A 48,495-nucleotide genomic window follows, 5' to 3' on the forward strand; every position below is an offset into this window, starting at 1 on the left:
TGCTCACCCAGCAGCAGCCACCAACACCAAGTCTGACCCAAACTCACGACCAGACCCAGTAGCTCCCATTAGTAGCCCGCGAGCCGCCAGGCGAGCGTGCGTATCGAGATCCTCGGATCGAGTAGCGGCGAACGCAGTGAGTCGCGTATCGAGATCCTCGGATCGAGTAGCCCGCGAGCCGCCAGGCGAGCGTGCGTATCGAGATCCTCGGATCGAGTAGCGGCGAACGCAGTGAGTCGCGTATCGAGATCCTCGGATCGAGTAGCGGCGAACGCAGTGAGTCGCGTATCGAGATCACGCCCGAGGCGCAGCCGTCGTGCCGCGCACCCGCAACGACGGCTCGAGCACCACGTCATTTTTTGCCAGCTCCGCGCCGGTGAGCAGGTCGACGGCGAGTTCCACCGACTGCTCGGCAAGGCCCTGCGCGTCCTGATGGATCGTGGTGAGGTCAATACGGGGGTTGTCTGACAGTCGGCTGTCGTCGTAACCCATCAACGAGACCTCTCCGGGGATGTCGACACCGGCGCGGGTGAAGACATCGAGCAGACCCAAGGCACATCGGTCGTTGCCGGCCAGAATCGCGGTGGGCAGGTGATCGCTGTCCAGGATCACTTGCGCTGCAACGGCCCCGGCCGCTTCGTTGTGCGCTCCCGACACGATGCGGATCTGGCCCTTGAGCCCACGGCGCCGCATCGATGATCGATACGCGGCCCGCCGGTCGTCGGACGCCGGGTCATTGCCGCCGTCGACATGCAGGATGTCGCGATGCCCGAGGTCAACCAGATAGTCGACGGCCAGCGCCACCCCCTCGGCGTCATCGGTGCGCACCGTCGCAACACGTTCGGTGACCACATCGTCGGGTAACCGCCGTCCGACCACCACCAATGGGGCACGCCCACCCAGCGCGACGAGCTCCGCCGGCGACGCCATCGGTCCGAGCAGGATCACCGCGCCACAGCGATGGTCCAGCAGCGTCTCGACTGCCAACGTCTCGTCGCGACCGGCGAGATTTGCGGTCAGCAGCACGTCGTAGCCGAGCTTCTCGGCCGCTGGATAGATGCCGCTGACCAGTTCGGCCTCGAACAACTGCGAGACATCCATCAGCACACCGAGTGTCCTACTCGTGCCGAGTGCCAGCAGGCGCGCAGCGGCATCGGGACGGTATCCGAGCTCATCGGCGACCCGAAGGACGCGTTGCCGCGTGTCCTCACTGGCACCGGGTTTGCCGTCGAGCACGAACGACACCAGCGTCCGCGAGACCCCCGCCCGAGCTGCGACATCGGCCATCGTCGGACGACCGTTGCGGTTCTTGGCCGGCATTGCGCGCTCCCTTCGATTGCACCGTGACGGTTGACACAGTGACCCAGATCTCACATGATAGTACTTACGCGCGTTACTAACGCGCGTTAGATGGTCCCCGACACACAGAGGTTCTCCCATGTCCGCTCCGACAGGTACTGCCGCCAACGGGCGTTTCCTGACCAAACTCACCGTCATCGCAACACTCGGCGGCCTCCTGTTCGGCTACGACACCGGAGTCATCTCCGGTGCCCTGCTCTACATGAAGGACGACCTCGCGCTGAACTCCTTCACCGAGGCCATCGTCGTGAGTTCGCTGTTGTTTCCGGGTGCGGCGTTCGGCGCACTGTTCGGCGGCCGTATCGCCGATCGCCTCGGCCGTAAAAGGACCTTGCTGGTATGTGGCGCCATCTTCCTGCTCGGCGCCCTCGGATGTGCGCTGGCACCCACGGTCACCGCAATGGTCGCCGCCCGTATCCTGCTGGGCTTCGGCGTCGGCGCAGCAGCGGTGACCTGCCCGCTCTACCTGGCCGAGATGGCCCCCGCCGACCGCCGCGGCCGGATGGTGACGATCAACGAGTTGATGATCGTCACCGGACAGATGCTCGCCTTCGCGACGAACGCGCTGCTTGATCACGTCATCGACGACCCGCACGTGTGGCGGGTGATGCTCGCGGTGGCCGCCATCCCGGCCGTCGCCCTGTTGATCGGTATGCTCGCCCTGCCCGACTCCCCGCGCTGGTATGCCCTCAAGGGTCGAATGGATGACGCCCGAACAGTGCTCGGACGCAGCCGGACGCCAGCTGAGGCCGCCGCCGAGTTCGACATCATCGTCGGGCACACCCACCACATGCTCTCCGCCAACCGCACCCCACTGTCGGTGATCCGGGACGTGCCATGGATTCGACGCATCGTGCTGATCGGCTGCGGCCTGGCGATCGTGCAGCAGGCCACCGGTATCAACACCGTCAACTACTACGCCCCGACCATCCTCGAACAGAGCGGACTGGGGGTCAGCGCAGCCTTGGTGGCGACGATTGCGGTGGGCGTCACCTCGGTGGTCACCACCATCATCGGGATCATCCTGCTCGGCTATATCGGTCGCCGCGCCATGCTGCTGACCGGTTTCGCCGGGGTCGCCGCCTCACAGGCCGCCCTGGCCGCGACATTCCTACTCCCCGAATCGACCACGCGCAGCTACGTGATCCTCGCGTGCATGGTGGCATTCGTGGCCTTCGTACAGATGTTCATCGGGACCTGCGTCTGGTTGCTGCTGTCTGAGATCTTCCCGCTCAGCGTCCGCGGATTCGCTATGGGGATCGCCGTTTTCGTGCTGTGGTGCACCAACGCGCTGATCTCCTTCGTGTTTCCGTTGCTCAACTCGGCCCTGGGCTCCACCGGCACATTTGCGCTGTTCGTCCTGGTCAACATCGCCTCGTGGCTCTTCGTCTTCCGCACCGTGCCGGAAACCAAGGGCACCACGCTCGAAGAGCTCGAAGAGCGACTTGAGGCCGACCACACGGACCGGTTCGCGAAGGTCACCGTCGCGGCCTGATCGAGCACACCTCGACCTGCACGAAACGATCATGATCGTTGGGTACCATCGGGCTGTTCGCCACCACCGGCGGACAGCCCGATACTCACTACGCGCCAAGGATTGACGATGCCCGAGCCGCACGACCCCGAGACGTCGGGATCGCACGGCATGGGAACGCCTGACATACCCGCCCTGTCACCCGAGATCTGGCGACGCCCCGAGGGCCTGCCCGGTACTGTGCCCGTCGGCCACTCACGTGCCGAGCAGGCCGCCAACCAGATCGCCCGCGTGGCTGCCGGTTTCGAGGCCGGTGAGCGCATCGGCAGCAAGGACGAGATTCGCTCGATGTGCTCCGTGTCGGTCGGCACGGTCAACGAGGCGATCAAACTTGCCCAAGAACGCGGAGTGATCACCTCCCGGCCCGGACCCGGTGGCGGGATCTTCGCCGCCGACCCCACCCCACTGTCACGCATGAACGGGTGGTTCCGAGACGCCGCCGGCGACCTGGCCGCACTCGAGGAGTCCATTCAGATCCGCAACGCCCTGGCCCCCCTTCTCGTCGACGAGGTGCTCGCTACCATCACCGACGCCGACCAGGCGTCGTTGGAACTCCTGCTCACCCACGTCGATCGCACCCGCGAGGCCAGAGACATCGCCGGCTTCATCTGGGCCGTGTGGAATGTTCACGCCCGCTTCGCCGAACTCGGTCGTAGCCAACTACTCGACAGCCTCTACCTGAGCATCATGGACGTGGGCACCTCACACCTGCGCGCTCGCCTCGAGGCCGACAGCGACGGCGGTAACACCCACGTCACCGTCTACTTTGACGGACTCGCCGAGGTCGCCGCAGACTTCGTGCACGCTCTCGGCCGACGTGATGCCGACGCCGCGGTTGACGCCCTGCGCCGCACAGATCCCACGATGACGCTGCGTCCGCCGACACGCTGATCCGCTGACCCCCTGAACTGGGAAAACAGTCAACCGCTCGCCGGTGACGTGAAATAACCATGATTAATTTCGCGGAATCTATTGACAAGTGAGTCACGTCACCCGCACGTTGTGATCCAAGTAATTAATCATGTTTATTTGGAGGCAGCCATGCTGGACCAGAAGTTCCGAGATCTGATGGCGGGGGTGTGCGCACCTGTCAGCGTGGTCACCACCGCCGACATCGAAGGCCCGCACGGTGCGACCGTCAGCTCGCTCGCATCGCTGTCGCTACGACCGGCCCTCGTCTCGATCGCGCTGGACCGGCAGTCCGCACTACTGTCTCGAATCCTGCGCAGCAGGTCGCCACCACCACTCGGTTCGTGTACGTCGGACTCGAGGAGCCCGACAAGGCAGAGGTCCTCGCAGATGAGGCCGGAGACGGTCCCACACCCGACCGCCGAGCCCGGGTCATGATGCTCGACATGGCCTCTGGCGCCGCCACCGATGCGATCGTCTCGCTGACCGACGCGACCGTCCTCGGCGTCGAGAACGTCGACGCAGAGGTCGGACAACTCCCCATCCTCGACGCCGAGTTCGAGATCGTCGCCGAATTCCTTGCGGGCGAACCGCAGTGGAACGATGCGCTGCGCAAACGCGGCGTCGATCCAACGAAAACGGTCGCCGTGCCGTTGTCGGCAGGCACCTACGACAATCCCAACGAGGCCGGCCGCCGCATCATCCGGTCCTTCGCCTTCGTGCAGGACCACGAGAAGGATCTGCCGTGGGCGCACCCCGTCGACGGGTTGTGCGCTTACGTCGACATCATCAACCGCGAGATCGTCGACCTCGTCGACTACCGGATCTTCGACGTGCCCGCCGAGTCCGGCAACTTCGACACCCCCGAGGTCGCCGGTCCGCCGATGGAGGGGCTCAAGCCGATCGAGATCACCCAACCCGAGGGCCCCAGCTTCACCGTCGACGGTGAGCACATCGAGTGGACCAACTGGAGCCTCGACATCTCCTACGATCAGCGCGAGGGCCTGATCCTACGCAAGCTCACCTACCAGGGGCGCGACGTGATGTATCGCGCGTCCATCAACGAGATGGTGGTGCCCTACGGTGACCCGTCGCCGAACCGGTATGGGCAGAACTACTTCGACACCGGCGAATACGTCTTCGGCTGCTCCGCAAACGAATTGACTCTGGGCTGCGACTGCCTCGGAGAGATCTACTACTTCGACGCCACCCTGGCCGACGAGCAGGGCAGCCCACGCACGATCTCCAACGCAGTCTGCATGCACGAGGAGGACTACGGCACCCTCTGGAAGCACACCGACATCTTCACCGGGATGAGCGAGGTACGCCGGCAACGGCGCCTGGTGATCAGCTTCTTCACCACAGTCGGCAACTACGACTACGGCTTCTACTGGTACCTCTACCTCGACGGCACCATCGAACTCGAGGCCAAGCTCACCGGCATCGCGTTCACCGCCGCCTACCCGGAGGAGGGCTCGGACTACCAGAGCCTGGTGGCACCCGGATTGGGACTTCCGTACCACCAGCATCTGTTCAGTGCCCGGCTGGACATGGCGGTGGACGGTGTGCGCAACGCCGTCGAGGAGGTCGAGGCGGCGAGAGTGCCCATGGGCGAGGGTAATCCGTGGGGCAACGCGTTCACCGTCGCCAAGACCCGGATCGGGTCGGAGGCCGACGGTGCCCGCGATGCCAACGCGGCCACCGGCCGGACCTGGCACATTCTCAACACCGAGAAGACCGGCCGAATGGGCCATCATCCCGCCTATGCGTTGCACGCCGAGCAGACCCCGACCCTGCTGGCCGACCCCGCATCGTCGATCGCCGGGCGCGCCGCATTCACCACCAAACAGCTGTGGGTGACTCGCTATGACGCCAAGGAGCGTTATGCGGCAGGCGATTTCGTCAATCAGAGTGCTATGGGTGGCGGCCTACCCGCTTATCAGTCGGCCGACCGTTCCCTCGACGGTGAGGACATCGTCGTGTGGCACACCTTCGGTCTGACCCACTTCCCGCGTACCGAGGACTGGCCGATCATGCCGACCGACTACGCCGGTTTCACGCTCAAGCCCTACAACTTCAGCGACGCGAGCCCGGTGATGAACGTTCCGCCGACCACCGCCAAGCACTGCCATGGTCATGGCAGCTGACCTCGTGGCCGTCGGTCACGCCGCACCCGTTGTCCGCGCCACCCGCGGTCCGCGGATCGCCGGCGTGATGGCCCTGCTGATGGCGCTCGTCTCCGCGGGCGCACATCTGAGCGCACTCGGCCATCTCCGACCGCTCGCCGACGTGCTCTCGGTAGCCATGACCATCGCTTGCGTGGCCTGCGGTGTGCATCTGGTGCGGACACCGTCGGCACGGGCATGGGCGACCACGGCGGTGATGGCGGCGGCGATGGTAGCCATCCATCTCACTGCGATGGGCGGGTCGGGTTCGGCGGGGGTGCACCAACATCACCACGGCATGGCCACCGCGGTCCCCGACGCGATGGGCGAGGACACGGGCACAATGGCTGGCTCGCAGATGACAGTGCTCATGGCGACGACCGCAGCGGAGTTGGTGTTCGCGCTGGGCGCGCTGTGGTTCGTCACCCGGTCGCGAGTGCAGCACTGACCGTTGATGGACCAGATCGATGATGCCGCGCACGCCGGCGGTGTGTGCGGCATCATCGTGTCGATGACGGCGAGTGACGCGGAGCTGATCTTCTATCACGGGCCGATGGGCGCCGGGAAGTCCACTTTCGCCTTGCAGACCCACTTCAATCAGGGGCAGCAGGGACGATCGGGGCTACTGCTGACCACGATGGACCGCAGCGCGGAACCGGTGGTGACCAGTCGCATCGGCCTGCGCGCGCAGGCTCTGGCACTCGGGGCCGATGACGACGTGTACGCCATCGTCACCGATCGGCACCTCCACGACCCACTCGACTACCTCGTGTGCGACGAAGCCCAGTTCCTGACGCCCGAGCAGGTGGAGCAGCTGGCGCGGGTCGTCGACGACTGCGGCGTCGACGCGTTCGCCTTCGGCTTGCTCACCGACTTCCGGTCGATACTGTTCTCCGGTTCGGCTCGTCTCGTCGAGATCGCCGACGAGGTGCATCGGATGCAGGCGATCGTGCTGTGCTGGTGCGGGCGGCCGGCGTTTCTGAACGCGCGCATCGTCGACGGACAGATTGCCCGCACGGGAGAGGTGGTCGCGGTCGGCGACACCGGCGACGGACCGGTCATGTACCGAGCGCTCTGCCGTCGACACCATGTGGCGGGACGCACGAAACCCTGAGGCCGCATCGTCGGGGGCGACGACCGGTGGTGCGCGAGGGGGGACTTGAACCCCCACGTCCTAAGACACTGGAACCTAAATCCAGCGCGTCTGCCAATTCCGCCACTCGCGCGTGTCGCCGGCCACACCGGCGCCCGAGACAGCCTACCGCCCGTGGGCCGATCAGTGCTGGCCAGGTACCGTCGATGGTATGTCATCTGGTTCCGCCACCCCCGGACGTCGACATCGTCCGGCGCTCATCGCGCTGGTGGTCGTTGCCGCCACCGCGTGCCTGGCGCTCGCGTGGTGGCAGTGGGATCGCTACGAGTCGTCGTCGGGCACGGCGCAAAACCTCGGCTATGCGTTGCAGTGGCCCGCCTTCGCCGTAGCCGTGCTGTGGGCGTACCGACGCTTCGTGGTGCTGGAGGGCGACCCCGACGAACAACGCAAGGCGGCCAACGAGGCGAGCGGACCCACCGAGATCCCGGCGGGAATCCTGCCGGACCGGCCCTCGACTCCGAGCGCGTCGTCGCTGACCGGCGCATCGTCGGCGGACGACGACTCCTCGCTGGCCGAATACAACAGCTATCTGGCCGACCTGGACAGGTCCGACACATCCCACAAGAGCAGTGAGGAACACCTGAGGTGACCGAGACGACCGACCCCACCACCGGAACGCCCGTGGCCAAGGTTCGTGGTGCGCTGCTGCGCTACCGCGTGCTGGCCTGGATCACCGGTCTGTGGTTGCTGCTGCTGGTCGCCGAACTGGTGCTCAAGTACGGCTTCGACGTCGACGCACTGGACTTCGTTCCGATCGTGCACGGCTGGGTCTACTTCGTCTACCTCATCTTCACCATCGACCTCGCCATCAAGGTGCGGTGGCCGCTCGGCAAGATCATCCTCACCTGTATCGCGGGCACCATCCCGTTCCTGTCCTTCTGGTTTGAACACGTCCGGACCAAGGAAGTGAAGACCCAGTACGGGTTGTGACGTTCTCGCGCGTGCGATTCCCTTTCGCGCGCGCAACGTCACGCGCGCGTGATCAACCGGCGCGCGCGAGCTCGTCGGCGCCTCCGATGGACCGGAGTCGCCAGAGCTTCACCAGGTGATCGCCATCGCGTGACCCCGTCGTCGTCGTGCGTTCACGCGCTGCGGACAACACTGAGCGCGTGCGCATCGTGCAGTTGGCCAACTTCTACGGCACCCGATCCGGTGGACTCCGCACGGCGGTCGATCGTTGGGGCGCCGGCTACGTGGCCGCCGGCCACGAGGTCGTATTGGTGGTGCCCGGGGCTCACGACGGCGCCGAGACCCTCGCCAGCGGCGTGCATCGGGTGTCGGTGCGTGCGCCGCGGCTCCCGATGTCGGGCGGGTACCGGGTGGCACCTCCCGGCCGGGTCGCCGACATTCTGCGGCACATGCGCCCCGACGCCCTCGAGGTGTCGGATCGCCTGACGTTGCGGGGCTTCGGGCAGTGGGCACGCACGCGTGACGTCCACTCGACGATGGTGTCGCACGAACGCCTGGATCGACTTTTCGGGATGGTGCTGCCCCGTGCCGCGGCCCGGTCGATGGCCGACGAGGCCAATCGACGCACCGCCCGCTCCTTCGATGCCGTGGTGTGTACCACTGACTTCGCCGCGGCGGAATTCGGGAGGATCGGCGCCACCAATGTCCGACATGCTCCACTGGGCGTAGACCTCGAGGTATTCGATCCGCGCCATGCCGACCCCAATGTCGGCGCGCGCTACGCCGACGACACCACCACACTCATCACCCATTGCGGACGGCTGTCGCCGGAGAAACGCGCCGACCGCAGCATCGCAGCGATCGCCGAACTCCACTCCGCACGGCGCCGGGTGCATCTGGTCGTGGCCGGTGACGGGCCGCGCCGTCCCTCGCTCGAACGCGCCGCCCGGGGCCTGCCGGTGACCTTCCTCGGTCACGTCGCCGATCGTCGGCAGGTCGCCGCCCTGCTGGCGACCACCGAGATCTCCTTGGCACCGGGCCCCCACGAGACCTTCTGTCTCTCGGCGTTGGAGTCGTTGGCGTCGGGCACACCCGTCGTCGCGTCACGCTCGTCCGCCGTTGCCGGCCTGGTGGATCCCACGTGCGGTGCGCTGGCCCACAACACCCCCGCCGGATTCGCCGCCGCCATCGAACAGGTCCTCGAACTACCCCGACCGGAACGGGAGTGGGCGGCCCGCCGACGCGCGAGCGGCTTTCGCTGGCCGGATTCGGTCGCCAGGATGCTTGCCGTACATCGCGGCGCCGACGACGGGCCGATCTCAGCCGGCCAGCGACCGTAGGACGGGCACCAACTGCGCCAACGCTTTTCCGCGGTGGCTCAACGAGTCTTTCTCGGCGGCCGACAATTCCGCCGACGAACGGCCGGCGGCCACGTCATCATCGGGCACGAACAACGGGTCGTATCCGAAACCGTTGTCGCCCCGCGGCGCCCGCAACAGGGTGCCGCGCCATTCGCCGCGGACCACGGTCTGTTCGCCGGACGGGGTCACCAACGCACATGCCGACACAAAGGCGGCGCCACGACGCTCGTCGGGCACGTCGCCGATCTGAGCCAGCAACAGATCGTTGTTGGCCCGATCATCACCATGGCGACCACTCCATCGTGCCGACAGCACCCCCGGCATACCGTTGAGTGCGTCCACGGACAATCCCGAATCATCTGCCAGACAGGTCATTCCGGTCGCGCGCGCACCAGCGACGGCTTTGATCAGCGCGTTGTCCTCGAAGGTCGCGCCGGTTTCCGGTTCCTCCGGGTACTCGGCGACCGCATCGAGTCCGATTACGTCGACACCGGTGATACCGGCACCGTCGAGGACGCGGCGCAGTTCGGCGAGCTTCTTGGCGTTTCGGCTCGCGACCAGCACTGTCGACATCAGGACGGGCTGGGCAAGGTGCCCGGATAGGGCTCGGCCAGCACCTCGCGCTGCGCCTCGAAGAGCTTGTCGGTGCCCACCATCGCGATGTCGAGCAGTTTGTCGAGGGTGGCGCGCGGGAAGGTGGCGCCCTCACCGGTGCCCTGCACCTCCACGAGCGTGCCGGCGTCGGTGGCGACCACGTTCATGTCGACCTCGGCGCGGGAGTCCTCCTCGTACGGTAGGTCGAGACGGACCCGGCCGTCCACCACGCCGACGCTCACCGCGGCGATCATGCACGACAACGGCTGCGGGTCCTTCAGTCGCCCGGCCGCCTTCAGATAGGTGACGGCATCGGCGAGCGCGACGTAGGCGCCGGTGATCGCCGCGGTTCGGGTTCCGCCGTCGGCCTGCAGCACATCGCAGTCGATGGCGATCGTGTTCTCTCCGAGGGCGGCCAGGTCGATGCACGCTCGCAGCGAGCGCCCCACCAGCCGACTGATCTCGTGGGTGCGGCCACCCACCTTCCCCTTCACCGACTCGCGACTGGAGCGCTCATGAGTCGACGACGGCAACATCGCGTATTCGGCGGTCAGCCAGCCCAATCCAGAACCGCGCCGCCAGGGCGGCACGCCCTCGGTGACGCTGGCCGTACACATCACCCGGGTGTCGCCGAATTCGACCAGCACCGACCCCGCCGGATGCGAGGTGAACCCGCGGGTGAAGGTGATCGGTCGCAGTTCGTCGTCGGCCCTGCCGTCAGCTCGTGTGGTCACGGATCCAACTGTAACGATCGGCCTCCCGCGCCGATCGAGGCGGGAGCGCGCTCACTCGACCAGGTCGAACACCTGTCCGGGCCGCACCAGGTCGACGGGCCCGGCGAAGGTCGACCTCGCCTCCGCGAGAATCTCCTCGGCATCAAACCAGGGCGCGAGGTGCGTCAACGCCAGGCTGCGAACACCGGCTTTCGTCGCGATCTGACCGGCTTCATACCCGGACAGGTGCAGGTTCGGTGGCCGCTCGTCGGGTGCATGTGTCCAGGTGGCCTCACACAGGAACACGTCGGCTCCCTCGGCGACCTCCACCACCTCGTCACACATCCCGGTATCGCCGCTGAAGGCCACCACTTGCCCCTGCGGCCCGGTCACCCGCAGCCCGTAGGTCTCGGGTGGATGGTTCACCCGGACGGGGGTGACCGTGAGACCGTGAAGCTCCACGTCGACGCGGTCCTGCCACTCCACCGCGTCGAAGGTGTCGGAGATGTCGTCGACCTCGCCGGCGACCTCGGCCGACGCCGCCCCCACGCGCACCGCGGTGCCCGACGGCCCGTACAGGCGAGCCCGGTTGCCGGCCGGATTCGGCGCGTACCGACGCCACACCAGCATGGCCGGCAGATCCAGACAATGGTCGGCGTGCAGATGACTGAGCATGACGTCGACGTCGACGGGATCGACGCGGCTCTGCAGTTCACCTAGGACCCCGGGTCCGCAGTCCATCAGGACCGGTCGTTGTCCATCCACCGCGACGAGGTATCCCGAGCAGGCGCTCCCGGGCCCGCCCACACTTCCGGAACAGCCGAGGACGGTGAGACGCATACGCCCTACTGTGCCACGCCGCGGCGCCGCGATGTCCGGCTACGGGGTCACGAGTGTCCAACGATGGTCTGGGCGCGAGCTGAGAATCTGCTCACGAATTACAGGTGCTGCACCTGTCCGATCGTGGGACCGAGGAAGCGGGTCGACAGGCGGGCGAAGAACTCCGGGTCGCCGGTAGCCCGGAACTCACGTACCGCATCGCGATCGCCGTGCGGGTGCAGCAGATCGAGCTCGGTGAGTACCCGGAAGAGGTCTTTGGCGGTCTCCTCGGCGCTGGACACCAGGGTCACCTGATCGCCCATCGCGAGTTGGATCACCCCTGACAACAGTGGGTAGTGGGTGCACCCGAGTACCACGGTGTCCACGTCGGCCTGCTGCAGCGGTTCGAGGTAGCCCTGCGCCAAACCGAGGATCTGGCGCCCGCTGGTGATCCCGCGCTCCACGAAGTCGACAAAACGCGGACACGCCACGGCGCTGATCTCCGCGTCGCGGGCCGCGGCGAACGAATCCTGGTACGCACGCGAGGCGATCGTTGCCTGCGTCCCGATCACGCCGATGCGTCCCGTCTTGGTGGCCACCACCGCACGCCGCACCGCCGGCAGAACCACCTCGACCACCGGAATCGGCGCGTAGCGTTCGCGGGCATCGCGCAGACAGGCGGCCGAGGCGGTGTTGCACGCGATGACAATCGCTTTCACCCCCCGTTCGGCCAGGTCATCGCCGATCGCCAGGGCGTGCCGCCGGATGTCGGGGATCGCCAACGGGCCGTAGGGACCGTTGGCGGTGTCACCGATGTAGACGACGTCCTCGTCGGGCAGGAGGTCGATGATGGCGCGGGCCACCGTCAGACCACCCACACCGGAGTCGAAGATGCCGATGGGGGCCTGTTGTGCCGTTATGAGCGCACCCCCGGGAACTGCTGGGGCGCAGACTTCTTGGCCTTGCGACGGTCTCTGTCGGCGAGGTACCAGGCGGCCAGGATGCCACCGATGGCACCGAACAGATGCCCCTGCCACGACACGGTCGGATTCGTCGGGAGCACTCCCCACAGAATCGAGCCGTAGATGAGGAACAACACCACCCCGCCGAGAATCTGCCAGATGTCGCGGTTGAACAACCCGCGCACCAGCAGGTAGGTCAGCCAGCCGAAGATGATCCCGGAGGCGCCCACGGTGACCGTGTACGGCGGCGCGAACAGCCAGACACCCAGACCCGACACCAACCAGACGATGGCGGTGACGATGACGAACCGCCGCGTCATCAGCAGCAGAAAGCCCAGCACCAGTCCCGGCACCAGATTGGCGAACAGGTGCGCCCAGTCGTCGTGCAGGAACGGCGCCCACAGGATGCCGTCGAGCCCGTCGACCTGACGCGGGACGATACCCGCCTGGTCGAGATCGTAATTGGTGGCCGCGTCAATCCCCTCGATCACGAACATGAGTGCGGTGATCGCGGCCACGATGATCACCGACCGCTGCCAGAGCGGGCGGTCGCCCGTGGTGCCTGTGCCAGGCGACGCGGGATTGACGGTCATGGCTCTTCCTGTCGGTGCGATCACGCCCAGAGCTGGCCTTCGAGGGCCTGCTCTGCTTGTTCCAGGCTACCTTCGTACGCCCCGGTCGACAGATACTTCCATCCCGCGTCCGGGATCACCAGCCCGATGTCGGCGCGCTGACCGTTCTTCATCGCCTTGCGGCCGATGCCGCGCGCGGCCTGCAGGATGGCTCCGGTCGAAATCCCGGCGAAGATGCCCTCGGTGTCGATCAGTTCCCGCACCCGGGCCACGGCGTCGACCCCCTGCACCGAGAAGCGGCGGGTGAGCACCGTGTCGTCGTAGAGCTCGGGCACGAAGCCCTCGTCGATGTTGCGCAGGCCGTACACCTCGTCGCCGTAGCGGGGCTCGGCCGCGACGATCTCGATGTCCGGATTCTGCTCACGCAGGTAGCGACCGACACCCATCAGGGTTCCGGTGGTCCCGAGGCCCGCCACGAAGTGGGTGATCTCGGGCAGATCCGTGTACAGCTCGGGGCCGGTGCCCTCATAGTGGGCGAGCATGTTGGCCTCGTTGCCGTACTGATAGAGCATCACCCAGTCGGGGTGTTCGGCGGCCAGTTGCTTGGCCATGGCGACCGCGGTGTTCGATCCGCCCGCCGCCGGCGACGAGATGACCTGCGCACCGAACATCGTCAACAGCGATCGGCGTTCTTCCGAGGTGTTCTCGGGCATCACACAGATCAGCTGATAGCCCTTGAGTTTGGCGGCCATCGCCAACGAGATCCCGGTGTTGCCGCTGGTGGGCTCCAGGATGATCGAGCCAGGCAACAACAGGCCGTCCCGTTCGGCCTGCTCGATCATCCGCAAGGCGGGGCGGTCCTTGATCGAGCCGGTCGGATTGCGGTCCTCGAGTTTCGCCCATAGCCGCACGTGCGGACCGCCGTCGGGATCACTCGGGTCCGATGCGTCCCACCGTGGTGACAGTCTCCGCAGACCGATCAGCGGGGTGTGCCCGACCGACTCGATCAGTGAGTTGTAGCGCGCCACGACCTACTGGCCGCCGGCGACGGCGGGCAGAATCGTGACGTCGTCGCCGTCGTCGATCGCGGTGCCGAGACCTCCGGAGAACCGCACGTCCTCGTCGTTGACGTACACGTTGACGAATCGGTGCAGCTTGCCGTCGGCGACCAGGCGTTCCTTGATGCCCGGGTTGGCCGACTCGAGGTTGTCGATGACCTCCGACAGTGTCGAACCGTTCGCCTCGACACGCTTCTCACCTCCGGTGTGGGTGCGCAAGATGGTCGGGATGGACACGGTTACGGCCATGATGGCTCAGCTCCTGATCTCGATCGGTTCTTCGGTCACCACGCCATCGACGATGCGATAGCTGCGGATCTCCGCGTTCTCGGCGTCCCGCGTGGACACCAGCACATAGTGGGCGTTGGGTTCGCTCGCATACGAGATGTCGGTGCGACTCGGATAGGCCTCGGTCGCGGTGTGCGAGTGATAGATGACCACGGGTTCCTCGTCGAGCCGGTCCATCTCTCGCCAGACCTTGAGTTGCTCGGCAGAGTCGAAGCGGTAGAACGTCGGTGACCGCTCCGCGTTGATCATCGCGATGAACCGCTCCGGCTGATCCGAACCCTCCCGACCCGCGATCACACCGCAGGCCTCATCAGGATGGTCGGCACGCGCATGCGCGACCATCGCATCAACCAGTTCCTGGCTGATCGTCAACACTCGTGGTCCTCCTGCTCCACCGCTGTCGGTCACCGCTTTGGGGTGCGGTTGCACGGTCAACGACAACGTCGCCGCCGACCACGCTATTCCCCGCCGACCGGCCGGGTATACGGACCCGGCGGCTCGACGAGCTTCGTCCACAATTTGGCACACTGGTCTCCATGGCACAGATCACATTGGGCGGCAACCCGATCAACACCGTCGGCGACCTGCCCACAGTCGGCTCACGCGCTCCGGAGTTCACCCTGACCGGCGGCGACCTGTCATCGCTGACGAGCGCCGACTTCGGGTCGCAACCAGTGGTCCTGAACATCTTCCCCTCCGTCGACACTCCGGTGTGCGCCGCGAGCGTGCGTACGTTCAATGAACGCGTCGGCGAGTCGGGGGCGGCTGTCGTGTGTGTCTCGAACGACCTGCCGTTCGCGCAGCAGCGATTCTGCGGCGCCGAGGGAATTGAGAACGTCACGGCAGCGTCCGCGTTCCGCGACACGTTCGGCGCCGACTACGGGGTGACCATCGCCGACGGACCGATGGCGGGGTTGTTGGCGCGTGCGATCGTGGTGATAGCCGACGGCATCGTCACCTATACCGAGTTGGTCCCCGAGATCGGCCAGGAGCCGGACTACGACTCCGCGCTGCGTGCGGTTCCCCAAGCACAATAGGCCCCCGCGTCCACCAAACGGAGGGGCAGAAACGCCGAAAGCCACTTCAGTCGCGCGACGGCAGATGTTTCCGGGAACCGTTCAGCACGACGGCGAACGACACCCCCAGCAACGCCGCGAGGATCAGCAACAACCCGATGGTGGTGAAGGGCGGCGTCAGGGCTGCGAGGATGGTCGGAGCCGCGAATCCGGTGTAAGCCACCGCATAGAACACCCCGGTCAGCTTCGCCATTTCGTGTGGTGGCGCGATCCGCTGCACCTCCATCAGCCCGGACACCAGGCCGATGCCGAAACCGCAGCCGAGTACCACACTGGCGGCCACGCCGACCAACAGATCCTCCGTGGAGACCGCGAGAATCATGGCCGCAAGCCCGCCGACCAGGGTCAGCAGCGCGACGATGAGTCCACGCGCACTCGAGTGTGAATCGATCCTGCGGGCCACCGGCTGGATGAGCGCGCCTGAGCTCAGCGCGATCACGCTCAGCAGTGTCGCGTAAGCCAGGCCCAAACCTCCTGCGGCATCGGCCAGGAGCACCGGCTGATACCCGTAGGACAGACCGCAGGCGATGAACAGCCACGGCCCACAGATCATCACCACACGAACGAACCGTCGATGACGCACGGACGTGACCCGCAGCCGGGCCAACAGCGGGGCCGGTGGCCCGGCGGTCACCGTCTCGGGCGGTCGCCGGAGCACCCACAGGAATGGAATGGTGACAATGATGTGGACCACGAACGGCAGGATCTGTGGGTAGGGGCCCCACTGTGCGATGCAGCCGGCGACGAGTGCCCCGAGGGCGGAGCCCAGTGTGAAGGCAAGCGACGCCCGACGCGCGCCCGCACCGGCGTCAACGCCGACGTCGTGCGGCGCCATCGAGAGTTCCTTGAGCCAGCTCGACCCGACCGTCATCGCCGTGCCCACCGCCATCCCTGCGAACAACCGTCCGAGGATGATCGGGACCTGCCCGTACTCGTCGAAGGCCAGCAAGAGGCTGCCCAACACGCCGAAGGCCACACCCGCGATCATCGACGGCCGCCGACCCTGATGATCGGAGACCGCCCCCGCAACGACCAGTGCCGGCGCCAGACCCGCAACGTACACAGCGAGAAAGAGGGTGACCGTGGCCGCCGAATAGTGTTCGACGTCGCGATACATCAGCAGCAGCGGGCTGAACTGGTTGCCCGACCACGCGCACACGAACAGCGCGCCGAAGACCAGCAGCCACGGACGAGTCGTCTTCGCATCCGAAGTGCCTGCCGACACCGAGATGTGTTCCCGCACAGTCACATCGCACCCCGATACCGAGCGAAATGCGCTGTGAGCAGCTCACGGTATCGCGACTGATCTCCGTCGAACAGCGCCTGGGCCAGCTGTATGTGGTCATCATGGGCCGCCGCCAGATTGGCCGGATCGACCGCCAGCAGTACATTGCGCAATCGCTGCTGGCGGCTTCGGAGCTGTTCGTAAAAGTGTACGGCGATGGGGTTTGCCGAGGCCGCCACGATGTGCGCATGGAACTCGTCGTCGGCGACAACGAAACCGGCGAGGTCCGATTGCGCGACACAACGCGCCTGTCGAGCAAGGTTGTCGCGGATCGCCGTCTGCTCGGAATCGCTCGGGCCCCCGGCTACGCAGACCTGCCCGGCCGCAGCACATTCCACGCCCTCGCGCATGGCCAACACATTCGAGACTTCCGCCGGATCGACCGGGGTCACCACTGCTCCCCGACGCGGGATCAACCTGAGCAGCTGCTCGGCGCCGAGCCTCAGAAAGGCCTCGTGCGTGGGGGTCCGGCTGATGCCGAGTTCGTGGGCGATCTCAACCTCGCTGAGCAGTTCGCCGCCGGACCACTCGCCGGTGACGATCCGGTCACGAACCGTCGAGTACGCCAGGTCGACGGCATTGAGGGCTTGCTTAGCCATGCGAAGCACCGTAGCACCATCTTGCATGCAAGCATGCATCCAAGCTCTCGGATCGAACTGCGGCGCTCGACCTCGCGACCGTTCAGCTCAGCGCCGACGGCAGTACCTCGACAAAGGAAGGAATTCCCGCCACTGACCGCGCACTGATCACCGCGTTGACGATCGCCCGCTGCACGACGATCGCGGCCACCCGACTCACCTCTGCCACCACCGCGACGTCGGGATTCATCCCCGCCGGAACCTCGGCGACCCGCTCGATCCGACGGTCACCGGTGGCGACGGCAAAGATCGTGTCGCCGTCCAGCGGTGAATGCGCCGGCACGATCGCTCTGGCCAGCCCGTCATGTCCGGCCATCGCGACGCGCTTCAACGAGGCCGAGTCCACCGCCGCGTCGGTCGCGACCACGCCGATCGTGGTGTTGAGCACGCTCTGTTTGGCCGCCAGTTCGGCGTGACGGCGAATCTCCGCAGACACCGGCGCGACCAGCCCGTGGTGAGCCGCGTCGGCGGCCGTCACCGACCACGGCAACCCGGTCGCCGGGTCGATCACCGCACCGACCGGATTGGCCACCATCAACGCACCGATGGTGACGCCGGCCGCCGGCCCGTGCTCGATGACGATCGACGCGGTCCCCACACCACCTTTGAGAGCACCCGCCCGCGCGCCCGCACCCGCGCCGACACTACCGACGGCCACCTCCGCCGACGCCGCCGACAGCGCCTCGCGACCGAACGCGGCATCGGGCCGGTGATCCCATGCCCCCACCGGAAGGTCGAAGACGACCGCGGCCGGGACGATCGGCACCACGTGGCCCGCGGTGTCCATCGCCAGTCCGCTGCCCGACTCCTCCAAACCGGCCATCACTCCGTCGGCAGCCGCCAGACCGTATGCGCTCCCGCCCGACAGCACGATGGCGTGCGCGGTCTGCACCGTGTTGACCGGGTCGAGCAGGTCTGTCTCGCGCGTACCGGGGCCGCCGCCGCGCACGTCGACCGCGCACGTCGCGGCGCACGAAGCGATCCGCACCACGGTGGTACCGGTGGCCCAGCCTCTACCCTCGACACCGTCGTCCGGCGAGGCGACCACCGCGTCGTCGTCGATCCGATATGCGTGACCGACCTCGATGCCGACGACATCGGTGATGCGGTTGCCGGCAGGCGCCAGAGTCTCGCCCGCGTGTGACGACCTGGTCACATCAATGCCTCGACCAGCAATTCCTGCATGACCGTGAGCCAGTGATACACGTCGAGGTGGGCGGCATGCGGATGTTCTGGCGGAAGTTGATCCGGCGTGTCCTCGGAAATGCCGAGCATCGCGCCCAACGCGAGCCGCACATCGTTGAGCGCGGTCAACCACTGCATCGCCTGCTCTTCGGTGAGCGCCAGATCGCCACCACCGCGCGGCAAGGTCTCGAGCACGACCTGCCCGGCAGTCAACTTGGCCTCGATGATGTGCGGCTCGTGCACACTGCGCAGCGCACTGTTGACGTCTCCGTTCACCACATCGGCCGACAGCTGCCGATCCTGGTCGGGCCGATGAAAGTCCGGTAGCAGCCGCCCCAGCGTGACGTCGGAGGGAGCTTCGGTGTGCCCGACCCGAATCCCGGTGATCTCCGACAACTCGTCGCGGGGTGCCGAGGCGTCGCGTTCGGTCAAGAGCTCCTGCATCGAGCCGATCATCGACACCAACAGTTCGACCTCATGAGGATCGAGTTGTGAGCAGATACGCAGCGACGAGCCGCGGCCCTTACGTTTCCAAGTTCGCACGTGGTTGCCGATTCCCCGCTCAGCTGTCCCGCTGCATCGTCGCCCACAGCCCGGCCGCGTGGAGTTTGCGGACGTCGCCTTCCACCTTGTCGCGCTCACCGGCCGACACCACGGCCTTCCCCTCGGTGTGAACCTGCATCATCAGCTGATTGGCGTGCGACTCCGAATAGCCGAAGACCTTCTGAAATACGAAGGTGACGTAGCGCATCAGATTGACCGGATCGTCCCAGACGATGGTGACCCACGGCCGATCGAGGGCCGCGGCGTTCTCCGCGACCTCCGGGTCCGCAACGGTGGCACCTCCGGGCCCACCCACGTCGCTTCGCTCGCTGCGACAACCCCCGTCGCTTCGCTCGCTGCGACAACCCCCGTCGCTTCGCTCGCTGTGGAATCTCCCGTCGCTTCGCTCGCCCTGGAAGGTAGCCTCGTGCGCACTAGTCTCGTCAGGCGCCATACGACATAGGGTAAGCGATTGTGACCGTCGACAACACCGCCCTGCTCACCGACCAGTACGAACTCACCATGGTCTCGGCAGCGCTTCGCCATCCGATGGCGCATCGGCCGTGCGTCTTCGAGGTCTTCGCGCGCCGACTGCCCGACGGTCGCCGCTACGGCGTGGTCGCCGGCACCGGCCGACTGCTCGAAGAACTGGCGCGGTTCCGCTTCGGTGAGGACGAATTGGCGGTGGTCAGCCGTTTTCTCGACGAGGACACCGTTCGCTGGCTGGCCGAGTATCGCTTCTCCGGAGACATCGACGGATACCGCGAGGGTGAGCTGTACTTCCCCGGCTCCCCCATCCTGACCGTGCGGACGACGTTCGCCGAAGGGGTGCTGCTGGAAACGCTGGTGCTGTCCATCCTCAACCACGACAGCGCGATCGCGTCGGCCGCCGCCAGGATGGTCAGCGCCTCGGCCGGCCGGCCGATCATCGAGATGGGTTCGCGCCGCACCCACGAACGTGCGGCGGTGTCGAGCGCACGCGCGGCCTATCTGGCCGGGGTGGCTGCCACCTCCAACCTCGAGGCCGCGCGCACCTATGGCGTCCCGAGCGCCGGCACGGCCGCGCATGCCTTCACGCTCGGGTTCACCGGGCCCGACGGACCGGACGAGAAAGCGGCGTTCGCCGCGCAGGTCGAGGCCCTCGGCGTCGGTACGACCCTGCTCGTCGACACCTACGACATCACCCAGGGCGTCCGCAACGCGATCGAAGTCGCGGGGACCGGCTTGGGCGCGGTGCGCATCGACTCCGGCGACCTGGGAGTGCTCGCGCGTCAGGTGCGTGAACAACTCGATTCGCTCGGCGCCCCCGACACCAAGATCGTGGTGTCCGGCGACCTCGACGAGTACGCCATCGCGTCGCTGCGCGCCGAACCCGTCGACACCTACGGGGTGGGCACGTCGTTGGTGACCGGCAGCGGCGCACCAACCGCTGGCATGATCTACAAGCTCGTCGAGGTGGACGGAATGCCGGTGGCCAAACGGGCCAGCCACAAAGAGTCCAAAGGTGGCGCGAAACGCGCGGTGCGTGCCGCACGACCGTCCGGCACGATCGTCGAGGAGATCCTCTACCGCTCCGTCGACGAGCCGCCGTCGGTGGATGGATTATCGTTGCGGCCGTTGCAGATCCCGTTGGTGGCCAACGGCGAGGTGGTCGGCGCTCTGCCGACACTCGAAGACGGACGCACACACCTCGCGGATGCATTGGTGAGCCTGCCGTGGGAGGGTTTGGGCCTGTCGCACGGAGATCCAGCAGTGCCCACCCGCTACGTACTCGGCTAGGAAGGACACCCGCACAGTCATGGCAGAGCACGCCCCCAAAGACCACGCCCTGATCGTCGTCGACGTCCAGAACGACTTCTGCGAGGGCGGAGCGCTGGGCGTCAACGGCGGCGCGGCCGTAGCGCGCGCCATCACCCAGATCCTTGGCGATTACCGGACCGTGGTCGCCACCCGCGACTACCACATCGATCCCGGCGATCATTTCTCCGACAAACCCGACTACGTCGACTCCTGGCCACCGCACTGCCGGGTCGGTACCGATGGCGTTGCCTTCCATCCCGACTTCGACCACACCGTCGCACAGCAGGTTTTCGACAAGGGCCATTACACTGCCGCATACTCGGGCTTCGAGGGTGCCGACTCCGACGGCACCGCACTGGCCGATTGGCTGCGCAACCGACGCATCACCCACGTCGACATCGTCGGAATCGCCACCGACCATTGCGTTCGGGCGACCGCACTCGACGCGGTCCGCGAAGGTTTCGACACCCGAGTGCTGTTGAATTTCACCGCCGCCGTTGCCTCCGAAACCGCCGAGGAAGCGCTCAAACAGATGCGTTCGGCGGGTGTGGCACTCGACGGCGACCTGCTCTACGACGGTTCCTCCGGCATCGGATGACAACCACCACATGACCTCCACCCCCTCGGTGACCTCACTGCTCGACAGCGCCGTCACCGCCCTCGGCGGACGCCGGCGCGACGGCCAGGTCCGGATGGCCTCAGCGGTCGCCCACGCCATCGACACCGGCGAACATCTCGCCGTCCAGGCGGGCACCGGAACGGGAAAATCGCTGGCCTACCTGATCCCGTCCATCCGTCACGCGATCGTCTCCGGGCGCACCGTGGTGGTGTCGACCGCCACGATCGCGCTGCAACGACAGCTGATCGAACGTGACCTGCCGCGGGTGGCGGCCGCGCTGGCCGGCCCACTCGGTCGCGAACCCACCTTCGCGATTCTCAAGGGACGCGGAAATTATCTGTGCCTGAACAAGATCCACAGCGGAACCGCGGAGGAACCGGCGAGCGAGCTGTTCGACGCGTTCGAGTTGTCACGCACCGGACGCGAGGTGACCAGGCTGCGGGAATGGACGTCGGACACCGAGACCGGCGATCGCGATGACCTGACCCCGGGGGTCTCGGACCGATCCTGGCGGCAGGTGAGCGTCTCGGCTCGAGAATGCCTCGGCGCCGGCAATTGCAGCTACGCCGACGACTGTTTCGCTGAACGGGCGCGCCGCGCGTCGGGCCAGGTCGATGTCGTCGTCACCAACCACGCCCTGCTCGCCATCGACGCGACCAGTCCGGCCAATATCCTCCCCGAACACGACGTAGTGGTCATCGACGAGGCCCACGAGCTCGTGGACCGCATCACGTCGGTGGCCACCGCCGAGCTGTCGGGGGCCGGCATCACACTGGTCGCCCGCCGCTGCGGCAAGCTGCTCGACGACGAGACCACCGACGCACTGCTGGGTGCGGCGGAGATGCTCGACGGACTGCTCACCGAGCTGCCGCCACGAGAGTGGACCCGGCTCCCCTCGGGCGTACCCGAGACCCTGGCGAGCCTGCGTGATCGGTTGTGGCTCGCCCGCAACGAGATCGGTCCGGTGCGCATGCCCGGCAGCAGCGGCGCCGACGAATCGGCCGCGGCCCGCTCGGCGGCCCTGACGTCGTTGGAGGACGCCCACGACACCGTCGTGCGCCTGCTCGGTGCATTCGACAACCCCGACGAGTCGAAACGGCGCGATGTCGTGTGGGTCGCCCACGACCGGGTGGGTAGCGACACCCGGGCGATCCTGCGCATTGCACCGTTGTCGGTCGGCGGACTGCTCCGCGCCTCCTTGTTCGCCGACGCCACCGTGGTGCTCACCTCTGCCACCCTCACGATCGGTGGCAATTTCGACGCGCTCGCCGCGACCTGGGGACTGCCGGCAGCAGGCCGCCGCGACACCGACGGCGCCGATCCACAGTCCGAGGCGCCGCCGGTGGCCGACATCGGCGCCATGGCACACGGCGCCCCCGCCCCCGCCGACAACGCTCCGCCGCGCTGGCGTGGACTCGACGCCGGCTCACCGTTCGACTACCCGAAGTCGGCGATCCTCTACGTCGCCCGGCACCTGCCGCGACCGGGACGTGACGCGATCGCCGAGCAGACGCTCGACGAACTGGCCGGGCTGGTGACCGCGGCCGACGGACGTACCCTCGGGCTGTTCTCGTCGATGCGCGCTGCCCGCGAGGCCGCCGAGGCCATCCGAACGCGCTGCGATCAGCCGGTGCTCTGTCAGGGCGAGGACACGACCGCGGCGTTGGTCAAGAAGTTCGCCGATGATCCGCAGACCTGCTTGTTCGGCACCCTGTCGTTGTGGCAGGGCGTCGACGTGCCGGGTCCGTCGTGCAGTTTGGTGGTGATCGACCGTATCCCGTTTCCCCGCCCCGACGACCCACTGCTCACCGCCCGGCAGCGGGCCGTCGAAGCGCGTGGCGGCAACGGGTTTCTCACGGTCGCCGCCAACCACGCGGCGCTGCTGTTGGCCCAGGGCGCGGGACGCCTGCTGCGCTCCATCGACGACCGCGGTGTCGTCGCCGTACTGGACTCCCGACTCGCCACCGCCGGATACGGTGGATACCTGCTGGCGTCGCTGCCGCCGTTCTGGCGCACGACCGATGGTGATCTGGTTCGTTCTGCGTTGGGCAGACTGGCCGAGATCCCCTACGGTTGAGACGGGCAGGGACGCCGGCGCCACCGAGCACCGCGGACATGGGTCATGTCAGGGGTTGGATGAGAGGAGGCCGCCGGTGATCGGGCGGATGGGGATCGACGATATCGCGCCTCTGGTGTCCGCCGGGCAAGTGCCGGCGAAAGCTGTTGTCGGTGAGCTGATCCCGATATCGACCACGGCGTGGCGGGAAGGTCACGACGCGATCGGGGTGACCGTGCATGTGGACGGTCCCGATCGACGCAGCCTGGACGTGCGGATGGAACCGGCGAGCGAACCCGATGTGTTCAACGCAGCCTTCGTCCCCGACGCCGTGGGCTACTGGGTGTTCCGGATCGAAGCGTGGAGTGACCCGTATACGACGTGGCGGTCCGCGGTACTCAAGAAGGTCGATGCGGGTCAGGGAGCCGGTGACCTCGCCAACGACCTCGAGGTCGGCGCACGGGTCCTCACCGATGCCCGCGATGTGGTTCCGGTCGACGCCCTGGAGATCCTCGACGACGCCATCGACCAGTTGCGCGCCCGGCGCCGCCGGGTGGAGAACCGGATCAACCTCGCCGTCTCCGACGAGGTTGCCGACCTGCTGGCGACGTATCCGGTCCGCGAACTGGTGACCAAATCGCGGTCTTACCGGGTGTGGGTCGATCGACGTCGCGCATTGTTCGGATCGTGGTACGAGTTCTTCCCGCGGTCTACCGGCGGGTGGGACAACGAGGGCCACCCGGTGCACGGAACGTTCCTGACCGCCGTCGACGACCTGCCGCGCATCGCGGGGATGGGGTTCGACATCGTCTATCTGCCGCCGATCCATCCGATCGGCAAGGTCAACCGCAAAGGCCGCAACAACACGCTTGTCGCCGGTCCCGACGATGTCGGCTCACCGTGGGCGATCGGCTCCGACGAGGGTGGTCACGACGCCATCCATCCGGCGCTCGGTACCCGGGAGGATTTCGCGTACTTCATCGCCCGGGCCGCCGAACTCGGCCTGGAAGTTGCCATCGATCTGGCGCTGCAATGCGCACCGGACCATCCGTGGGCCCGCGAACATCCCGAGTGGTTCACCACCCAGCCCGACGGCACGATCGCGTTCGCGGAGAACCCGCCCAAGAAATATCAGGACATCTATCCGCTGAACTTCGACAACGACCGCAACGGCCTCTATCGGGCGGTGCTGACGATGGTGCTCGGCTGGGTCGACCTGGGTGTCAAGATCTTCCGCGTCGACAACCCGCACACCAAACCCCCGAACTTCTGGGAGTGGCTGATCACCGAGGTGAAGAAGCGCAACCCGGAGGTGCTGTTCCTGTCCGAGGCATTCACCCGACCGGCGCGCCTGTACGGACTCGCGCGCATCGGCTTCACGCAGTCCTACACCTACTTCACCTGGAAGACCGAGAAGTGGGAGCTCGAACAGTTCGGACGCGAGATCGCCGACCACGCCGATGAGGCACGACCCAATCTGTTCGTGAACACGCCCGACATCCTGCACGCCAGTCTGCAACACGGCGGCCCGGGCATGTTCGCGCTGCGGGCCGCGCTGGCCGCCACACTCGCACCGACCTGGGGTGTGTACAGCGGATACGAACTGTACGAACACGTTGCCGTCGCCGAGGGCAGCGAGGAGTATCTGCACTCGGAGAAGTACGAGCTCCGGCCGCGCGACCACAAGGCCGCGACGAGCCGAGGCGAGTCGTTGGAGCCGTGGATCACCAGCCTCAACGAGATCCGGCGGCGCCATCCCGCATTGCAGCAACTGCGTCACATCACCTTTCACCACATCGACAATTCCGCGCTCATCGCCTACTCGAAATTCGACCCGGTCAGCGGTGACCGGGTCATCGTGGTGATCAACCTCAACCCGTTCGGTACCGAGAGCTCGACCGTCTGGCTGGACATGCCCGCGCTGGGCTTCGAATGGCAGGACCGTTTCACCGTCGTCGACGAGGTCTCCGGTCAGGAGTTCCATTGGGGGCAGGCCAATTACGTGCAGCTGGAGCCATGGCATGCGGTGGCGCACATCCTCGCACTCCCGCCCCTGGACACCGCCGCGGCCCGACGACTCGCCTACCGGATGCAGTGAGGTTGATGTGACCACCACCGACAACGGCCCCCGCCCCGAACCCTCGGCGTCGGATCACGACCTACGCCGACTGTTCAGCTTGACCCATCCCGACCCGCACGCCTTCCTCGGCGCGCACGAGGCGTCGGGTGGATGGACCATTCTGCGGACGCTGCGTCCGGACGCCACGACCGTCGTCGCGGTGATCGGCGGGGTCGATCACCCGATGGCGCGCCAAAGCGACGACCTGTGGGTGGTCGCGGTGCCGTACTCGGATCTGATCGACTATCGACTTCGGGTGACCTACCCGAACGCCCGCGGCGGGAATGACGAGTACGTCGTCGCCGACGGCTACCGGTTCCTGCCGAGTATGGGCGAACTCGACATCCATCTGTTCTCCGAGGGTCGCCACGAGTCGCTGTGGGATGTCCTCGGCGCACGGATCGTCTCGTACACGACGCCCGACGGCGAGGTACGCGGAACCGCCTTCTCGGTGTGGGCGCCCAATGCGCACGGTGTCGCGGTGATCGGCGATTTCGACAACTGGACCGGCCGGCAGGCACCCATGCGGATGATCGGCAGCAGCGGTGTCTGGGAGGTCTTCATCCCCGATGTCGCCGCCGGTATGCGCTACAAGTTCCGCGTCCATGGCGCCGACGGCGTGATCCGCGACAAGGCCGATCCGATGGCCCGGCAGACACTGCCACCACCGTCGACGGTCTCGGTGGTCGGCGAATCGTCGTACACCTGGTCCGACGACGACTGGATCGCCCGTCGTGCGGCCACCGACGTCGCAGCCGAACCGATGAGCGTTTACGAGGTGCACATCGCGTCATGGCGTGCAGGTCTGTCCTACCGGGAACTCGCACACCAACTCGGCGACTATCTCGTCGAGAAGGGTTTCACCCACGTCGAGTTCCTGCCGGTCGCCGAGCATCCGTTCGGCGGATCGTGGGGGTATCAGGTCACCTCGTACTACGCACCGACCGCACGCTTCGGCTCTCCCGACGACCTGCGCTATCTGATCGATCACCTACATTCTCTGGGCATCGGTGTGATCGTCGACTGGGTACCGGCGCATTTCCCGAAAGACGATTGGGCGTTGGCCCGATTCGACGGGACCCCACTGTACGAAGACGGCGACCCCATGCGCGGCGAGCAGTTGGATTGGGGCACTTACGTCTTCAACTTCGGCCGGCGCGAGGTCCGCAACTTCTTGGTCGCCAACGCGCTGTTCTGGTTCGACCAGTTCCACATCGACGGCCTGCGCGTGGATGCGGTGGCCTCGATGCTCTATCTCGACTACTCCCGGCCGGCCGGCCAGTGGCGACCCAACATCTACGGTGGTCGCGAGAACCTCGAGGCCGTCCAGTTCCTGCAGGAGACCAACGCGACGGTGCACAAGCACTTTCCCGGCGTGGTCACCGTTGCCGAGGAATCCACCGCGTGGCCGGGCGTGACCCAGATGACCAATCTCGGCGGCCTCGGATTCACCTTCAAATGGAACATGGGGTGGATGCACGACACCCTCGGCTACCTCGGTCGCGACCAGATTCATCGCAGCTTCCACCACCACGAAATCACCTTCTCGCTGATGTACGCGTGGAGCGAAAACTTCGTGTTGCCGATCTCCCACGACGAGGTGGTGCACGGCAAGGGCACCCTGTGGAGCCGGATGCCCGGCGATTCGTTCACCAAGGCCAGCGGGGTCCGGGTGCTGCTGGCCTACATGTGGGCGCACCCCGGCAAGCAACTGCTGTTCATGGGCCAGGAGTTCGGTCAGACCGGTGAGTGGGCCGACAACCGCAGCCTCGACTGGTTCCAGATGGAGGGATGGGAAGGCGAACTCCACTCCGGCATCTCGGCATTGGTGGGCGATCTGAACCGGGTCTATCGCGCCAGCCCGGCTCTCTACAGCCAGGACACCACCCCTGACGGCTACGAGTGGATCGACGCCAACGACACCGCGAACAACGTGATCAGCTTCCTGCGGTTCGGCCGTGACGGCTCGGTGATGGCGTGTCTGTTCAACTTCTCCGGCAGCGAACGCGCCGACCACCGCGTCGGGCTACCCCGGTCGGGGACCTGGAACGAAGTCCTCAACACCGACTCGACCGACTACAGCGGGGCGGGCAAGGGCAACCTCGGCAGTGTCGTCGCCGATGGACCCGGCTGGCATGGGCGCGAGACGTCGGCGCAGGTGACGATCCCCGCCAACTCGGCCGTCTTCCTGGCGCCCGCGGAGGCTCGTCCCACCACCACTCCCTGACGAGGGCCACACCCGCGAACGCCCCGCAACCACCACCCGCTCACAGGAGGGCCGGGCCCGTCACCCCCGCCCCCTGATGACGGCCGGAGCCTGCGGAGGCCCGTCACGAAGGGCATCGCAACCAAGCTTCCTCGGCTGCCGATCGACGGAAAACGCCGCCCAGTCAACGAAAAGCGGCGCCCAGTCAACGAGAAACGGCGCCCAGTCGACGGATAAGGATCAGTAGAGCGCGGTGGCCAGCTTCCGGCGCGCCGAGACGACGAATGGCTCCGCCGGGTCGAAGAGCTCGAACAGCTCCAGCAACCGGGTACGCGCGCGAGTGCGGTCGTCGCCGGCGGTGACCTTCACGACCGCGATGATCCGGTCGAAGGCGGCCTCGGGCTGCTGGGCGAGCAACAGTACGTCGGCCGCCGCCAGCTGAGCGTCGACGTCGGCGGGCGCGGCGGTATCGACGATGGCCGGGTCATGGGCCTGCGCGCGCAGCACGAACTCGAGGTTGCGTGCGGCCGATGCCGCCTCCACGTTCTGCGGCTCGGCTTCGGCGATCGCCCGATAGTCGTCGAGTGCACCGGCGAAGTCGCCCGCGTTGAGCTTCTCCTCGGCGGCGACCATGCGCGGATCGTCGGCTTCCGGCTCGGCGTCGACTGGGGCGGCGCCGGGCAGCACATCACCGAGTTGGGAGAGGATCTCCCCCACCCACTGGGAGATCTCGGCCTCCGAACGGACGCCGTTGAACGCCGCGACCGGCTGCCCCTGCGCGATCGCCACCACCATCGGGATGGACTGGGCACGGAACGCCTGCGCGATCCGGGGATTGGCGTCGACGTCGACCTTGGCCAGCACCCAGCTTCCCTGCGCCTGCCCGGCCAGCTTCTCCAGCACCGGCGACAGTTGTTTGCAGGGTTCGCACCACTCCGCCCACAGGTCCACCAGCACGAGCTGCTGCTGTGATCGCGCAAGCACCTCGGTCTCGAACGTTGCCTCGGTGATGTCGAGGACTGCCCCGCCATGCGCAGCTCCCGAGGCCGGTGCACCGTCGTCGGTCGGCGGTGCCGGGCGCGGGGTCTGGTTGGGGCGCTGCGCCTGCTGTCGCTGCGCGTCGGCACGTTCCTTGAGGGCGGTCAGGTCAACCGCTCCCGACATGGCGACGGCCGCCGCCTGCTGCCGGGCGGCTGCGGCCGCCTGCTGCCGATTCGTTGGTCGAGTCACCCCTCTAGTGTGTCATGCCGCGATCGCGGGGAGCTTCCGCGGCGGCCGGTGCACGGACCACGCCCGCCGCGGCCGCAGCAAAGGCGAGGGCACCCACCGCGACGAGCAGGCCGATGCCGAGACTGGTACGGCTGCTGATGAACCCGACCACCGCCGGACCGGCGAGCATTCCCAGGTAACCGCATCCGACCACCAGGGAGATGGCGCGTCCGCTCGATTCGGTCGTCAGGTTGCCCGCAGCGGTGAAGATCTGCGGGATGAGCCCGGCCAGGCCGATACCGAACACACTCCATCCGGCGATCGCCCATCCCACTGACGGCGCGAGAACAGCCATCCCCATGCCGACGAGGCCGATCAGGGCACCGACGCGCACCACCACCATCGGTCCGACCGCCGCCGCGATGGGATCGATCCCGAATCGCGCGACGGTCATCGCTGCGCTGAACGCACCGAAGGCCACCGCGCCGAGCGATTCGGCAGTACCGAACGTGTCGACCACGTGCAGGGCGCTCCAGTCGTAAGCGGTGCCCTCGGCAAGCATGAGCGCGAATGCCACCGCCGCCAGCAGGACCAGTCGCCGACGATCGATCCCGCGCCACCAGCGGCCAGACGATTCGGCCGGCCGTGACCCCGACGGTGTCCGCATCGAGGCATCCACCGTGACCAACAGGTGTGCACTGGTGATCGCGGCGACGGCGAACCCGACGATCGTGGCCGCACCGACCGTGGCAATGACACCGACATCACGCCAGAGGGTGAGTGCCACCACGCCCGAGCCGATGAGGCTGCCGATGGAGAAGAATCCGTGAAACGACGACATGATGGGCCGGTCGTACCGCCGCTCGACGGCCACTGCCTGTGCGTTCATCGAGACGTCGAGAGCACCGTTGGCGAAACCGAACCCGGCCAGCGCCAGGGCCAGGGTCGCCAGGTCGTGCGCGGCCACCGGGCCAAGGATCACCGCGGACAGCACGGCTGCGGCGACTGTTGTAGTTGGTTTCGATCCCCATCGATCGATGATCGGTCCGCACACCTGCATGCCGACGAACGCGCAGCCCCCGAGCAACAGCAACAAGGCGCCGAGCTGATCCTCCGACACCCCGGTCCGATTCACGATCACCGGGATGTGGGCGACCCACATCGCTGCCAGAAAACCGTTGAGGGCAAAGACCGCGGACGCCGCGGTGCGCGCTCGGCGGTCACGAGTCGTCGTGTCGGCGCGAGTGGACCTCATGGCGCCATCGTGTCAGTCCGGCTGCCGGGTCAGTCCAGCAGCCGGTCGACGCGGGCGACCTTGCCGGCGAGTTCGTCCGTGTGGCCCGGACGGATGTCGGCTTTGAGGACAAGGCCGACGCGCGGCGCCTGGGCCGCGACGGCGTCGGTGGCACGTTTGACCACCGCCATCACCTCATCCCACTCGCCCTCGAGATAGGTGAACATCGCGGTGGTCTGATGGGGCAACCCCGATTCGCGCACCACGGCCACGGCCGCAGCAACCGCAGCGCTCATCCCGCCGTCCGAGTCGACGGCATCGCCCCCGGAGGGGCTGAGGCTGAAGGCGACGATCATCGCGCCACCACTCCTCAGGCGGCCACGCGCTGCGGCGTGGTGTCCGCCGACAACTCGGCCAGATGACCATTGCGCTGCGCCCACCACTCGAACACCAGGGTGCCGAAGGGCGGGATCGAGGACACCAGCGCCCATGCCGTGACCTTCAGACCCCACCGCAGCTGCACTGCGGTGATCAATGAGACCACCACGAACACGACGAAGACGATGCCGTGAACCATCCCCGGGATCGCCACCGCCTCCTCGTGGCCGAGAACCCATTTGAAGAACATGGCGATCAACAGGGCCAGCCACGTGATGGCCTCGAGGACGGCGACCAGTCGGAAGCGCTTGGCCGGAGTGGTGAGATCAAAGAATTGCGACATGTGTCCCATTGTGCCGAATCGGACAGAAAACTACGACGATGTGTAGTAGAAATCTCGCCAGAGACCGTCGGGGCTCAACTCTTGGGCACCCGCACGATCAAGGCATCGCCCTGGCCACCGGCCCCGCAGAGCGCGGCCGCACCGACGCCGCCGCCGCGTCGCTGCAGTTCCAGCGCCAGGTGCAGGGTGATGCGGGCACCGGACGTCCCGATCGGATGCCCGACCGCGATGGCCCCGCCGTTGACGTTGACAATCTCCGGGTCGACGCCGAGCTGCTTGGTGGAGGCGAGTCCGACCGCCGCGAAAGCCTCGTTGATCTCGATGAGATCGAGATCAGCGGGCGTGATACCCGCCCGTGCGCACGCCTTCTCGATCGCGTTGGCGGGCTGGGCCTGCAAGGTCGAGTCCGGTCCGGCGACCACGCCGTGCGAACCGATCTCGGCGAGCCAGGCCACCCCCAGTTCGGTGGCCTTCGCCTTGCTCATCACGATGACTGCGGCCGCACCGTCGGAGATCTGCGACGAGTTGCCCGCGGTGATGGAGCCGTCCTTACGGAAGGCCGGTCGCAGCCCGGCCAGCGAGTCGGCGGTGGTGTCGGCGCGCACACCCTCGTCCTCGGCGAACGAGATCGGGTCACCCTTGCGCTGCGGAATGCCGACCGGAACCACCTCGTCGGCGAAGACACCGTTCTTCCACCCGATCGCCGCACGCTGGTGGCTGCGCGCCGCAAATTCGTCCTGCTCGGCCCGGGTGAACCCGTCGGTGTCGTTGCCCTGTTCGGTCAACGCACCCATCGGCTGATCGGTGAACGCGTCCCACAGGCCGTCGTAGGCCATGTGATCGACGAGTTCGGTGTTGCCGTACTTGAAACCATCGCGGCTACCGGGCAACAGGTGCGGGGCCTGCGTCATCGACTCCTGACCACCGGCGACCACGCAGTCGAACTCGCCGGCCCGGATCAGCTGGTCGGCCAATGCGATCGCGTCGATGCCCGATAGACACATCTTGTTGATGGTCAATGTGGGCACATCCCACCCGATGCCCGCCTTGACCGCGGTCTGGCGGGCGGGCATCTGGCCGGCTCCGGCGGTGAGGACCTGACCCATGATCACGTACTCCACGGCCGAGGCGGGCACTCCCGAACGCTCCAGCGCGCCCTCGATGGCCACGGCGCCGAGATCGACGGCACTGAAACCCTTGAGTGAGCCCTGCAGTCGACCGAAGGGCGTCCGCGCCCCGGCGACGATGACCGTCGAGAACTGATCGGTGGACGTGGACATATGAGGACCTCCAACATCGGCCGAGCAGGCAGACCGAGCGCCCGCTCTGTGAGCTTCTACCCTCAACGCTACCGTTAGGACATGAGCACCTCAGCAGCAGACCCCGCAGCCTCGGCGACCGCCGTCATCGCCGACCTCGTCACCGCCATCGACCATGTCGGGATCGCGGTCCCCGATCTCGACGCAGCCAAGAAGTGGTACCTCGACCATCTCGGCTTCGCGACGCTGCACGAGGAGACCAACAGCGAACAGGGCGTCATCGAGGCGATGGTCGGCCCGCAGTCGGCCAGTTCCACTGGCGGCGCGGTGATCCAGCTGCTCGCCCCACTCAACGACGAATCGACCATCGCGAAGTTCCTCGACCGCAACGGACCGGGACTGCAGCAGCTCGCGGTGCGGGTCACCGACGTCGATGCCGTCACCGAGCGTCTCACCGCAGCTGGCGTGCGAGTGCTCTACCCGCAGCCGCGTCGTGGCACCGCGGACTCGCGGATCAACTTCGTGCACCCGAAGGACGCCGGCGGGGTACTGCTGGAATTGGTCGAGCCTGCGACCGGTGCCGCAGCGCACTGAACTGCCTGTGCACTGATCGCCGCAGCTCACCGATTCCTGAGGTCGCGGCGGTTCGCCTCTGAGTTAGACTGTGCCGCATGTCAGCTCCGGCACCGCGAAACCTCCCGTTCGCAGTCGTCATGCGTGGTTTCGACCGTGAGCAGGTGACCGAACATCTGCAACGGGTTGATGCCGAGTTGCGGGTGCTCGCGGCCGATCGCGACGCCGCCACCGCGAACGCGCACGAACTCGTCGCGCACCTCGAGGAAGCCCGCGACGAGATCGAGGAGTTGCGCCGTGAGGTCGACAAGCTGTCGGTCCCGCCGACCACTGCGCAGGGGATGAGCGAGCGTCTCGGTCGCATGCTGCAGCTGGCGTCCGACGAGGCCTCCGAGATCCGCGCGGACGCCGCCGCCGAGGCGGCCGAGCTCACCTCGATCGCCCGGCAGGAGGCGGCAATGGCCCGCGACGATGCCGAGTCCGACGCCACACGCATCCGCGAGGAGGCGCAGGAGACGGCTCGCAAGACCATCGCCAAGGCCGACGAGCACGCCCGCAAGGTCCGCGAGGACGCCGACGCGTTGGCGGAACGGTCTGCGGAAGAGGCGGACGAAGCCGCGCGACTCATCGCCGAACGGACCGCGGCGATGGAAGCCGAACACAAGGAAACGATGACCGCCGCCCGCGACGAGGCGCGGCGGATAGTCACCAAGGCCAAGGGCGAGGCGGCCGAACTCGAGCTACAGAGCACCCGCGCGCGCCAGTCCGAGCGCGAGCGCCATGATGCCGAACTCGCCGCGCAGCGCGACCGGGCCCGCCATGAGGCGCAGCGGATGAAGGACACCGCGCAGGAGATCGCCATCGAGCGACTGGCGCGATCCCGGGAACTCGCCGCTCAGGCCGACCAGGCGCGCAAACAGATCGCCGAGCAACTGAGCCGGGTCCGTGATGAGGTGGCCAAGCTGCCGGTGCAGTTGTCCGAACGGCATCAAGACCTCGCCGACCTCACCGAGACCGACGACGCGGAGCTACTCAACCGCGCACTGTCCGCGCAGTCGCAGATCAAGCGTTCGGGCGCCAACGGAACAGGTGCGTCGTCGAGCGCATCCCCGGTCGGAGCCGGCGGCGAGGCGTCAGCACGCTGACCCTGCACTGATCGCGGACGGGCGACGCTCTTCGAAACGGCTGCGCAGAGCGGCTGCCGGAGTCAGAACAGTCGGAACTCGGTGCTCTCGGCACCACGCAGTTCGTCGTAGTCCAGAACCAGGCACCGAATTCCGCGATCCTCGGCAAGGGTGCGGGCCTGCGGTTTGATCTGCTGCGCGGCGAACACCCCGGAGACCGGGGCCAGAATCGGATCCCGGTTGAGCAACTCCAGGTAGCGGGTGAGTTGCTCGACGCCGTCGATCTCCCCCCTCCGCTTGATCTCGACCGCCACCGTCGCCCCTTCGGCATCCCGGCACAACAGATCCACCGGGCCGATCGCGGTCATGTATTCGCGACGGATCAGTGTGTGTCCGGTGCCCAGCGTGTCGACATGTTCGGCCAACAGTTCTTGCAGATGCGCCTCGACCCCATCCTTCACCAGGCCTGGATCCACCCCGAACTCGTGGGCCGAGTCGTGTTCGATCGAGGCGATGGTGATGCGGAGCTCTTCGCCGGTCTTGTTGGTGACCACCCAGTAAGCCTCGGCCTCGACCCCGTCGGGCACCGGCGCCTCGGTCATCCAGCACGGCGGGCTCATCCAGTTCAGCGGCTTGTAGGCACGGTCGTCGGCGTGCACGCTGACCGACCCGTCGGACTTGATCAGCAGCAACCTCTTCGCCATCGGCAGGTGTGCGGTCAAACGGCCGACATAGTCCACTTGGCATTCCGCGATAACCAGACGCACGGGGGTCAGCTTAACGGTGACCGCCCGCGCCACCGGTCACGCCCCGCCGAACATCTCGCCACGGGTGTAGCGACGTTTGAGCTGAAACGCCTCGGCATCACTCACCGCATCCTCCATCGTGGCGTGCACGTGTGGCAACGTCGGGTCAAAACCTCGAAGCGCTTCGGGCGCAATGATATCGGGGACAACATGGTCGTGTCGGTGTCGTTCTACACTGGCCCGGAGAACGCCGTCGGGGTCGACGACCATCGCCTTGCGACCGCGCTCGGCGAGTCGGTGTTTGAAGGACAACACCATCGTTCGCGCCACCGGGTCGATGATGCCGATGCGCGATATGTCGATGATCACCAGGTCGTAGTGGTCGGCGTCGGTTTCCAGGCGTCGCATCGCCGCCTCCGCGCCGGAGAAGGTCAGGTCGCCCTGCAGTTCGTAGACCCGCACGCGATCCCGGCAAGTCCGCAGGTAGCCGCGCTCGCGTTCGGTCCAGTCCGCGCCGACCTCGAACTCCCCGATGTCATAAGTGGCGCGCATGGTCACCCGGCTCTCCCGCGTCACGTTGAACATGTGCAACCCCAGATCGGTGGACAGATGGCGACAGGTGTCGATTCCCCGCACGCTGTTGCCGTGCGCATCCAGCCGCGGCGAGTACACCCCGATCCCCAGCTGCCCGGGCAGGATCGCGAGGATCCCGCCTCCCACGCCGCTCTTGGCCGGCAACCCCACCGACGACACCCAGTCCCCCGCTCCGTCGTACATTCCACAGGTGGTCATCACCGAGAGCACCCGCTGCGCCACCTCCGGAGACACGATCTGACGACCGGTGCGCGGATTGACTCCACCCGTGGCGAGCGTGCAGCCGATCACCGCGAGGTCGTCGGTGGTCACCCGCAGCGAACACTGCCGCAGGTAGAGATCGAGCGCCGCCTCCGGATCGGCGTCGAGAACCCCGAAGCTGTCGAGCATGTAGGCGATCGCCCGGTTGCGGGCACCGGTACGCCTCTCGGACCGATAGACCGCGTCGTCGATGTGCAGTCGCCGACCCGCGCATGCCGAATAGAACGACACGAGGTCGTCGAAGACGGCGTCGACAGTCCGGACCTCGGGGGATTCGCTGTCCATGGTTGCGGAGTCGGCGTCGCGGACCTGCGGCAACAACAGCGACGCGGACATGATCGCACCCGCGTTGATCATCGGGTTCTTCGGTCTGCGAGCACCGTCCACGCTGATCTCGTTGAACGCCTCCCCCGAGGGCTCCACGCCGATCTTGGCGTCGACCTCCCGCGGACCGAGCCGCGTGAGCACCAGCGCGTAGGTCAACGCCTTCGAAATCGACTGGATGGTGAACTGCTCGGCACTGTCGCCGTGGGAGTAGAGATGCCCGTCGTGCATACACAGCGACAACCCGTAACCATCCGGGTCCACCCGCGTGAGTTCGGGAATGTAGTCGGCGACCGCGCCCGCCCGATCGGTGGCGCACAGAGTCATGATGTGGCGGAGATATCCGTCGACAGGGGTGCTCACCCACCGAATGTAGCGAGCCGACGCGCCCCGGCCCGAGTTACCCGACGCGCAGAACGCGCCGGGTGGCGTCCGGTCAGCCGACGGACGCGTCGGGGCCGTGGTCGACCCGAGCCGAGACACCAGCCACGAAGCGATAGGGGTTGGCCGCGAGCAATCCACCGAGATGCTTTCGCAGCCGGGACATCTCAGCCCGCACCGTGATCGTGCGATCGTCGACGCCGAACAGGTGCCGCGACATCTGCGCTGCGCTGCAGCCGTCGGGATGGTGCGCGAGGAGCGCCAGGATCTCCGCGTGCCGGGGCGACGGTGTGATCGTCCATTGCCCGCTGCTACCGGTCACCGTCACCGACGGTGACCGGCGATCACGCCAGTCGAGGTGCAGCACCGTCTCCGACGCCACGGAGTCCACCGCCGCGACCCGCACCAGCCAGCCACCGGGCAACGGATCGAGGTCGCATTCGCCCAGGCTCCGCACCCAGACCCGGCCGGGTTCGGCATGGCGGGGCAGACTCAGCCGGCTGCACGGTGTGACGGCGTCCACCGCCGCCACCCATCCATCGTTGTCCACCGCCAGCGCAGGACTGTTCAGGCGCGAAAGCATCGGCGCCGCGACGGACCGGAGCTGATCGAGCGAGCGACGGTGGTGGTCACGCAGGTGCGCCTCGGCGAGCTTGGCGACCACGTCGACCAGGGCGACGGTGGTCGGGTGGATGGTGGCTGCCGGCCCGCTCACGTCGACGACGCCGATCAGATCACCGGTCCGCGGATCCCGGATCGGCGCCCCGGCGCACGTCCACGAATGGTGGGTGCGCACGAAGTGTTCCGCGGAGAAGACCTGCACGGCGTGGCCGGACATCAGTGCGGTGCCGATGGCGTTGGTGCCGACCGCATTCTCTCCCCAGTTCGCACCCTCGACGAACCCGAGTCTGTCCGCCCGGTGCATCACTCGCGGCGCCCCGCTGCGCCAGAGCACGCGCCCGTGCGCATCCGCGACGACGAGGATGTTGTCGCCATCGGCGATCACCGAGTCGAGCCCGGCGGTGAGGTCGTCGAGCACGGGCGCCAACCCGGAGTCGAGTCGGCGGGCCTCGAGGTCGGCGACGTCGAGACCGGCCCCGGCGGCTCCGACATCGGGATCAACCCCGGCGTGCAGTACGCGATCCCACGACTCGCCGATCACCGATCGCGGCCGAGCGGGCATCTTCTCACCGGCCATCGCGGCGTCGTACACCGCACAGAGCAGCTGTGCGTAGTGCCGCGGGTCGTCGGCCGCGGACACCGCGGGCTCGATTCCGGCGTGCGCATCAATTGTCGACACACCTCGATTGTGCTCCGGATCACAGCCGCGCCGCAAAATTCGATCGGGGTTGCAGAGGGTTGCAGCCGCTCGACCCTGGGTCGCAACCCGATGCAACCCTTTCGCAACAACCTAGGCGCACGGTGTGCTGTGGATCACACAGAGCAACGTCAACCCGAGGAGAAACCATGACCCAGACCTTGGAGCCACCGGTCACCGGGACCGTGAACGACCCACAACAACGCGTCGACATCTGGCTCACCGAATTCGAGGCCGCCCTCGTCGCCCGCGACGTGGCCCGCGCGACCGGCCTGTTCGCCACCGACAGCTTCTGGCGCGACCTGGTGGCGTTCACCTGGAATCTCAAGACCGTCGAAGGTCGCGAACAGATCGGCGACATGCTGAACGCGCGTCTCGACGACACCGCTCCGCACGCGTTCCGGACGAGCGAACCCCCAACCGCCGACGACACAGGCGTGGTCACCGCCTTCATCGAGTTCGAGACCGCAACCGGGCGCGGCGTCGGGCACCTGCGCATCAAGCCCGACGACGAGCAGGGCACGGATCTCGGGTGGACGCTGCTCACGACGTTGCAGGAACTCAAGGGACACGCGGAACCGGCCGGTCCGACCCGCGTGATGGGTGCCGTACACGGCTCCGACCCCGACCGCCGATCCTGGGCACAGAAACGCGACGATGAAGAGGCTGCGCTGGGCCGGACCGTCCAGCCGTATGTTCTCGTGATCGGCGGTGGGCAGGGCGGTATCGCGTTGGGGGCGCGCCTGCGTCAGCTCGGCGTGCCCTCGATCGTGGTCGATCGACACGACCGCCCCGGCGATCAGTGGCGTCAGCGGTACAAGTCGCTGTGCCTGCACGACCCGGTGTGGTACGACCACCTGCCCTATCTCCCGTTTCCCGACAACTGGCCGGTGTTCGCACCCAAGGACAAGATCGGCGACTGGCTGGAGTTCTACACCAAGGTGATGGAGGTGCCGTACTGGAGCAAGACCACCTGCACCTCGGCGTCCTACGACGAAGATGCCGGGCAGTGGACCGTCGAGATCGACCGCAACGGCGAGCCGATGACGCTGCATCCCACCCAGTTGGTGCTCGCGACCGGCATGTCGGGCAAGGCCCACGTGCCGACGATCGCCGGGCAGGACGTCTTCGCCGGCGACCAGCACCACTCGAGCCAACATCCGGGTCCGGACGGTTACGCGGGCCGCAAGGTGGTGGTGATCGGGTCCAACAACTCCGCTCACGACATCTGCAAAGCCCTGGTGGAGAACGGGATCGACACGACCATGGTGCAACGGTCGTCGACCCACATCGTGCGGTCGGATTCGCTGATGGAGATCGGCCTCGGCGCCCTCTACAGCGAGGAGGCGGTGGCGTCGGGGATGACCACCAAGAAGGCCGATCTGACCTTCGCGTCCCTGCCATACCGAATCATGCACGAATTCCAGATTCCGCTCTACGATCAGATCCGCGAGCGCGACAAGGACTTCTACGATCGTCTCGAGGCCGCCGGGTTCGATCTCGATTTCGGCGACGACGACTCCGGGCTGTTCATGAAGTACCTGCGTCGAGGGTCCGGTTACTACATCGACGTCGGCGCGTGTGAGCTGATCGCCGATGGCTCGATCACGCTCGAACACGGCGAGATCGACCACCTCACCGAGCGCAGCGTGATCCTCGCCGACGGCACCGAACTCCCGGCCGACGTGGTGGTCTACGCGACCGGGTACGGCTCGATGAACGGCTGGGCGGCCGACCTGATGGGCCAGGACGTGGCCGACCGCGTCGGCAAGGTGTGGGGCCTGGGGTCTGACACCACCAAGGATCCCGGCCCGTGGGAGGGCGAGCAGCGCAACATGTGGAAGCCGACACAGCAGCCGGGCCTCTGGTTCCACGGCGGCAATCTGCATCAGTCACGCCATTACTCGCTGTACCTTGCCCTGCAGCTCAAGGCCCGCTACGAGGGCATCCCGACGCCGGTGTACGGCCTGCAGGAGGTCCACCACCTCAGCTGATCACGACCGACCGGGAGATCATCGCGCCACCGCGCCGGGTCCGCCACGAGCGGGTCCGGCGCGGTTGCATCGTCAGGCCTCCATCACCTTCTCGGTCGGCAGGTCGTAGACCGGGCACTCGGCAACCCCGATCGTTTCGCGGGTGATGGCCTCGACCTGTCGCTGGGTGGCCTCGGCGTCGGTTACCCAATTGCGGTAGAAGTCGAAGGGGCACTCGGCAACCCCCTTGTCGCCATCGCCACCGGCGAGTACACCCGTGTAGCCACGGTGGAGCAACTTGAACAAGTGGTTCTGCGACTGATCGTGGCGGCGGGCGTCACGGATCGTGGACAACGACAACTGCGCGTACTGCACCCCGTACTCCTCCTCGCCGCATTCGCCGAGGGTGCGGCCATCGAAGCCGATGATCGAGCTGTGCCCGAAATAGGAATACACACCGTCCCACCCGGTGGCGTTCGCGACGGCGACGTAACAGTTGTTGGCCCAGGCCATCGCCTTGGCCATCAGGACCTGCTGGTCCTTGGCCGGATACATGTAGCCCTGCGGCCGGACGACGAGTTCGGCGCCCTTCATCGCGCAGTCCCGCCAGATCTCCGGATAATTGCCGTCGTCGCAGATGATCAACGAGATCTTGAGACCCTTGGGCCCGTCGGTGACATAGGTTTGGCTGCCCGGATACCACCCCTCGATCGGCGTCCATGGCAAAATCTTCCGATACTTCTGCACGATCTCGCCTTCGTCGTTGATGAGCACGAGCGTGTTGTATGGCGGCTTGTTCGGATGGTCTTCGTGCCTCTCCCCGGTGATCGAGAAGACACCCCAGGTCCCGGCCTCCCGGCAGGCGGTGGAGAAGATGTCGGTTTCGTCGCCGGGAACCGTGGCGGCGGTGGCGTACATCTCGTCGTTGTCGTACATGATGCCCTGCGTCGAATACTCCGGGAACACAACCAGATCCATGCCGGGTAACCCGGACTTCATGCCGCGCACCATCTCCGCGATCGCTTTGGCATTGTCGAGGACCTGCTCGCGGGTGTGCAACCGGGGCATCTTGTAGTTCACCACCGCGACGCCGACGGTGTCCGGGCTCGATGAGATGTCGCCGTGACGCATAACAACTCCTTGTTGTGGTTGATCGTGAACTGATGTCGTCGTAGCGGAAATTACTTTCAAACGGAAGCTTGTCCGCGCTCGACACATAACCGGTCCGGTGTTGCCACAAAGTTTCCACGCCATGGAGATCACATGAAGCGCGCGCACGGTGGGCGCACGGGCCGCAGATGATCTACTTTCAAACGGAAGCGAAGGAGGAAGACCATGTCGGGACACGCCGCGGTGAAGTTCTCCGACCTCGACACCACGAACGGATTCCGCCTCGGTGACCTGCGCTCCCCGGCCTACCTCGCCGCCTCGCTGCGAGGGTCGATCATCGGACAGGACACCGCGGTCGACGCGGTCGTGCGCGCCGTGACCATTGCCGCGGCGGGCTTGCATGATCCGCACCGGCCGATCGCGTCACTGCTCCTCGTGGGTCCGACCGGGGTGGGCAAGACCGAGCTGGCCCGACAGGTCGCACACCACATCCGCGGGGATGCCGACAACCTGTGCCGGGTCGACATGAACTCATTGGCGCAGGAGCACTACGCCGCATCACTGTCGGGCGCCCCACCCGGCTATGCCGGTTCCAAGGAACAGTTCACGCTGTTCGATCGGGACAAGGTCGAGGGCAGTCTCTCGCGTCCGGGAGTGGTGCTCTTCGACGAGGTCGAGAAAGCACACCCCACCGTGCTGCGGTCGCTGCTGCAGATCCTCGACACCGGCACCCTGCGTCTGGCTTCCGGGACCACGACCATCGACTTCCGTAATGCGATCGTGCTGTTGACATCGAACCTCGGCTCCCGCGAGGTGCACGACATGCGACGCCCGTGGCGCGAGCAACCGGCTCGACTGCTGACCCGCAACGCGCTCGACGGCGTCTTCGGCCGACGCCGGGACGAAACCCGCGTCGTGCTGGATTCGGTGCGGGCGTTCTTCGACCCGGAGTTGTTCAACCGCTTCGACGAGGTCATCACGTTCACGTCGATCGACGGCGGCGTCGCGCATCGAATCGTCGATCTGGAGGTCGACCGCCTGGTCCGCTCCCTGGCCACCCGCAATGTGCAATGTCAGGTCAGCACGGCCGCACGCGAACGGCTCGCCGAGGTCGGATTCGACCCCCGGTACGGCGCGCGAGCGCTTCATCGGGTCCTGCGACACGAGCTCTGTGCGCCGATCGCGACGCTGATGGTCCGGCCCGACCGAGACCCCGCGCGACCCGTGCGCATCATCGTGGATCGCGACGGGGACAACCTGTCGTTCTTGGATACGACCGAGGAGAGCATCGATGCCCGCTGACCCGAATCCCGACCCGATGCTGCTGCAACTGCTGCGCGCGGTCGCGCTCCTCGAGGACCAGATGGCACCGGTGTTCGATGAGCTCGGCGTCACCGCCGAACAGTGGCGGATTCTGGTGATCCTCGCCGGGGCAGAGGGCGACGGACACACGATGACCGAACTGTCCCGTCTGGCCGTGTTGCCGCCGGCCACGACCACGCGCGCAATCGACAAACTGATCTCGCTCGCCCTCGTCTACCGCCGCGTCGACCCCGCGGATCGACGGCGCGTGATGGTGTTCCTGAGTCCGCACGGCTCCGGTGCGCTCGCCGCGGTCGACGATCGCCAACGGCAGATCGAGCGCGACTTGGCGACGTCAGTCGGCTCTCGCCGGTATCTCGCACTCGGGGACAGCCTGGCCCACTTGACCCGGTGAGCAGCACCCGGCATTCACTGCGATCGCTTCCGAAGGACGACACCCGACAGACGCAAATGTCGCGCAACGACCTGATCTGTGCGAAACCCGCTGGAAACGCGTCTGGCGCACACTGGAATCGGTCTCCACAGCACACGAGGATTCACACTGATGCACCTGGGCATGGTCATTCCGCAGAGCGGTCCCTCGGGGATCTTCGGGCCGTCCTGCGCGGCGAGCGCGCAACTGGCCGTGGAGGAGATCAACCAGCGCGGCGGGATCCTCGGTCGCGAGGTCACCGTGACGACGATCGACGGTGGCGCACCGGTCGAGCAGGTCGCCGCCGCCGTCAGTACACACCTCGGCCCGAGTTGTGGATCGATCCCCCGATTCGATGCCGTGGTCGGCTGGCACACGTCAGCTGTAAGACGTCGGTTGGTCCGTGTCCTGCGCGGCGAGATCCCGTACGTCTACACGGCGGTGTACGAGGGCGGCGAAGGTGCGCGGGGCACGTTCATGACCGGCGAGGTGCCCGACGCGGCCCTGCTGCCCGCATTTGAGTGGCTGTCACAGCAGCTCGGTGCGCGCCGATGGGTGGTTGTGGGCAGTGATTACATCTGGCCGCGTGCCACGGCAGCGACGGTCACCGCGCACCTCAATGCCGACTCCTCGCCGACGCAGGTGCAATCCCAGATCTTCTGCCCACTCGGCACCTCCGAGTTCGGCGATGTTCTCGACCATATCGAGGCGTCCGGTGCGACGGCAGTTCTCGTGCTGCTCCTGGGCGAGGACGCAGTGCAGTTCAACCGTGCGTTCGGCGCCCGCGGGCTCGACGGACGCTGTGTACGGCTCTCATCACTCATGGACGAGAACATGCTGTTGGGTTCCGGCGACGGCGGTACGCGAAATCTCTACTCGGTGTCGGGGTACTTCGAGTCGCTCGCGACTCCGTACAGTCTCGACTTCGAACAGCGTTACGTGCGGCGCTTCGGGGTGGCCGCACCGCCGCTGACCTCACCGGGCGAGTCGTGCTTCGAGGGCGTGACGTTGCTCGACGAACTGATCCGTCGGGCCGGGTCCACGCATCCGCGGGCGATCGAGTGGGCTGCAGGCGAATCGCCGGTGTATACGAGTCCTCGCGGCGAAGTGCGATTCTCGGCACGGCATCTGCGTCAGGCGATGTACGTCGCGCAGGCCGATGGCCTCGAGTTCGACATCCTGGCCCAGGTCGGCGACCCATCAACGGCCGCCTGACCTCGCTCTGGCGGCCATCGCGACGGTTTCATCATTGCGCTCCACGCATCCCGCAGCGGTGAATGTGTCCCACAGCGCTGCGTGGCACAGTGGTCGCATCGTAGGATTTCACGGGCCCACGATCGGAGTACACGATGAAGTTGCTCGTCGCCTACCTGGCCACACCCGGCGGGGAGGACGCAGTCGCCTTCGGCGCATGCCTTGCCCGGACCTTCGGCGCCTCACTGGACATCGCGGTCGTCATACCTCCGGACCCGCCCGAGACCATCACGAGCGCGGCAGGGTTCGCCGAGGCGCTGGACGAAGCGGCCAGACAGTGGGTCGCCGGCGCCGCAGACCTGGTGCCCGGCGATGTCGTCGCAGAAACGCATGTCGTGGTCGACGAGCATGTCGCCCACGGCCTGATCACCGAGATCGAACGGGTCGGCGCCACGATGCTGGTGGTCGGTGCGTCCGGGGGCGGCATCACCGGGCGCCATTCGCTCGGTTCGGTCGTCAACGACCTCTTGCATTCATCACCGGTTCCCGTCGCGCTCGCGCCCCGAGGCTTCAGCCACACCGGGGCAGAGCGAATTCGCGAGATCACCACCGCGATCGGCAGTCGCCCCGGCGCCGAGATCCTCCTCGACACCGCCCTCGCCCTCAGTGCTCGCGGCGACCTCCCATTACGCCTGCTGTCGCTTGTTTCCCGCGACGACATCACCGGCCGCACCACTGACGACGAGGCGGTTGCCCGTGCCGTGGACCTCGCCAACACTTCGTTGGAGACGGCCCACAAGCGGCTGTCCGATCAGACACCGATCGCGTCCACCCTCGCTCAGGGACGCAACGTCGAGGAGGCGGTCAGCAGTGTCGAGTGGCACGACGGAGACATGATCATGGTCGGTTCGAGCAGACTCGCGGCGCCGGGCAGGCTGTTCTTGGGGGCCACAGCCGCCAAGATGATGAGCGTCCTCGCGGTTCCGCTACTGGTGGTGCCCGGACCCGACCGCGAGTGACCGCCTCGCGTCGCCGCCGTGAGCGCCCCGTCGCAGCGTTCAGAGCAACGAGGGAACCGCCGCGTTGATCGCGACTTCCAGCAGCGTCGGTCCTGAACGGTCCCGTGCTGCGGCGACCTCGGCGGCCACCTCCGCCGGAGTCGACGCCCGCACACCATGGCATCCGTATGCCGTGGCCAGTGCCACGAAATCGATACCGGGTATATCGAGACCGGGCACGCCGGGAGTGTCCTCCAGCTCCGCGAAGGCCTTGAGGATCGCGTACTCGCCGTTGCGTGCCTGAGTTTTATCAATTTAGTGCGGTCCCCGGATTGCGGTGAGGACTTCGTGCAGGTCGTCGGGTAGTGGGTCGGCGGCGGTGATGGTGTGCTCGCCGGCTTGGATTTCGATGGTGCGGTAGCGGCGGGCGGTGGTGACGAACTTCTTGATCGACCAGCCGGAGCGTTCTTCGATGACGCGGGTGACCGCGAGCGCGGCGAACACGATGGTCAGGTGCGCGTCGATGGAGTCGCGGGTGCGGTGGAAGATCGGGCGTGCCGCGAGGTCGCTTTTGGACATGCGGAAGCTTTTCTCGATCCGCCACAGCTGGTGGTAGGAGCCGATCACGAATTCCGGTGTTGGAGCGGTGATGTTGGTGGCGTAGGCCTTCCATCCGGCCAGCAGACGCGCCTTGGCTTCGAGGTCGCGGTTGACGCTCTTGTCGGCGCCGGTGAGGGTGACAAACCGGTTGCGCTTGACCGACAGAGTGCCGGCCACGACCTTCTCGGCTTTGGCGACTTGCTCGTTGATGCCACGCAGGCTGCGTCGGGCGCGATCGGCACTGTAGGCGTAGTAGACGACCTGACTGCGGCGGAAGCTGGTCTTGGCATTCGCCGGGAACGGCTGGGTCAGGATCAGGCCGTCCGGAGGAGTCTGATCGGGATTATCGTTGTGCCACTTGTCAATCAGATAGGGCACGGTGGGGATCTTCTCGCCCAGGATGAACGACAGACCGGCCGCTTCGATGGCCTGTTTGTTCGCTGCCGAGATCATCCCGGCGTCAGCCACCACGGTGATGTCATCAAGGTGGTGGGCCTTCATAAAGGCACGCAGCGTGGGCATCATCGTCGCCGTCTCGGCTTTGTTTCCCTCGAACGCCTCGATCTGCAGCGGAAACCCGGAGGCGTCGGTGAGCAGGCCGACGGTGATCTGCGGTTCCAGACGACGTTCCTTGGAGAAGCCGGGTTCACGGAACCCGTCGGCCTTGTCGGTCTCGAAATACAGCGTGGTCACGTCGTAGAGCAGCAGGCTTGCCGGTCCCAGCCGCGCATGGGCCGCACACGCCGCGGCCAGCCGTCGACGCCAGTCGGGCTCGGCGTAAACCGGTAGACGCCGATTCAGCGTCGGGTACGACATCGGGTCGATGCCGGCCTCGCCGAGCACCCGCAGCGAGTCGAGTTTGCTGGTCGGTTCGATGATGCGGGCCAGGACCAGATCGCGAAACACCTGATCACCGTCGGCCGCGGTCGCGAACCCCAACTCGTCGTAGACCCCGATCACCGCGTCGCACAGGTGACTCATCCGCGAGGACGTGATCGGCAGCGGACCAGAAGCAGCAGCCACGCCCACGCCGAGATCGAGCTCTTCCTGCCCGCCGGCGATGCGTTGTGCGGCCACGGCTTTCAACGCAGCCACCGCCGCGGAGTCATGTGCGGATCCGAGATGCTCGATATCGCGCGACCCGCGCCGCGACGAGTGCACGATCTGCACCGCCGTCGCACCCGACGCCGTCTTCACCGTCCGCACATACGCCACATCAGCAGCCTACGAACCCCGAGTTAGTGCGCAAATCCACTGCCGAACCCCCCCATCGCCGCAGGTCACAAGCTCAACGTCCACCCGCGGCCTTCGCGGTGATAAAAGTCAGGTCGCAGCGTTCAGAGCAACGAGGGAACCGCCGCGTTGATCGCGACTTCCAGCAGCGTCGGTCCTGAACGGTCCCGTGCTGCGGCGACCTCGGCGGCCACCTCCGCCGGAGTCGACGCCCGCACACCATGGCATCCGTATGCCGTGGCCAGTGCCACGAAATCGATACCGGGTATATCGAGACCGGGCACGCCGGGAGTGTCCTCCAGCTCCGCGAAGGCCTTGAGGATCGCGTACTCGCCGTTGCGTGGCACCACGAACAGGATGTCCAACCCGTGTTGCGCGGCGGTCCAGATCGACTGCACCGAATACTGGAACGAACCGTCACCGATGATGGCCACCACCGCTCGTCGCCGACCGCTGTCGCTCTCCGCCAACGCGATCCCGACACTCGCAGGCAGGTTCCACCCCAACCCGCCACTGGCAAAGGTATAGAAGGAGTCCGGCTCGGTGATCGGCCACTCCGCGTGCAGGTCGGCCAGGTTCGACGGTGACTCCTCCACCAACACGGTGTCCGCCTCGCACGCACTGCGCAACGTCGCGAAGAGTTGCCGCGCACTCATCACCGCATCCGCGGCCGTCGCGTCCGTCGGCGGGTGCGGCGCCATCCGATGCTCCTGCGGGGTCAACGCCTCCGGCTCACGCCGGTCCCGCCGCAGCGCGCCGACCAGCATCTGCATCGCGACACCCGCACTCGAGACCAGGCTGTCACCGACGGGCGCCCGTGCCGCCTCGGCAGGGTCGTCGGTGATGTGCAGCAGACGCAGGCCGTCGGGGAGGTAAGGGCCGGCCACGTATGGGTAGTACCGGAACACCGGTGCCCCGATGATCACCGCGAGGTCGTGCCCGCGCAGACGTTCGGCGAGTGGACCCGTTGCAAACGGCAGCCCACCCACGTACAGCGGATGGTCCTCGGGAAACGGGGCACGCTCTGATGCCGGCGCGGCCCACACCGGGGCCCCGACCCTCTCCGCGAGCTCCACCGCGACATCCCATGCCCGATCACGGGCGACCGCTGCGCCGAAGATCAACACCGGACGCTCCGAGTCGTCGATGGCGGTGGCGAATTCCTGCAGTCGAACCGGATCGGCGGCAACGCCGGTGGCAACCGTACGCATACCAGCGCCCCCGATCGCCGGCTTCTCCCAATCGTCGAGCGGCAGCGAAAGAAACACCGGCCCTGCCGGCGGCTGGACCGCTGTGGCATAGGCCCGCATGAACGCAGCCGGAACGTCCTCGGCGCGCACCGGTTGGTAGGCCCACTTGACCCACGGCCGCGGCAACATCTCCGGCTCAACATTGGTCAGCCACGGCTCGAGCAGCAGCATCTCTCGAGTCTGCTGACCCGCCGTCACAATCAACGGCGTCCGATTCATCGACGCCGAAATCAGGTTGCCCATCGCATTGCCCAAACCCGCCGCGGTGTGCACATTCACCAGGGCGGGATGAGCGGTGCCCTGGCTGTAGCCGTCCGCGATCGCCATGACCGAGGCCTCCTGGAGCGCCAGGACAAACCGGAAATCGGACGGGAAGTTCTTCAGGAAGGTCTCTTCGGTGGAACCCGGGTTGCCGAAAACAGTGGTCAAGCCGAGTTCACGCAGCAGTTGATGGGTGACGTCCCGGACGGTCGGCACGGCTTACCTCGTCTCGACGAAGGCGAACTTCGGAGTGCTCCTGATTTCAACGCTAAGCCATCACGGCTGCAGGTGTCGTCGAACCGCACAGAACGGTCAGAATCGCGGCCACCACGTGCCTGCAGACTGTGGATATGCCGAAGGCCCCCAACGGTGTTGGGGGCCTTCGGTCAAGGTTAGTTCGGCGGTGTCCTACTCTCCCACACTGGTTAGGGTGCAGTACCATTGGCGCTGGAGGGCTTAGCTTCCGGGTTCGGA

At 66.7% G+C, this 48,495-nt stretch carries 48 protein-coding genes and 1 tRNA gene; 22 read left to right on the forward strand and 27 right to left on the reverse strand.

The genetic code is table 11. The annotated features are described in order from the left end of the window. Positions 1–294: 294 nt before the first annotated feature. Positions 295–1,320, reverse strand: coding sequence for a LacI family DNA-binding transcriptional regulator (locus VX037_RS21890; protein ID WP_235725161.1), 1,026 nt, complete (start codon positions 1,318–1,320; stop codon positions 295–297). A 118-nt stretch (positions 1,321–1,438) separates the two neighbouring features. On the opposite strand from VX037_RS21890, the gene VX037_RS21895 reads away from it, so the two are divergent. The 6 genes from VX037_RS21895 (at position 1,439) to VX037_RS21920 (ending at position 7,081) form a co-directional block, all read left to right on the forward strand. Then, positions 1,439–2,854 carry a sugar porter family MFS transporter gene (locus VX037_RS21895; RefSeq protein ID WP_235725162.1) on the forward strand — a complete coding sequence of 472 codons (1,416 nt, stop codon included), beginning with the start codon at positions 1,439–1,441 and terminating at the stop codon, positions 2,852–2,854. A 108-nt stretch (positions 2,855–2,962) separates the two neighbouring features. After that, positions 2,963–3,784: a FadR/GntR family transcriptional regulator gene (locus VX037_RS21900; RefSeq protein WP_328715853.1), complete on the forward strand. Its 822-nt coding sequence runs from the start codon at positions 2,963–2,965 to the stop codon at positions 3,782–3,784. Positions 3,785–3,961: 177 nt separating this feature from the next. Beyond that, entirely contained in the window at positions 3,962–4,240 is a 279-nt protein-coding gene (locus VX037_RS21905) for a flavin reductase (RefSeq protein WP_328715875.1), read from the forward strand. Further along, the gene (locus VX037_RS21910) at positions 4,147–5,949 is read left to right on the forward strand and encodes a primary-amine oxidase (RefSeq protein WP_328715855.1); all 1,803 of its coding nucleotides are present in this window, start codon (positions 4,147–4,149) and stop codon (positions 5,947–5,949) included. The genes VX037_RS21905 and VX037_RS21910 overlap by 94 nt, the downstream gene beginning before the upstream one ends. Continuing rightward, positions 5,939–6,415, forward strand: a complete 477-nt coding sequence (locus VX037_RS21915) for a hypothetical protein (RefSeq protein WP_287015369.1) — start codon at positions 5,939–5,941, stop codon at positions 6,413–6,415. Before VX037_RS21910 ends, VX037_RS21915 begins: the two co-directional genes overlap by 11 nt. A gap of 6 nt (positions 6,416–6,421) precedes the next feature. After that, positions 6,422–7,081, forward strand: a complete 660-nt coding sequence (locus tag VX037_RS21920) for a thymidine kinase (protein ID WP_266061204.1) — start codon at positions 6,422–6,424, stop codon at positions 7,079–7,081. 27 nt (positions 7,082–7,108) lie between these two features. On the opposite strand, the gene VX037_RS21925 is transcribed toward VX037_RS21920, so the two are convergent. Then, a tRNA-Leu gene (locus VX037_RS21925) sits at positions 7,109–7,193 on the reverse strand. A gap of 78 nt (positions 7,194–7,271) precedes the next feature. On the opposite strand from VX037_RS21925, the gene VX037_RS21930 reads away from it, so the two are divergent. From VX037_RS21930 to VX037_RS21940, 3 genes are all read left to right on the forward strand, one after another. After that, positions 7,272–7,709, forward strand: coding sequence for a transcriptional regulator (locus VX037_RS21930; protein ID WP_235725166.1), 438 nt, complete (start codon positions 7,272–7,274; stop codon positions 7,707–7,709). After that, positions 7,706–8,050 carry a DUF3817 domain-containing protein gene (locus tag VX037_RS21935; RefSeq protein WP_235725167.1) on the forward strand — a complete coding sequence of 115 codons (345 nt, stop codon included), beginning with the start codon at positions 7,706–7,708 and terminating at the stop codon, positions 8,048–8,050. The genes VX037_RS21930 and VX037_RS21935 overlap by 4 nt, the downstream gene beginning before the upstream one ends. Before the next feature lie 179 nt (positions 8,051–8,229). Further along, positions 8,230–9,369, forward strand: coding sequence for a glycosyltransferase (locus VX037_RS21940; RefSeq protein ID WP_328715857.1), 1,140 nt, complete (start codon positions 8,230–8,232; stop codon positions 9,367–9,369). Here the strand turns inward: VX037_RS21940 and rdgB are convergent. The 8 genes from rdgB to VX037_RS21980 form a co-directional block, all read right to left on the reverse strand. Beyond that, positions 9,349–9,963, reverse strand: a complete 615-nt coding sequence (gene rdgB / locus VX037_RS21945) for an RdgB/HAM1 family non-canonical purine NTP pyrophosphatase (RefSeq protein ID WP_235725169.1) — start codon at positions 9,961–9,963, stop codon at positions 9,349–9,351. The two genes, VX037_RS21940 and rdgB, sit on opposite strands and share 21 nt — an antisense overlap. Next, positions 9,963–10,718: a ribonuclease PH gene (gene rph, locus VX037_RS21950; RefSeq protein WP_235725170.1), complete on the reverse strand. Its 756-nt coding sequence runs from the start codon at positions 10,716–10,718 to the stop codon at positions 9,963–9,965. Before rph ends, rdgB begins: the two co-directional genes overlap by 1 nt. Before the next feature lie 51 nt (positions 10,719–10,769). Then, positions 10,770–11,537, reverse strand: coding sequence for a cyclic nucleotide-degrading phosphodiesterase (locus tag VX037_RS21955; RefSeq protein ID WP_235725171.1), 768 nt, complete (start codon positions 11,535–11,537; stop codon positions 10,770–10,772). 98 nt (positions 11,538–11,635) lie between these two features. Continuing rightward, positions 11,636–12,436: a glutamate racemase gene (gene murI, locus VX037_RS21960; RefSeq protein WP_328715876.1), complete on the reverse strand. Its 801-nt coding sequence runs from the start codon at positions 12,434–12,436 to the stop codon at positions 11,636–11,638. Next, the gene (locus VX037_RS21965) at positions 12,433–13,071 is read right to left on the reverse strand and encodes a rhomboid family intramembrane serine protease (RefSeq protein ID WP_328715860.1); all 639 of its coding nucleotides are present in this window, start codon (positions 13,069–13,071) and stop codon (positions 12,433–12,435) included. The genes murI and VX037_RS21965 overlap by 4 nt, the downstream gene beginning before the upstream one ends. A gap of 20 nt (positions 13,072–13,091) precedes the next feature. Next, positions 13,092–14,078: a PLP-dependent cysteine synthase family protein gene (locus tag VX037_RS21970; protein ID WP_328715862.1), complete on the reverse strand. Its 987-nt coding sequence runs from the start codon at positions 14,076–14,078 to the stop codon at positions 13,092–13,094. Between the two features lie 3 nt (positions 14,079–14,081). Continuing rightward, the gene (locus VX037_RS21975) at positions 14,082–14,357 is read right to left on the reverse strand and encodes a MoaD/ThiS family protein (RefSeq protein ID WP_235725174.1); all 276 of its coding nucleotides are present in this window, start codon (positions 14,355–14,357) and stop codon (positions 14,082–14,084) included. A 6-nt stretch (positions 14,358–14,363) separates the two neighbouring features. Further along, complete coding sequence (locus VX037_RS21980; RefSeq protein ID WP_266061194.1) at positions 14,364–14,771, reverse strand: M67 family metallopeptidase; 408 nt, start codon at positions 14,769–14,771, stop codon at positions 14,364–14,366. Between the two features lie 161 nt (positions 14,772–14,932). Here VX037_RS21980 and tpx point away from each other — a divergent pair, with 161 nt between their 5' ends. Then, positions 14,933–15,433: a thiol peroxidase gene (gene tpx, locus VX037_RS21985; RefSeq protein WP_235725175.1), complete on the forward strand. Its 501-nt coding sequence runs from the start codon at positions 14,933–14,935 to the stop codon at positions 15,431–15,433. A 46-nt stretch (positions 15,434–15,479) separates the two neighbouring features. Here tpx and VX037_RS21990 read toward each other — a convergent pair whose 3' ends face one another. From VX037_RS21990 to clpS, 5 genes are all read right to left on the reverse strand, one after another. Continuing rightward, positions 15,480–16,721, reverse strand: a complete 1,242-nt coding sequence (locus tag VX037_RS21990) for an MFS transporter (RefSeq protein WP_235725176.1) — start codon at positions 16,719–16,721, stop codon at positions 15,480–15,482. Further along, positions 16,718–17,356, reverse strand: a complete 639-nt coding sequence (locus VX037_RS21995; RefSeq protein WP_235725177.1) for a GntR family transcriptional regulator — start codon at positions 17,354–17,356, stop codon at positions 16,718–16,720. The genes VX037_RS21990 and VX037_RS21995 overlap by 4 nt, the downstream gene beginning before the upstream one ends. Before the next feature lie 82 nt (positions 17,357–17,438). After that, positions 17,439–18,551, reverse strand: coding sequence for a P1 family peptidase (locus VX037_RS22000; RefSeq protein WP_235725178.1), 1,113 nt, complete (start codon positions 18,549–18,551; stop codon positions 17,439–17,441). Continuing rightward, on the reverse strand, positions 18,548–19,123 hold the full coding sequence (gene aosR, locus VX037_RS22005) for an oxidative stress transcriptional regulator AosR (protein WP_235725179.1): 576 nt from the start codon (positions 19,121–19,123) through the stop codon (positions 18,548–18,550). Before aosR ends, VX037_RS22000 begins: the two co-directional genes overlap by 4 nt. A gap of 19 nt (positions 19,124–19,142) precedes the next feature. Then, positions 19,143–19,439, reverse strand: coding sequence for an ATP-dependent Clp protease adapter ClpS (gene clpS / locus VX037_RS22010; RefSeq protein ID WP_235725180.1), 297 nt, complete (start codon positions 19,437–19,439; stop codon positions 19,143–19,145). 158 nt (positions 19,440–19,597) lie between these two features. Between clpS and VX037_RS22015 the strand changes: the two genes are divergently transcribed. From VX037_RS22015 to glgB, 5 genes are all read left to right on the forward strand, one after another. Further along, positions 19,598–20,902 (forward strand): nicotinate phosphoribosyltransferase, encoded by a 1,305-nt coding sequence (locus VX037_RS22015; protein ID WP_235725181.1) that lies wholly within the window; start codon positions 19,598–19,600, stop codon positions 20,900–20,902. A gap of 19 nt (positions 20,903–20,921) precedes the next feature. Further along, positions 20,922–21,521, forward strand: coding sequence for an isochorismatase family protein (locus VX037_RS22020; RefSeq protein WP_235725182.1), 600 nt, complete (start codon positions 20,922–20,924; stop codon positions 21,519–21,521). 10 nt (positions 21,522–21,531) lie between these two features. Continuing rightward, positions 21,532–23,619: an ATP-dependent DNA helicase gene (locus VX037_RS22025; protein WP_328715863.1), complete on the forward strand. Its 2,088-nt coding sequence runs from the start codon at positions 21,532–21,534 to the stop codon at positions 23,617–23,619. A 76-nt stretch (positions 23,620–23,695) separates the two neighbouring features. Then, the gene (locus tag VX037_RS22030) at positions 23,696–25,696 is read left to right on the forward strand and encodes a maltotransferase domain-containing protein (protein WP_328715865.1); all 2,001 of its coding nucleotides are present in this window, start codon (positions 23,696–23,698) and stop codon (positions 25,694–25,696) included. Continuing rightward, on the forward strand, positions 25,620–27,944 hold the full coding sequence (gene glgB / locus VX037_RS22035; protein WP_372475245.1) for a 1,4-alpha-glucan branching protein GlgB: 2,325 nt from the start codon (positions 25,620–25,622) through the stop codon (positions 27,942–27,944). The genes VX037_RS22030 and glgB overlap by 77 nt, the downstream gene beginning before the upstream one ends. A 219-nt stretch (positions 27,945–28,163) precedes the next feature. Here the strand turns inward: glgB and VX037_RS22040 are convergent, their stop codons facing one another. From VX037_RS22040 to VX037_RS22060, 5 genes are all read right to left on the reverse strand, one after another. Next, on the reverse strand, positions 28,164–29,087 hold the full coding sequence (locus VX037_RS22040) for a tetratricopeptide repeat protein (RefSeq protein WP_235725209.1): 924 nt from the start codon (positions 29,085–29,087) through the stop codon (positions 28,164–28,166). A gap of 70 nt (positions 29,088–29,157) precedes the next feature. Beyond that, positions 29,158–30,387: an MFS transporter gene (locus VX037_RS22045; protein ID WP_235725186.1), complete on the reverse strand. Its 1,230-nt coding sequence runs from the start codon at positions 30,385–30,387 to the stop codon at positions 29,158–29,160. Between the two features lie 29 nt (positions 30,388–30,416). Further along, a complete protein-coding gene (locus VX037_RS22050) occupies positions 30,417–30,722 on the reverse strand; it encodes a thiamine-binding protein (RefSeq protein ID WP_235725187.1) in 306 nt (101 codons plus the stop codon). Between the two features lie 14 nt (positions 30,723–30,736). Further along, the gene (locus tag VX037_RS22055) at positions 30,737–31,096 is read right to left on the reverse strand and encodes a DUF3817 domain-containing protein (protein ID WP_235725188.1); all 360 of its coding nucleotides are present in this window, start codon (positions 31,094–31,096) and stop codon (positions 30,737–30,739) included. A 65-nt stretch (positions 31,097–31,161) separates the two neighbouring features. Then, on the reverse strand, positions 31,162–32,367 hold the full coding sequence (locus tag VX037_RS22060) for an acetyl-CoA C-acetyltransferase (protein ID WP_328715866.1): 1,206 nt from the start codon (positions 32,365–32,367) through the stop codon (positions 31,162–31,164). Between the two features lie 81 nt (positions 32,368–32,448). Here VX037_RS22060 and mce point away from each other — a divergent pair, with 81 nt between their 5' ends. Together mce and VX037_RS22070 are read left to right on the forward strand one after the other, a co-directional pair. Further along, positions 32,449–32,940 carry a methylmalonyl-CoA epimerase gene (mce, locus tag VX037_RS22065; protein ID WP_328715868.1) on the forward strand — a complete coding sequence of 164 codons (492 nt, stop codon included), beginning with the start codon at positions 32,449–32,451 and terminating at the stop codon, positions 32,938–32,940. Positions 32,941–33,017: 77 nt separating this feature from the next. Beyond that, complete coding sequence (locus tag VX037_RS22070; RefSeq protein ID WP_328715869.1) at positions 33,018–34,064, forward strand: hypothetical protein; 1,047 nt, start codon at positions 33,018–33,020, stop codon at positions 34,062–34,064. Positions 34,065–34,126: 62 nt separating this feature from the next. On the opposite strand, the gene nucS is transcribed toward VX037_RS22070, so the two are convergent. The 3 genes from nucS to VX037_RS22085 all read right to left on the reverse strand — a co-directional run bounded on the left by nucS (position 34,127) and on the right by VX037_RS22085 (position 37,649). Next, positions 34,127–34,810, reverse strand: a complete 684-nt coding sequence (nucS, locus tag VX037_RS22075) for an endonuclease NucS (RefSeq protein ID WP_287015101.1) — start codon at positions 34,808–34,810, stop codon at positions 34,127–34,129. A 36-nt stretch (positions 34,811–34,846) separates the two neighbouring features. After that, positions 34,847–36,331, reverse strand: coding sequence for a glutaminase A (gene glsA, locus VX037_RS22080; RefSeq protein ID WP_287015102.1), 1,485 nt, complete (start codon positions 36,329–36,331; stop codon positions 34,847–34,849). A 73-nt stretch (positions 36,332–36,404) separates the two neighbouring features. Continuing rightward, complete coding sequence (locus tag VX037_RS22085; protein ID WP_235725194.1) at positions 36,405–37,649, reverse strand: helix-turn-helix domain-containing protein; 1,245 nt, start codon at positions 37,647–37,649, stop codon at positions 36,405–36,407. A 167-nt stretch (positions 37,650–37,816) separates the two neighbouring features. Here VX037_RS22085 and VX037_RS22090 point away from each other — a divergent pair, with 167 nt between their 5' ends. Then, positions 37,817–39,661, forward strand: a complete 1,845-nt coding sequence (locus VX037_RS22090; RefSeq protein WP_235725195.1) for a flavin-containing monooxygenase — start codon at positions 37,817–37,819, stop codon at positions 39,659–39,661. 72 nt (positions 39,662–39,733) lie between these two features. On the opposite strand, the gene VX037_RS22095 is transcribed toward VX037_RS22090, so the two are convergent. Further along, on the reverse strand, positions 39,734–40,771 hold the full coding sequence (locus VX037_RS22095; RefSeq protein ID WP_235725196.1) for an aliphatic amidase: 1,038 nt from the start codon (positions 40,769–40,771) through the stop codon (positions 39,734–39,736). A 204-nt stretch (positions 40,772–40,975) separates the two neighbouring features. Between VX037_RS22095 and VX037_RS22100 the strand changes: the two genes are divergently transcribed. The 4 genes from VX037_RS22100 to VX037_RS22115 all read left to right on the forward strand — a co-directional run bounded on the left by VX037_RS22100 (position 40,976) and on the right by VX037_RS22115 (position 44,698). Next, complete coding sequence (locus VX037_RS22100; protein WP_235725197.1) at positions 40,976–42,052, forward strand: AAA family ATPase; 1,077 nt, start codon at positions 40,976–40,978, stop codon at positions 42,050–42,052. Continuing rightward, complete coding sequence (locus VX037_RS22105) at positions 42,042–42,467, forward strand: MarR family winged helix-turn-helix transcriptional regulator (protein WP_266061161.1); 426 nt, start codon at positions 42,042–42,044, stop codon at positions 42,465–42,467. Before VX037_RS22100 ends, VX037_RS22105 begins: the two co-directional genes overlap by 11 nt. 150 nt (positions 42,468–42,617) lie before the next feature. Next, positions 42,618–43,700 (forward strand): substrate-binding domain-containing protein, encoded by a 1,083-nt coding sequence (locus VX037_RS22110; protein WP_266061160.1) that lies wholly within the window; start codon positions 42,618–42,620, stop codon positions 43,698–43,700. Between the two features lie 134 nt (positions 43,701–43,834). Further along, the gene (locus tag VX037_RS22115; protein WP_266061158.1) at positions 43,835–44,698 is read left to right on the forward strand and encodes a universal stress protein; all 864 of its coding nucleotides are present in this window, start codon (positions 43,835–43,837) and stop codon (positions 44,696–44,698) included. 39 nt (positions 44,699–44,737) lie between these two features. Here VX037_RS22115 and VX037_RS22120 read toward each other — a convergent pair whose 3' ends face one another. The 3 genes from VX037_RS22120 to mdlC all read right to left on the reverse strand — a co-directional run bounded on the left by VX037_RS22120 (position 44,738) and on the right by mdlC (position 48,237). Beyond that, positions 44,738–44,917 carry a thiamine pyrophosphate-dependent enzyme gene (locus VX037_RS22120; RefSeq protein ID WP_328715871.1) on the reverse strand — a complete coding sequence of 60 codons (180 nt, stop codon included), beginning with the start codon at positions 44,915–44,917 and terminating at the stop codon, positions 44,738–44,740. A gap of 75 nt (positions 44,918–44,992) precedes the next feature. Continuing rightward, the gene (locus tag VX037_RS22125) at positions 44,993–46,492 is read right to left on the reverse strand and encodes an IS1634 family transposase (RefSeq protein WP_442903734.1); all 1,500 of its coding nucleotides are present in this window, start codon (positions 46,490–46,492) and stop codon (positions 44,993–44,995) included. Between the two features lie 122 nt (positions 46,493–46,614). Then, the gene (gene mdlC / locus VX037_RS22130; RefSeq protein WP_328715873.1) at positions 46,615–48,237 is read right to left on the reverse strand and encodes a benzoylformate decarboxylase; all 1,623 of its coding nucleotides are present in this window, start codon (positions 48,235–48,237) and stop codon (positions 46,615–46,617) included. Positions 48,238–48,495: the final 258 nt, after the last annotated feature.

The organism is Gordonia sp. Z-3 (assembly GCF_036233855.1).
GTDB classification, from domain to species: Bacteria; Actinomycetota; Actinomycetes; order Mycobacteriales; family Mycobacteriaceae; genus Gordonia; species Gordonia tangerina.

Excerpts from the sequence above, each read along its gene's own strand:
- VX037_RS21890 (WP_235725161.1), bottom strand. The coding sequence starts at position 1,320 with ATGCCGGCCAAGAACCGCAACGGTCGTCCGACGATGGCCGATGTCGCA.
- VX037_RS21895 (WP_235725162.1), top strand. The coding sequence starts at position 1,439 with ATGTCCGCTCCGACAGGTACTGCCGCCAACGGGCGTTTCCTGACCAAA.
- VX037_RS21900 (WP_328715853.1), top strand. The coding sequence starts at position 2,963 with ATGCCCGAGCCGCACGACCCCGAGACGTCGGGATCGCACGGCATGGGA.
- VX037_RS21905 (WP_328715875.1), top strand. The coding sequence starts at position 3,962 with ATGGCGGGGGTGTGCGCACCTGTCAGCGTGGTCACCACCGCCGACATC.
- VX037_RS21915 (WP_287015369.1), top strand. The coding sequence starts at position 5,939 with ATGGCAGCTGACCTCGTGGCCGTCGGTCACGCCGCACCCGTTGTCCGC.
- VX037_RS21920 (WP_266061204.1), top strand. The coding sequence starts at position 6,422 with ATGGACCAGATCGATGATGCCGCGCACGCCGGCGGTGTGTGCGGCATC.
- VX037_RS21930 (WP_235725166.1), top strand. The coding sequence starts at position 7,272 with ATGTCATCTGGTTCCGCCACCCCCGGACGTCGACATCGTCCGGCGCTC.
- rdgB (WP_235725169.1), bottom strand. The coding sequence starts at position 9,963 with ATGTCGACAGTGCTGGTCGCGAGCCGAAACGCCAAGAAGCTCGCCGAA.
- VX037_RS21955 (WP_235725171.1), bottom strand. The coding sequence starts at position 11,537 with ATGCGTCTCACCGTCCTCGGCTGTTCCGGAAGTGTGGGCGGGCCCGGG.
- VX037_RS21965 (WP_328715860.1), bottom strand. The coding sequence starts at position 13,071 with ATGACCGTCAATCCCGCGTCGCCTGGCACAGGCACCACGGGCGACCGC.
- VX037_RS21975 (WP_235725174.1), bottom strand. The coding sequence starts at position 14,357 with ATGGCCGTAACCGTGTCCATCCCGACCATCTTGCGCACCCACACCGGA.
- tpx (WP_235725175.1), top strand. The coding sequence starts at position 14,933 with ATGGCACAGATCACATTGGGCGGCAACCCGATCAACACCGTCGGCGAC.
- VX037_RS21995 (WP_235725177.1), bottom strand. The coding sequence starts at position 17,356 with ATGGCTAAGCAAGCCCTCAATGCCGTCGACCTGGCGTACTCGACGGTT.
- VX037_RS22020 (WP_235725182.1), top strand. The coding sequence starts at position 20,922 with ATGGCAGAGCACGCCCCCAAAGACCACGCCCTGATCGTCGTCGACGTC.
- VX037_RS22025 (WP_328715863.1), top strand. The coding sequence starts at position 21,532 with ATGACCTCCACCCCCTCGGTGACCTCACTGCTCGACAGCGCCGTCACC.
- glgB (WP_372475245.1), top strand. The coding sequence starts at position 25,620 with ATGCGGTGGCGCACATCCTCGCACTCCCGCCCCTGGACACCGCCGCGG.
- VX037_RS22040 (WP_235725209.1), bottom strand. The coding sequence starts at position 29,087 with ATGTCGGGAGCGGTTGACCTGACCGCCCTCAAGGAACGTGCCGACGCG.
- VX037_RS22045 (WP_235725186.1), bottom strand. The coding sequence starts at position 30,387 with ATGAGGTCCACTCGCGCCGACACGACGACTCGTGACCGCCGAGCGCGC.
- VX037_RS22050 (WP_235725187.1), bottom strand. The coding sequence starts at position 30,722 with ATGATCGTCGCCTTCAGCCTCAGCCCCTCCGGGGGCGATGCCGTCGAC.
- VX037_RS22055 (WP_235725188.1), bottom strand. The coding sequence starts at position 31,096 with ATGGGACACATGTCGCAATTCTTTGATCTCACCACTCCGGCCAAGCGC.
- VX037_RS22060 (WP_328715866.1), bottom strand. The coding sequence starts at position 32,367 with ATGTCCACGTCCACCGATCAGTTCTCGACGGTCATCGTCGCCGGGGCG.
- mce (WP_328715868.1), top strand. The coding sequence starts at position 32,449 with ATGAGCACCTCAGCAGCAGACCCCGCAGCCTCGGCGACCGCCGTCATC.
- VX037_RS22070 (WP_328715869.1), top strand. The coding sequence starts at position 33,018 with ATGTCAGCTCCGGCACCGCGAAACCTCCCGTTCGCAGTCGTCATGCGT.
- VX037_RS22090 (WP_235725195.1), top strand. The coding sequence starts at position 37,817 with ATGACCCAGACCTTGGAGCCACCGGTCACCGGGACCGTGAACGACCCA.
- VX037_RS22095 (WP_235725196.1), bottom strand. The coding sequence starts at position 40,771 with ATGCGTCACGGCGACATCTCATCGAGCCCGGACACCGTCGGCGTCGCG.
- VX037_RS22100 (WP_235725197.1), top strand. The coding sequence starts at position 40,976 with ATGTCGGGACACGCCGCGGTGAAGTTCTCCGACCTCGACACCACGAAC.
- VX037_RS22105 (WP_266061161.1), top strand. The coding sequence starts at position 42,042 with ATGCCCGCTGACCCGAATCCCGACCCGATGCTGCTGCAACTGCTGCGC.
- VX037_RS22110 (WP_266061160.1), top strand. The coding sequence starts at position 42,618 with ATGCACCTGGGCATGGTCATTCCGCAGAGCGGTCCCTCGGGGATCTTC.
- VX037_RS22115 (WP_266061158.1), top strand. The coding sequence starts at position 43,835 with ATGAAGTTGCTCGTCGCCTACCTGGCCACACCCGGCGGGGAGGACGCA.